The sequence below is a fragment of the Microbacterium sp. Cr-K20 genome, from assembly GCF_000708325.1.
Classification (GTDB): domain Bacteria; phylum Actinomycetota; class Actinomycetes; order Actinomycetales; family Microbacteriaceae; genus Microbacterium.
On sequence record NZ_JARE01000041.1, the window covers coordinates 1 to 42,533 of the forward strand.

Here is a 42,533-nt window from a genome sequence, read left to right on the forward strand (position 1 = left end):
GGGCGTGGGCGCTGCGGCCGGGGCACAGGCGGTGAACGCGAGCGACAGCGTGAGCGTGGCGGCGACGGATGCGGTTCGGCGGGGACGTGGGTTCATGACGCTCTCACACTATTGAGAACGATTCTCGTTATCAAGTCGGGTGGCATCTCAGCCCGCCGCCGCGAGGCCGAGGCGCACGGAATAAAGGAGAAAACGTGAAACGAAGGAGCTGTGACGCGGAAGGCGCCTTCGAAGCGCGCGATCTCCTTCATTTCGCGTCATGCCCACGGCCGGTCAGCCCGAACGTCGGCACCCCGGCGTAGGGTCGCAACATGAGCAGCACAGCATCCGGAGAAAGTCATGGAGTGGTCCCCTCCTACCTGCTCGCGCGCCTGGCCGAGTCGGGGCGTTTCCCCAAGGCCGCAGCCGCCGCGCGGCAGACGCTCACGGCGGGCCGCCCGCCGTTCCGCGCGCGCATCGACCTGTCGATCGACGAGAACGGCGACCTCGTCGCCCACCTTTCGGATGCTCCGAACCGCACGATCAGCGACGCCGGCAACACGCAGCAGCTTCCCGGCGCGGTGGTGCGTGGCGAAGACGACGGCCCGGTGGAAGACACCGCGGTGAACGAGGCCTTCGACGGGCTCGGCGCCACATTCGAGATGCTGCTGGCCGCGTTCCAGCGCAACTCCCTCGACGACGCCGGCGCCCCGCTGGACGCGACCGTGCACTACGGCGTCGACTATGACAACGCGTTCTGGGACGGCGAGCGCATGGTGTTCGGCGACGGCGACGGTGAGGTGTTCCAGGGGTTCACCGGTTCGCTCACCGTCATCGGACACGAGCTCGCGCACGGCGTCGTGCAGCACACCGCGAACCTCGAGTACCAGGGACAGCCCGGGGCGCTGAACGAATCCATCGCCGATGTGTTCGGAGCCCTGACCGAGCAGTACGCCCTCGGCCAGACCGCCGACCAGGCGACCTGGCTCATCGGCGCCGAGATCTTCACCGATGCCGTCGAGGGTGCGGCGCTGCGCTCGATGATCGCACCCGGCACCGCCTACGACGACGACGAGCTCGGCAAAGACCCGCAGCCCGACCACATGAGCGGTTTCGTGCGCACGACCGAAGACAACGGCGGGGTGCACATCAACTCCGGCATCCCCAACCGCGCCTTCGCCCTGTTCGCGACCGACCTCGGCGGCAAATCCTGGGAGCGGGCGGGCACGGTCTGGTACCGGGCTCTCACGGGAGGCCTGTCGAGCACCGCGACCTTCACGGAATTCGCCGACGCGACGGTCGCCGCCGCCACCGCGCTCGACGATGCCACGGCCGAAGCGGCTCGACGCGCCTGGAGTGCCGTGGGAGTCTATGAGGATGAGCGAGTCCCCTCCACCGACTGACACGCACGTCGTGATCGCGGTGGTGCGCACCGGCGGCATCGCGGGCATCCGTCGTCAGTGGCGGGTGGAAGCCGAGCCCGACGAAGCCGGGGAGTGGATCGACCTCATCGACGGCTGCCCGTGGGACGAGGAGACGGATGCCGGCACCGGCGCCGACCGGTACGTCTGGAGCATCCGGGCCCGCACACCCTCCGAGCGCCGGGAACGCGACGTGCCCGACTCCGCTCTCGACGGCCCCTGGCGCACCCTCGTCGAAGCGGTGCGCACGGCCGCCAGGCGCTGAACCCGCATCCGCTCCGGCTCCCGATCAATCCGGTGTGAATCCGGCCCCGTCGCCGCCGGGCAGGTTCACAATGGAGACCATGGGACTGTTCCAGCAGAAGCCGGAAGAACAAGAGAACCAGTGGGTGCTGCCCTCTGAGCCGCTCGAGCGCACGGAGGCGGACGTGCTCGACACGGCGCCCGTCGTCGACCCGCTCTCGATCGGACTCGGCGCGGAGACCAGCGGCGACCTGAGCTCGGTCCTGTTCCCGGTCGCACCTCCCGCCCCCGAGGCCGTCGCGGCCGAGAACGGCGAGCCCGAGGCTGAAGAGGACTGACCTGCACCACGTCGCAGTTGCGCCACCGCGACGCAGGGCAACCATCGATTCACTGCGACCCCGGTGCGAATCGACGACGGGCCGCGCGGCTACGGTTGAGGGATGACGATCACCGCCGCCGCAGACGGCTCCGCCCTGGGCAACCCCGGCCCCAACGGCTGGGCCTGGTACATCGACGACGCGAACTGGGCTGCCGGCGGTTCCCCACACGGCACCAACAACCAGGGCGAGCTGCGCGCGGTCCTCGAACTGCTGCTCGCGACCGCCGGCACCGACGAGAAGCTGCTGATCGAGTGCGACAGCCGCTACGTGATCGACTCCGTGACCAAGTGGATGCCGGGCTGGAAGCGCAAGGGCTGGCGCAAGTCCGACGGCGGACCCGTGCTCAACCGCGACCTGCTCGAGGGCATCGACGAGGCGATCCGTGGCCGTGACGTCGAGTTCTCGTGGGTCAAGGGGCACGCCGGACACCCGCTCAACGAAGCGGCCGACGAACGCGCGAACGCCGCCGCCAAGGCGTACCAGGCGAAGCAGGAACCGCGACGAGGACCGGGCTTTACGAGGGGAACGGATGCCGGCGCTGCCGTATCCGGATCCGCGTCCGTCGCCGCATCCGCACCGTCCGCATCGGCCGGTTCCGCGGCTGCCGGGACGAGTTCCGCGGGCGCGAGTGCGGTCACGACCGAGGACCGCGCCCGCTCGACCGCGGCAGCGGCAGCATCCGCCCCCTCTCCCGCCGCGGCCGCCTCGCTCGCGGAGCCGCTCTGGGCCGAAGCATCCGATCTGCTCGACGGCCTGGACTCCCCCGACGACGACCCGATCGAGCTGCGGATCCCCCTCTCCTCCGACGAGCACGCCCGCCTGCGCGACCGAGCCGAAGCACAGGGCGTCTCGCTCGAAGAAGCCCTCCGCCGCCTGATCTGAGCGGCTGCCGAGGCGTAAACTCGCCCCATGTCGACTCCTGCCCGCACCATCGGCCGCATCTTCCTCGGCGCCTCCCTCGTCTTCGCGGGCGTCTCCCACCTCACGGTGGCTCGTGAGGAGTTCCAGGCCCAGGTTCCCGAGTCGCTACCGCTCGACCCCGATACGACCGTGCTCGCCTCGGGCGTGGCCGAGGTCGCGCTCGGCTCTGCCCTGCTGCTGGCGCGACGCCGTCGGCGCACGGTCGGCACGATCGCCGCGCTGTTCTTCGTCGCCGTGTTCCCCGGCAACGTGGCGCAGTGGATGCACCACCGTGACGGCTTCGGCCTCGACACGGACATGAAGCGTTTCGTCCGGCTGTTCTTCCAGCCAGTGCTCGTCGCACTGGCGCTGTGGTCGACCCGCGAACTCCGACGCTGACACGCCGACACAGGATCATCGGCGCGGACCCACACCCGTCGGGACGGACGCCCTCTGCGGCGCGACGGAACCTCGGAGGTCCGATCCGTAGACTCGGCGGATGAGGAAAAGGCGGGTGAAGCAGCGGTGAAGGCGCGTACCGCCTTCGGCCTGCTCCGCCTCGGCGCTGCCGCCGTCTGCCTCGTGGCGCTCATCCACCGGCTGAGCTGGGGGCTCGCGTCGCACACGATCGCGAGCCAGAACTTCTTCGCTTACCTGACCAACCAGTCCAACATCGCGTTCGTCGTGCTGCTCACGATCGCGGGGGTGCTCGCTCTGCGCTCGGCGCGGGATCCGCGGTGGCTCACGGTGGCACTGGCACTCGTGCTGACCTGGACGATCACCGCCGGACTGGTGTTCGCGATCCTCGTCTGGCAGGCCGGCATCCGCGGCATCCGCATCGATGTGCCGTGGTCGGATCAGGTGTTGCACTTCTGGCTGCCGGCGCTGACGGTGGCGGCATGGGCCCTGGCGCCCGGCCACCGATCGGTGCCGTGGCGGGTGGTCCCGGTGTCCCTCGCCTACCCGGTGCTCTGGGGAATTGCGACGATGATCCGTGGGCCGATGATCGGCTGGTACCCCTACTACTTCCTCGACCCGCGGCAGGTGAGCGGGCCGCTCGAGTTCCTCGCGTCGGCGGCGATCGCGCTCGGCAGTTTCGCCGTGGTCTCGACCCTGCTCGTGCTCATCAGCCGCATGCCGCTGCCGAGACGACTGCGGACGGATGCCGACGACGAGGCCGATGCTCCGGACCGGCCGCCCGCGGTCGAGGGCGAGCAGGTGCCGGAGGAATCCGCGCGGGAGACGGCGACCGCGCGGAGCTAGACGCGTCGGACTTCGTGGCGCCGGACGGAACGGCGTCGGTGGAAGCGGCTCCGACGGGGAGCGCGGTCAGACCCAGAGCGTGAGCGAGGCGAGGGCCGCTTCGAGGGCCGCCTTCTCGTCGAGCGCCGCGAAGTCCGCGGCAGCGGTGCCGCCGACGAGGCCAACGAGCACATTCTCTCCGGTCGTCGGCTGCAGGTTGATCCAGGTCGGGATCAGCACATCGGCTCCCACGGCGTGCCAGATCGACTCCTCGTTCTGCCAGAACGGCTCGTCCCACCGCAGCCAGACGGTCTCGATCGCCCCCATGCCGAGAGCGGCGATCGCACCCCGCTGCGAGAACGGGAGCGCCGGCTCGAACTCGATGCTGCGCTTCTGGAGCACGCCCAGCGGAACCGTCACGACGACCCGGTCGAAGGACAGGGCCTCACCGGTGCCGAGGCGGATGCTGACGCCGGAGTCGTCGTACGCGATGCGCGCGACCGGGGAGCTCAGCCCCACCTGCACGCCGTCGAGCGCATGCTCCACGAACGGGGTGAGATCATCGCGTGCCGCCTTCGGCTCACCGGTCGGCAGCGGCGGGGCCAGCCAGCTGGAGAGCTCGTCGGCATCGGCTCCGGTGCGGGTGGCGAGAATCGCGAGCAGTGCGGCGGTCGCGGGGTCGGCGGGATCCACGCCTGCCGCGGTGAGGGCGTCGGCGACCGAGGAGTCTTCGGGAGCCGCCTGCGCCGTGGTCATAGCCGCGGTGAACGGTTGCGGGTCGACCGGGTCTGTATCGCCATCCGGTGTGCGCCAGAGCTCGCCGGTCAGCTCCTCGATGCCGACATCGCCGCTCGTCAGCTGGTCGAGGACCTCGGAGTCGTCATCGCCGAAGAGCCAGGCGCCGAGCTGCACCGGCACCGGCCACGAGTCGTCGACCTGCGAGTGGACGCGTCCGCCCACGCGGTCGCGCGCCTCGAACACGGTCACCTGCACGCCGCGTTCGGCGAGCAGTGCCGCAGCCGTGGCGCCCGCGAGCCCGGCACCGACCACGGCCACCCGCTCGCCGGAGCTGCCCGGGATCATGAGCTCTTCCGCGGCGCGCGCACCGGAGGCGATGGCCCCGCGCACCGTGCCGGGAGCATCCTCATCGGTCGCCTCGCCGGCGAAGAAGACGCGATCGTCGATGGGCAGACCCAGCGCGGTGCGGGTGCCGGCGACGACCCCGACGGGGGTGAAGCTGACGGCGCCGAGGGCGAACGGGTCGGTGGTCCAGGTGCTGCGGACGCTGCCGGCCGGCGCGGGAACTCCGGGCGGAGGCTCGGGCTCACGGGTGCGCGTGGGCGTCGGCGTGGGCGCGGGTTCGGGGGTGCAGGAGGCGAGAAGCACCGAAGCGACGCCGGCTCCGGCGCCGAGGAGCAGAGTGCGGCGCGTGATCCTCATCGTGTCGCCACTTTATCCCGAGCCGGGCGGTTCTGCCTCGGCGGGAGGGGTGGTGCGGCCGTCGCGCGCGTTCACAACTCAGGAATAAGTCGCCCGCACACGGCAGAACAGGCCGGATCCGCGGGGATCCGGCCTGTTCATCCTGAGTTGTGAACGCGACGCCGCGGTCAGACGGCGAGCAGCTCCCGCTCCAGGCGGGCGAACGACGATTCCATACCGTCGGCCATGCCGGTGGCGAGGATCATGTCGCGCGTCTCCTTGTCGGGGTACTCGATGAGCACCGTGACGAGGGTCGCTCCGTCTTCTTCGTACAGGTTCAGGTCGTTGAGGGTCTCGGTCGGCATGCCCTGCATCCGCTCGGTGGTGACCGCTCGGCGCGGGGCGTCGATCAGGAGCGCCTCCCCTTCGAAGCCGAACGGCTCCCCCTCGGTGTCGCCGACTGGCGCCCAGGAGTTCCGGTACGACTGGCCGACCTCGGTGGCGGCGACGCACTCCGTCATCTCCCAGCCGTCGGGGCCGAGCATCCACTTGCGGATGAGCTCGGGCTCGAAGTGCGCACGCCAGACCAGCTCGCGCGGCCCTTCGACCAGACGGGTGATGCGCACGTGGGTGTCGTCGAGCAGCTCCACCCGGGTGCCCTTGCCCTGCGCGTAGTCGCGGAGGTCCTGCAGTACGGCATCGAGCTGCGCCATCGCCATCTTGATGCCCTCGACCTGGCCCATCTCGACGACCTGCTCGAGTGCATCGACCGAGTCGAAGTGGCTCGTCGTGACCATGCGGGTGCCCTCGGCGGTGGGCTCGAACGAGAACGACATCCGCTGCGCGGGGAAGCCCTCGAGTGGCTTGCCGGACTCGTCGACGAAGGAGTCGATCACTTCGAAGGAGTTCGGTGCCTCGATCGAGAGGAACTCCCACGACCCGGACGACTTCTCGCCGCGCGGGCCGTTCATCGAGTAGACCGCGCGTCCGCCGACGGTGTGGTCCCAGGCGGTGAAGGTGGCCGGCCATCCGGGAGGGCCCCAGAAGCGCTCGAGCTGGCGCGGATCGCTGTAGGCGCTCCAGACCCGCTCGATGGGGGCGGCGAAGTCGGCGACCACGGTCATCGTGAGGTTGTCGGCATCGGTGGTGACGTCGGTGACAGGCATTTCAGTCTCCTTGCTCGTTCTTCTGGGTGTCGCTGTTGTCGGATGCGCCGGACCGAGGCGTCTCGGCCAGCAGGTCGTCGAGTCGGGCGATGCGCGACCGCCACAGCTCTTCGTATCGGGCGAGGAGCGCCCTGGCGCGGGCGATCATCTCGGGGTTCGCGCGGACGAGCCGCTCGCGTCCCTCGGCGCGCTTGACGATGAGGTTCGCGGCCTCGAGCACGGCGACGTGCTTCTGCACCGCGGCGAACGACATCTCGTAGTCGGCGGCGAGGGTCGATACCGACTGCTCACGCTCGATCGTCCGGCGCAGGATGTCGCGCCGGGTCGACGTCGCCAGTGCGTGGAAGACACGGTCGACCTCCGCTTCGCTCAGTTCTCTTTGTGCAACCATTTGGTTGTACGTTATGCCTGAGCGGAGGGGATGTCAAGGGGTCGGTTGTGACTTGCGGCTTTAGATCGGACTAGATGCTTTACATCGGACTACCCGAGGCTGAGCCGGACTGAGTCCGATCTAAAGCCGAGTGCTGGGGGCCGCCTCCCTTCGGAGTGGCAATGAAGCCAGCTGCGGTCGCGAGGAAAGTCAGATCGTCAGGCCGACTCATGCAGGACGACGGTCAAAACGCGCGCACATCCAGACCCCGAATACGGATGGTTGGCGGTCGGCAGAACCTGCGCCGAAACCCATACACCACCCGTTTCGGCGCCCTAACGTTTCGGCAGGGGGTTACGGCGGGGCGACGCTCGGCGTGTCGCACTTCCCCAGCACCACCACGGGTGCCCGGCCGCAAACGATCGTTTTCGGTGGTAGCCCGGGCACGACATCAACAGCGAAGTCGAGGATGATTGAGTCGTGGAGATTGAGCTGCTTTATATCGCCGGTTGCCCCAGCTGGGTTGAGGCTGGCCGTCGTGTTTCTGAGGCGCTACGAGAAACAGGCCACGACGAATCGGAGGTTCACTACCGACTCATTCGGACGGAGGAGGACGCGGGCGCAGTCTCGTTCGCGGGCTCCCCCACGATCACCCTGGATGGCAACGATCTCTTTCCGGGGTCGGGGCGAAGCAATGACCTCGCCTGCCGTATTTACAGCACCCCTGCTGGGCTGGCCGGGATGCCAACGGTTGAACAGATTCGAGAGGCGCTCTCCGCTCATGGCGACTGACGAGGACGTTGCGTGCACGTGCTGCGGGCGACATCTGCCACGCAAGAAGCTGCACGCACTCGGAGACGATCGCGCTTTCATCTGTCGACGATGCGGCTGGTGGGTGGCTCTGCGCCTACATCGCGACCGCCCGCCTGCCTAAGCGTGAACTCACTCAACGGCTGCCCACGGCGATCGCGCCGATGTAGAGGGCGAGTTGATGGGTGTCCCACCACCGCACAACGGATCTCACTCGGTGCTCTCATCCCCGGCGCGGATCATGAAAACTGCTCCGGTGATCGCTGCGGCGAAGATTACGATGTCGGCGATGTTGCCGATGAACCAGTTTCCGTAGGCGAGGAAGTCCACGACGTGACCACGGGCGAATCCGGGGTCCCGGAAAAGGCGGTCGCCTGCGTGTGAGGCGGAAGCGCCGCCGAGCGCGCCGATGACGATCGCCCATCTCACGCGTTGCACTCGGAACGCGAACACGATCGCTGTGACCGTGGCGGCGACAGCGAGCAGCGCGAACACCCAGGTGAAGCCTTCCCCGAAGGAGAATGCCGCTCCGGGGTTATAGGCGAGCTGCAAACCCAGCAGGTCACCGATCAGCGGGATGCGCTCACGGTCGGTGAGGGTCGCTTCGGCCCACACCTTGGTTCCCTGATCGATCAGCACGACGACCACGGCGATCAAGAGCGCTCCACCAGTGAGCTGCCGCCGCCGGGTCGACGACAGCTTGCGCGCAGCGGGCGGATGAGCCTCTGACTGGGAGGAGGTCATGCGAGCACCTCGATCAGACGGACGATGACCCCAGATTCGATCAGGATGAACAGGCCCAGGCCGATGAACACGGCCGGTACGAGCCAGTGCTCGACGCGCTCCAGCCCCTCGGTAACAGCCTTGTTGGTGCCGATCAGCCGGCCGGCCGCGCACCAGACCGCGACGAGGATGAGGAACACGACGATCATGATCGCGACGTCGACTGGGGTGCTGGTGCGGAAGATTGGCGTGTAGAGGGAGATATTGTCGGCCCCGTTGGCGATCGTGATCCCTGCGACGCCCCATAGTCCGACCGCGGTGATCTTGGAGTCGTCGTCGTCATTGTCGCCGTTGCGGCGCAAGCCGCGAATGAGCGTCCACACGCCGATGCCGAGCGGGATCAGACCCAGGAACCCGACCCATTCGTCCGGAACGATCGTGAGCCCGAGCGCGGCTATCACACTGATCACGACCAGGGTGATGAACCCGAGATACTGGCCTGCGATGATCTGCCACGGGCGGGGTTTCCCTCGACTGGAGGCGAGGAACAGCACGGTGAGCACGACGATGTCGTCGATGTTCGTCGCCGCAAAAAGGCCGATCGCTGAACCGATGGTGGCGAGCATCAGCTTTCCAGTCGTGGCGTGCGGGCGGCACGCAGGCCGTTGAGGATCACGATGACCTCCGCGACCTCGTGGACCAGGACGACAGCCGCGAGCCCCAGGACGCCGAAGAGCGCGAGCGGGAGCAGGGCGGTGATGATCAGCAGCGACAGGATGATGTTCTGGTTGATGATCCGTCGACCGCGCCGGGCGTGATCGAACGCCCGCGGGATGAGGCGCAGATCATGGCCGGTGAAGGCCACGTCGGCGGATTCGATCGCTGCGTCGGAGCCTGTCGCGCCCATCGCGATGCCGACGTCTGCGCTAGCGAGGGCCGGGGCATCGTTGATGCCGTCGCCGATCATCGCGACCGGTCCTGCCTTCGACAGTTCTGCGATCGCGGTCGCCTTGTCCTCCGGGCGCAGCTCCGCTCGCACGGCGCTGATCCCGGCCTGCGCAGCCAGAGCACGAGCGGTCCGGGCGTTGTCGCCGGTGAGCATCGTCACGCCGACGCCCTGGCCGGTGAGTGTCCGGACTACGTCAGAGACTTCAGGGCGCAGCTCGTCACGGACGCCGATCGCGGCGACCGGTGACCCGTCGCGGTGCACGATGACGACGGTCATGCCCTGCTCTTCCAGCGTTGCGACCCGCTCGACGAGGTCGCCGGCGTCCAGCCAGCGGGGACTGCCGACGGTGATTCTCGATCCGTCGACGGTGCCGTCAATACCGTGGCCGGCCTGCTCGGTCACATCTGCAGCTGCCGGTGTCCCCGAGGCTGCGGCGGTGATTGCTGAGGCAAGAGGATGTGTGCTGTGCTGCTCCAGGGCAGCCGCCCACGCCAACGCCTGGACCTCGGTTACACCGTTCGTGGTGAGCACGGCGGTGACCACGGGCTCGTTGCGGGTGAGGGTTCCGGTCTTGTCGACGGCGACGTGCCGGACCGTCCCGAAGCGCTCGAAAACGGCGCCGGACTTGATGATCACACCGAACTTGCTCGCCGCACCGATCGCAGCGACGACCGTCAGCGGCACCGAGATCGCCAGCGCACACGGGGAGGCCGCGACGAGCACGACGAGCGCGCGGGTGATCCACACCTCGGGGTCGCCCAGCAGCGAACCGATGATCGCGACAAGCGCTGCGAGGATCAGCACGCCGGGCACCAGCGGGCGGGCGATCCTGTCCGCGAGACGAGCACGCTCGCCCTTCTCGGTCTGTGCTTTCTCTACCAGTTCGACGATCGTGGTGAGCGAGTTGTCGGTGCCCGCAGCCGTCGTTTCGACCTCCAGCGCGCCGGCGCTGTTGATCGCGCCGGCCGACACAACATCGCCAGGCTGGACCTCGACCGGGATCGACTCCCCAGTGATCGCCGAGGTGTCCAGGCTGGAGCGACCGGAGCGGACGATCCCATCCGTTGCGATCCGCTCGCCCGGGCGGACCACCATGACCTGACCGACCATAAGCTCTCTCGCTTGCACCTGCACAGCGTTGCCGCCCTGCAGCACGGTCGCTGTTTCCGGGACGAGCTTCAGGAGCGCCCGTAGCCCCCCGCGGGCCCGGTCCATCGCCTTGTCTTCGAGCGCCTCAGCGATCGAGTACAGGAACGCCAGAGCCGCGGCCTCCTCGACGTATCCGAGGACGACTGCACCGATGGCGCTGATGGTCATCAGCAGTCCGATGCCGAGCTTGCCCTTGAACAGCTTTCGTATCGCGCCAGGCGTGAACGTCGACGCACCCAGCAGCAGACCGGCCCAGAACAGCACGAGCGCCGGAATCTCGAGGACGGACCACTCGAGGATCAGGCCGACGAGGAACGCAACGCCGGAAAGGACCGGCACCATGATCCCGCGGTCCCTCCACCACGGCCGCTCAGCCTCTTCGTGTTCCTCTCCCGCCGGGGCGGCGGACTCGTGCTCGCAGCCGCACGCCGCGCTCACGCGTCAGCCCCTGCTCCGCAGCAGCCCGGCACCGTGCAGGCCGAGTCCACACACGGCGCGTGCTCGTCCACAGCCAGCGTCACATCCACAAGCGCGAGGAGGGCCGCGGCGAGATGAGGGTCGGCGATCTCGTAGCGGGTTTGCCGGCCCTCAGGCTCGGCGACAACGATCCCGCAGTCACGCAGGCAGGTGAGATGGTTCGACACGTTGGAGCGCGTCAGCTCTAGCTCACGGGACAGGACTGCGGGGTAGCTCGGGCCACCGAGCAGAGTCATGAGAATCCGAGAACGCGTAGGATCAGCCATGGCGCGGCCGAGCCGGTTCATGACGTCGAGACGAGAAGCAATGGTCAGCATAAGCTGAACTATACAGTCTCCGCTGACCTATTTCCTATGCGGTCAAGCCAATGCCCTCAGGGCATGGTCTTCGAGCCCGAAAGAACGCTGCCGCCCAGAATGCACAGGCGAGCTCGACGCGTCTCTGACATGAGCCGTCTTCTGGTTCCGGACGCGCTCCGCGGGTTCGCGATTGTCGCGATGCTCATCGCGCACGCTGCTCCGTTCGTGCCGAACGCACCGTGGGCGGTGCAATTCGTCACGGCGAACTTCAGTAGTGTCGCGTCGCCGCTCTTCGCACTCGTCATGGGCATGTCGGCGGAGCTTGTGTGGAGACGCGGCGGCGCTGCGGGGGTGACGTTGCTGCAACAGGCTCTGCGTGGCCTGTTCCTCATCGTCCTGGGTGTGTGGATGGCCACGTGGGGCTCCTGGCTGGCGGTCATCCTGAGCTATCTCGGGCTGCTCATCATCCTCGGCGCGCCCCTTCTACTCCTGCGCAGCTCGGTCGTGATCGCCGCGACAGCGGTCCTTGTCCTGGCCAGTCAGCCATTGCTGAGCGTCGCACGCACCTGGATTTGGGTCTACACCGCGCCGCCGCCCGTGCGTGAGGTCACGACCTGGATGTTCCTGGGCCCTCAGTATCGGGTGGTCAACCTGTTGCCGGTGTTCCTCATCGGTGCCCTGTTGATCCGTCACGGCTTGAAACGCGATCGCTTGTTGTGGATCATGGCGGCTGTGGCGCTGTTGGCGTATCTTGCCTGGGGTTTCGGGCAGCGCTTCGGCACGGTGTTATCGGGGGACTACCTGGACTCTCTGAGGGATATTGGCTTGGTGTTCGCCGTCTACGTCTGCGTTGTGCTGGGGGCTACGGTGAGGCGGGAGCATGCAGAGCGTTTTTGGGGTGCTGTCTTTGTTCCCCTGTGCGCGTGCGGTCAGGTGGCGTTGTCCCTGTACTTGCTGCACGGCGGTCTCATCGCACTCTGGAGTAACGCGTATGGCCGCCCTGCCGAGAACTTCTACTTGGGATGGCTGGTGATCGTTCCGGGCATGATCGGGGCGGGTTGGGTGTGGTGGCGGTTTGTTGGAACTGGTCCAGTTGATGGGTGATGGGCTGGCTCAGCGGACGACGTCCCAAGGCTTTCTCGCTTCGCCCGTAGAACGGGCGCGTGGCTCACGGGTTCGCAAGAAGACTTGATTGGTGGGGCTGGTATCATCCTGAGGTCATGGTCGTCCACGGTCGCGCTCACAAATGCGTTAGCCGAGCCGACGAGTTCCTGATAACGAAGATCATTACAGCCCTCGGGCTGGCGCTTCTTCTCGTTGTCGGAGCATGGCCGGGCGGCCATCGTGACGTGACAGATACGACTCCGTATCTGAGCACGACATCCTCGTCGTCACTAGGGACGCCTTCTGTCGGCCAGGACTCCGCTGGTTCCGGTGAAAGCGTTGTCGGCGCGACCGCCGAACAATTCGTGACCGGGGATACCGCAAACGACATCGTGATCGGTGTTGCCGGGTGCCTCTTGGGTATCATCTGCTGCTTCTTGGTGCTCATCGTCACGCGGACCTTCCGCCGGCACGTCCCCGGTTCTCACATTCGCGAACGTTTGCCGCGCGCACCATCACTGGCGGCCATGACGGGGCGCCTGTTCGCATTGCCTCCTTCTCTCACACAGCTTTCTCTGTCGCGGACCTGACTCTGGCGGCGCCATCTCTTCGATGGCGCTCCACTGGTCGCCCTCGTTCGTTGTGTGTGTTTGGAGTGTCTATGAAACCTTCCGTGAAAGCGGTACTTGTCACCGTTGCTCTCGCCGTGGTGTTGCTGGTCGTCGCGCTGGTCTTCGTCCTTGTCAATCAGAATCGAGCTGCCGCACCCGAGACGGGGACCGCTGACGGTCCACAGGTCGTCCGTGAGAACTCGCATGTCCTCGATGACGGAGGGGAAGGGGCGGTGACGGTTGTCGAATTCCTCGATTTCGAGTGCGAGGCCTGCGGTGCGTTTTATCCCCTCGTCGAGGATCTCCGCGGCAAGTTCGATGGCGAGATCACGTACGTGATCCGCTACTTCCCGCTGCCTGGTCACCTCAACTCGAAGAACGCCGCAATCGCTGCCGAAGCCGCAGCGCAGCAGGGGCGGCTGGAAGACATGTATCACCGCCTGTTCGAGACGCAGCCTCAATGGGGTGAGGCTCAAGAGTCTCGTGCGGACCTGTTCCGGGGGTTTGCGGAGGAACTCGGATTGGACATGGCCGCGTTCGATGATGCGGTCGCTGATCCGGCGACAGCAGAACGGGTCCAGTTCGATCTCGACGAGGGTGAGCAGCTCGGTGTCAGCAGTACCCCCTCGTTCTTCATCGATGGAGAGCCTGTCGTGCTGGAAACGTGGACCGACCTGGAGGACAGCATTGAAGCCGCGGTGAACGGTGCTGAATGATGGCGCGTTCGCTATCGCACCGTCGCGTCATCATCGTTGGCGCCGGGCATTCCGGATTGGCGACAGCCGCCGCGCTCAGGTCCTCCGGGCTTGAGCCACAGAAAGACTTCGCGATCATCGATTCTGCACCCCCCGGTCAACGAAGCTGGGCCACACGGTGGCAGTCGATGAAACTGCGCAGTGCGGCACGCCACAGTGTCGTCCGCGGGTTCCCTTTCCCGGGCGATGAAGATCGTCATCCGAGTGCGGATGAGATGTCCGACTATCTGTCTTCGGTGGAGAAAGCCATCGGTGTGAAGACCGTGTGGAGCACACGAGCTCTTGGAGTCAACCGGTTGGGCGACGGATCCACGCTGCATCTGTCGACCTCCGCCGGGGAAGTGCAAACACGAAATGTGGTCTGTGCAACGGGAGCTGCCGCCGTGCCGCGCATACCGGGGTGGCGCCAGGAACTGGCAGTGCCCGGTGTTGTGCTGCATTCCAGCCAGTACCTCGACCCCGCGCAGATACCCCCCGGCCGCGTGTTGATCGTTGGCGGCGGATACAGCGGAGTGGAGATTGCTGAAGAACTCACGTCCTCCCACGACGTCACCCTCGCGACTCGAGCGGAACCACCACGGGCATCAGAGCGGCCCATCTGGTCAAGGCTGCGACGTAAGGGTCCGATGTCCGAGGCACGCCCCCGCGCAGCTTCGACAGACGTCACTCATGCCGCCGCCGTAACGGGGGTCAACGGAGACACCGTGATGTTCGCCGATGGGGCGTCCATGAAGCCGCAATCCCTGATCCTCGCGACCGGGTACGAGCCGGCAGACGGATGGCTGCCCGATTCGGAGCCCCCCGGGCAGCCATTACACGTCAGTGCACGCATCCCCGGACTGTTCACTGTTGGCATGCCGCGATACTCCCGGGCGGACGCTGACACCCTCGCTGGGGCGAGCCGTGAAGCGGCGACCGTCGCCCGGCTAATCGTCGGACGGCCATAAAGGAGCACCATGACAGAAACAGGGCACAGTCACGGTATCGGTGACGCCACTCCCCGCAATCGCCTGGTCATCGCGTTCGCGATCACCTCCTCGGTCTTCATCATCGAAGTAGTCGGGGCAATCATCACAGGCAGCCTCGCACTGCTCGTTGATGCGGCGCACATGCTCACCGATGTCGTCGGGTTGGCGATGGCCGTCACCGCTGCGCATCTGATGAACCGTCCCCCGACTCCCAAGTACACCTTCGGTCTTCAACGCACTGAGGTGCTCGGTGCACTCGCTCAAGCAGCTCTGCTGCTCGGAGTGGGCATCTTCGCGCTCGTGGAAGGCGTACGTCGGCTGTTCGAGCCCCCGGAGATCGCTTCGGGAAGTCTGCTGTTCTTCGGCATCGTCGGTCTCGTCGCCAACATCGCCTCCATGCTCGTATTGTTCAGCGGCCGCGGGCGCAATCTCAACATGCGCGCCGCGTTCCTCGAGGTCGTCAACGATGCCCTCGGTTCCGTCGGCGTCATCGCCAGCGCCATCCTCATCGCCGTTTTCGGTTGGTATCAGGCGGACGCTGTCGCGGGCGTCTTAATCGCGCTACTCATCATTCCCCGCACCCTCATCCTGTTGCGAGCATCCGGCCGGGTCCTGTTGGAGTCCACACCTGCCGGTCTCGACCTCGAGGATGTTCGCCGCCACATCCTTGCCCTTCCGCACGTGGTCGCGGTGCACGACCTCCACGCGACCCAGGTCTCGACCGACCTCCCCACGCTCACCGCCCATGTTGTGGTCGATGACACCGTCACGATGGAAGCTTCCGCCGAACTGCTGGCATCACTTCAGCAATGCGTCAGCGAACATTTCGCCGTGAGCATCGAACACTCCACCTTCCAGATTGAACCCGAATCCCACCCCGGAGAGCACGACACCCATGCATAAACGCCTCTCGGCACGCACCACTGCCGTCCTCACCACCCTGTTGTTGTCGGCATCCGTCGTACTTGGGGCTGCATCTCCGGCCGCCGCTCATGACGACTTCGTTTCGTCGTACCCCACCGCCGACTCGACCATCAACGGATCCCCCGACGAGATCTCTCTGATGTTCACCGGAACCCTCACCGGTGGTGACGACGCAACGGTCGTCGAGGTTATCGATGAAAGCGGAGCAAACGTCGCCGTCGACCCGCCGACGGTGAGCGGTGACTCGATCACCCAACACCTCTCCCCGGACGCCGCAACCGGCATCTTCACCGTCCGCTGGAAGACCGTCTCCGCCGACGGACACCCGATCAGCGGAGAGTATGTCTACACCGTCACGCCCGCGATGGCCACGGAACCCAGCACTCCGACCACAAGCCCCACCCCTGAAACCTCCCCAACCGAGGAGCCGGAACCGGCCCGACCCGCGCAAACATACGGTGGCACGGCATCCGGCGGCGGCGCTTTCGAACTGCTGCCCCTGTTCTTCCTCTCGGGTCTAGCACTGATTCTGGGGATCGGCGTTGTGGGAGTGGTTATGGCCGGGCGCCAGCGTCACCAGCGCGACCGCGCACAGGCCGCCAAGGATGCCGCAGCTACGGAGAACGACGCCGATGCGTGATCGAGTCCGCCGGTCGGCCGTGATGCTCATCGTCGCCGCCATCGTCATCCTGATCGATCAAGGCACCAAGACTCTTGCTCTGAACACGTTGCGGCAAGATGCGCGTATACCGCTGATCGGTGACTGGCTCGGTCTTCAACTGGCCTTCAACCCCGGGGCGATCTTCTCGCTCGGGGAAGGTTCCACATGGGTCATCACCGTCATCGGGGTCGCTGTCACCGCGGTCCTCATCGGTGCCGCCATCCGAGCCCGGAACGTCTGGTCGGCGGTTGGTTTCGGTTTCATCGTGGGCGGTGCGATCGGAAACCTCATCGATCGCTTATTCTCGCCGCCCGCGTTCGGGATCGGGCACGTCACCGACTTCCTCGCCTACGGGAACCTGTTCATCGGCAACCTCGCCGATGTCGCTCTCGGCATCGGTGCCGTATTCCTCATCGTCGCGGGTCTGCGCACAAGCCGTCGCCGGCCAGACCCCGCGTCCCGCCCCGATCCCGTCGACCCTGTACCCGCCGAAGAAACGGTTCACCCATGAGTCCCAAAGAACGCGTCCCCTCCACTTACCAGCGGAATGCCCTGGCCCCCAGCCTCGTCGCCGCCGCGATCCTGTTCCTGGCCCCGGCGCTCTTCCAGGCGAACTGGGCACCGCTCGTCCTCTTCATCGCCTCGATTTTCGGGCTGATCGTCGGGTGGTTTGCGCTGCAGGCACGCCACTGGTGGTGGATCCCGGTTTTCCTCGCGATCGCCGTGCTCTGGAATCCGGTGATGCCGTTCCCCTTCTCCGGTGTCGTGTGGACCACAGCACAGCCCGTCGCGGCCGTGGTCTTCTTGGCAGCGGGTGCGACGATCAAGGTGATCCGGAAGTGAGCGGCGTGAGCTTCTCGTCACGACCATGCGTGTGAGCGGCGAGATCCCGGACAGTCCCCCGTCACTGCAGACGTTCCTCGCACCGGCCGACATTCCTCTTCCGGTGCTACCCATCGTCGCGGGGATCCTCGCTGCGCTTTATCTCGTCGGAGCGATCCGATTGTGGACGCACGGGCGTCGTTGGCCCGTGTGGCGGACGGTCAGCTTCCTTCTCGGGTGCGTTCTCCTCGCGGCGGTCACTGGCCTGGGCGTTGAAACGTATGGCCAGGCGCTGGTGTCCGTTTTCATGTTCCAGCAGCTCACTCTGATGATGATGGTGCCGCCGCTACTGGTCCTCGGCTCACCCGGAACCCTTCTTCTGCGAGCAACACCGCATCACGGAGCGGGACGGGTAGTCCTCACAGCGGCCCACAGTGCTCTTCGAAGCCCGGCCGCGAGATGGGTACTTAGCCCGTGGGCCACTGTGCCGCTCTACCTGTTCGCGTTCTACGGCATCTACCTTGCGGGTGCTGCCGATTCCATCCTCACTCTCCCCACGGGTCACGTCGCGCTCGAGGTCGGATTCCTCCTCGCCGGCATGCTGTTCACCATCCCCATCTTGTCCTCCGATCCTCTGCCGGTCAGGTTGGGTCACGGTGCCCGTGCGCTGGATGTGTTTGCTGAAGCCGCGCTCCACGCATTCTTCGGGGTGTTCCTCATGATGGCCAGCACGATCCTGGTCGGCTCGTTCGTCGCCCCCACAGAGGCGCTAGGCATCGATCCCCTCGCTGACCAGCAGCTAGCCGGTGCTCTGGCCTGGTCCTACGGCGAAGCCCCGACCGTGCTGATGTTGATCTACGTGATGCATCGTTGGTTCCGCAGCGACACCGCTCGTGCTGCCGCGGCGGACCGGTACGCCGACGTGCATGGGAACGCCGACCTCGACACGTACAACGCCTATCTGAAAAATCTGAGCTCTCATGACCGTGACCGCTGACCCGTTGGTGGGACCCCCCATTTTCGTTCGATCGAGGCGCGGCAACCCCAGAGAGCACAACGCGCGCCTGCCTGTTGCGGTGCCGTTTTCCGTAGCGATCATCGCGGCCGCCGTCGCAGGAGGAATACTGGATTTCGCCTACCCCGCATACGGGTGGTGGCCCGCAGCATTCGTGAGCGTAACCATCGGGCTGTGGACGCTCCGCGGACGTTCTCTACCCGGGGCGTTCCTGATCTCCCTCGTCTACGGCGCGGCCTTCTACTTCACCCACTTGGCATGGGTGTCACGGTTTCTGGGGCCTATCCCGTGGGTCGCGCTGGCTGGCTTGGAAGCTCTGCTGTTCGGTGCCGGCGGCGTGCTGATCGCACTCGCCTATCGAGCCACCACCCGGACCGGATACGGGTACCGCGCGATTACCCCTCTGCTGGTCGCCGGGGTGTGGGTGCTGCGAGAAACGCTGATGGGTAGCACGCCGTACACCGGGTTCCCATGGGCGCGCGTCGGTTTCAGTCTCGCCGAGAGCCCGCTCGCGGAGGCCGCATCCTGGGTTGGGACCACCGGGCTGTCCTTCCTGACAGTCCTGGTCTGCGCGAGCGTTGTGGAAGCCCTCATCCTCCGCCGATGGGAGCCAGCAGCAGCAGCGGCGGTCATCGTCGTTGCCGCGATAGCCGTCCCTCTGTTCCCGACTGAGCAAGCGGGAATGTTGCGCGTCGGATGGGTGCAGGGCAACGGTCCCAGCGGCTACTTCGACACCAAAACAACAGGTGACATCCTGCGCGCGCAGGAAGAAGCGACCGCTCCTCTTCTGGACCGTGAGATGGACCTTCTCGTCTGGCCAGAAGGGGCCGTCGACGCCGATCCCCTGCGCGATGTCGCCGTCGCGGGCCGCCTTGATCGACTCGTGCAGGGTGCCGGCGCTCCGGCACTGGTGAATGCGGCGACCACCCGCGGAGCCGACACGTTCAACACCTCGATGCTGTGGACCAGCGCCGGGCCGCAGCAGCTCCACGACAAGGCCAACCCCGTCCCTTTCGGCGAATACGTCCCGGACCGTTGGTTCTACGAAGCCATCGCCCCCGACCTCATCGGATTGATACAACGCGAGTACACGCCCGGCTCCAACACACCCCTCATGAACGTTGGCGATGTGCCCATCGGTCTGGCCATCTGTTTCGACGTCATCTACAACGACGTCATCCACCAAAGCGCGGCCTCTGGTGCGCAGATGTTCGTGTTTCAAACCAACAACGCGGACTTCAGAGGCACCGACGAGAACCTCCAACAGCTGGCCATCGCCCGTATGCGCGCGCTCGAAACAGGGAGAACTGCCGTCAACGTCTCCACCACCGGGACCAGTCAAGTCATCGGCCGCGATGGAAAAGTGTTGGCTCAGGTTGCGGTGGACACGACCGCGGCGAAGATCACCGAGGTCCCCCTCCGCACCGGCACGACCCTCGCCGTCGTGCTGATGCCGTGGCTCGGCTGGACACTCAGTATCGGAAGCGTACTCGCGCTGCTCGTCGTGTCGATCCGACAGCGGCGGTCGGATGCTCACTCCCAGGAAGACGGATGGATGAAGTTGTGAAACTCAAGATTCTGACCTCTGTCGCGGCACTCTGCGCACTGTTTCTACTCAGCAGCTGCGCACCCACCGTCCACCTCGAGCCCGCAGCAAACGCGAATGACCCGCTGTGCGCAGAGGTCACCGTACGACTACCGGACTCGATAGGCGACCAGGATCGCGTCTGGACGGACGCTCAGGCCACCGCAGCATGGGGCACCCCCAGCAGCGTGCTCCTCACCTGCGGGTCGGAGCCCCCGGCCCCCACCACGCTGCAATGTGTCAGCTTGGGTGGCGTCGATTGGATCGTCGACGAGGAGGACACCCCGAATCTGCGGCTCACAACCTACGGCCGAGAGCCAGCTGCCCAGGTGTACGTGGACACCACCACCCTGTCGGCAGACGCGGTTCTTGAATCTCTCGCCGGGGCGATCCAGCAGCTCCCCAAGACCGGTGAATGCACGGCACCTGTGACCGAAGACCCAGACGTCGTAGGCGATGAGACGGGAGATACCGCTCCATGAATCCCGTTGTTCTCCGGATTGTTGGTCCGACGATTCTCGTTGTCGCCGCACTCATCGCTGCGGTGGTCGGGCTCGCGATCGGTGGAGGAGCTGCACCAAGACTCACCAATGACCCTGGAGCGCTCGTGCGATGGGGACTCCCGGCCGCGAAGCTGATCGTCAATCTTTCCGGTGCGGCAATGCTCGGGCCCCTGGTGCTGGCGGTGTTCGCTCTCCCCTCAGGGGGGAAACCGTTCACCGTCGCGCTCGATATCGCCTCCGCCGGCGCCGCGACCCTCACCATCTCAAGCGGGGTGGTGGCTTTCCTCACCTTCCTGTCGTCGTTCAATCCGCAAGTGAGCCTGAACGCCGAGTTCGGTGCGCAATTGGGCCGCTTTCTTCTCGACACGGAGCTGGGACGATCATGGCTTATCACCGTGATCCTCGCCTCGGTCGTGACAGTCCTCGCATTCGCTGTTCGCAGCAATGGGGCGGTGCTGTTCACGACCGTGCTCGCGATCATCAGCCTGATACCCATGGCCACCCAGGGTCATTCGGGTGAGCTCGCCAACCACGATCCCGCGGTCATGTCCCTCGTCCTGCACGTCATTTCAGCAGCGATATGGCTCGGCGGTCTCATCCTGCTCGTCGCCGCGCGACCCATCAGCTCTCCGCATGAACTTGAGAACCTGCTCCGCCGGTACTCGACGGTGGCACTCTTCGCGTTCATCGGCGTCGCCGTCTCGGGATTCGCGCGGGCGCTCACTGCCCTCGGCCGGTGGGAAGACGTGGCCTCACCGTACGGCATCATCCTCTTCACAAAGATCGGCGCGCTTTTGGTCATGGGCGTCCTCGGTGCCGCCTACCGCCGCCGACTCATCGCAAAGGCCAACGAGGGCCGTGGCGCCTTCTGGATGATCGTGAGCGTCGAACTCGGCTTCATGGGTGTCGCGAGCGGTGCCGCCGCCGCCCTCGCCCGCACCGCCGCCCCCGCCGATACGATCACGCCGCCGCAAAACACCGCCGCGGAGATCCTCACCGACGCACCCGTCCCGATCGAACTCACCCTGCAGAGATGGTTCACGGCGTGGAGCCCCGACCTCCTCTGGGTGCTCGTCGCCAGTTTCGGAATCGTCCTCTACCTCGTCGGCGTCCGACGCGCACGGCGCCGCGGGAATCCGTGGCCAGCCAGGCGGACGATCAGCTGGATTGCGGGGATGGGGGCGCTTCTGTGGACGATCAGTGGCCCGCTCGCCGCCTACGACGACTCGCTCATCAGTATGCGGTTCCTCTCCTTCGCTCTCCTCAGCCTCGCCATCCCATTGCTCCTCGTCTTCGCGGCGCCGATCACGCTCGCAACCTTGGTCATCTATGCACGGGACGATGGAAGCCGAGGACCGCGCGAATGGCTTCTCTGGGTCGCCCACAGCCCGCTGGCACGGTTCGCTCTGCGCCCCGTCGTCGCCGCGTCCCTGTTCGCTACATCGCTGTGGTTCATCCACTACTCCGACCTGTTCCGATGGTCGCTCTACGACCAGCTCGGAGGGGAATGGATGATCAGCCAACTCCTCGTCACCGGGTGCCTCTTCGTACGATCGCTCTCCCTTCACGCGTCCACGACGCCCGAGGGGCGGTGGCGTGTGACCTCACTCACTGCGCTCACAGGCCTTGCCGCCTTCTTCGGCATCGCCACTAGCACGCGCTCCGACCTCATCGTCGCCGAGTGGTTTGGCGCCATGGGGCGGACGTGGGGTCCCACCCCCCTCCAGGATCAGGCCCTCGCCGGAGGCGTCACCTTGATGATCGCGGGAACGCTCGCAATCCTCACCGGCTTCTCCGTCCTCCACACGAAACGCAACAACCGACCTGCCGGTAGCACCCCCGTGCCCGCCGTACGAAAGGATCCACGCCTGTGACCTCCACCCACCGCACTCGCTGGTTCGCCCGCACCCTTCTTGCTCTCATCGCACTGGGAATCGTGGCCGCACCGGCCCCCGCAGCTCTCGCGCACGACAATCTCCTGGACACCGTGCCGGGGGCAGACGAAACCGTCACCCGACTTGACGATGTCGCTCTCACATTCAGCGGGGAACTCATTGACTTCAGCCAAGCCAGCTTCGCCCAAGTGCAAGGACCCGACGGCCTCTTCTACGAATCCAGCTGCTCCACCATCGATCGCAACATCCTCACCACCCCAGTCGCACTCGGAGAAGCGGGCCTCTACACCGTGCTATGGAACGCCGTCTCCAGCGACGGTCACCCCATATCCGAGAGCTTCGCGTTCACATACGCTCCCAGCGGGAGCGAGCCAGGGCTGGGATGGGACAAACCAGCATGCGGGAACGAACAATCACGGATCCAACCGGCAAAGGCGTCGCCCTCCGCCGCGCCAACCACCGAATCTCCAGCAGCGGACACCCCTCCCCCGGCGGCATCCGCAGGCGAGAACGAGGTGGCTTCGATCGCGATCCCGCTCATCATCGCCGTGGCTGTCACAGGTGCCGCGGTGATCACGGCCACCGTTGTCGTACGGCAAGTGAAGAAGAAAAAGCACAACAGGTTGAGCGCCGACGTCCATACGGATACGAAAGCGTGAGCTTCGTGTCAGGGCAGGCGAACTCAAGTTCGATGCGTCAGATATGGGCCACAGATCAGAGATCACGGGCGAGTCGGCGCGACTTCGACCCCCACGAACGGACGATAGACCAGACGACGGGCAACGCGAGCATGGCCAATCTGCGCGCCCATGGCAGCAGAATCCACGAAACCGAGCTCAAGGAGAGGGCACAGTGAACGAACGAAGCTTCTCTGCGGCCACGGAAGCGACTGAAGAATGCGGGTGTGCACCCACGCCCGCCGAACGTGACTCGTTCTGGAAGCTGAGTGTTACTCGACGTGGCGCTTTCGGGCTCGGCGCCCTCGGCGTCGCCGCATTCGCTGCTTTCGGTATCGGCTCCGGCGTCTCAGCCGCGTACGCTGCGTCCTACCCGAGCTGGGACGATGTGCAACGCGCCAAGAACAACGAAGCCGCCAAAGCGTCCGAGATCACTCGGATCGAAGGGCTGATCCAATCTCTGACGCAAAAGGTCGCCGAGACTCAGGCTGCCGCCGATACAGCCTCCGACGCGTTCTATGCGGCGCAGCAGGAATACTTCGCTGCGATCACGGAAGCGGACAGCCTGCAGGCGCAGGCGGACGAACAATCAGCGATTGCCGAAACCTCTGCGCGCAGGGCCGGTCAAGTTGCGGCACAGCTGTACCGCAACGGTGGAGACGATTCAGCACTTCAACTGTTCTTCTCCGGTTCCGCGGCCAACGCCGATGAGCTCCTGTCCCGCCTGGGCACCATGGACAAGCTGCTCGAGTACAACCGATCGGTCTACGATGACGCAATCTCGGCGCGCAATACCGCCCAATCGCTGACCGATCAGGCGAAGGTCGCCCGCGACGAACGGGACCGACTGCAGCAGGTCGCAGAGCAGAAGATGATTGCCGCACAAGAAGCGGCCGACGCCGCACAGGCCGCGCTCGACGAGCAAGCCGCGAACCTCGAGACGATGCAGGCGCAGCTCGCCGCGCTGAAAGACACCACCACGCAGACGGTCGCCGGCTATCAGGCGGGTGTGGCCGCCCGCGAGGCAGAAGAGAGAGCCCGTCGCGAACGCGAAGCCGCCGAAGCCGCAGCCAACGGAGGCGGCAATGGTGGCGGCGGAGGCTCCGCCGGAAGTGGCGGTTGGGTCCGGCCCCACGGAGGCGGCCGCAGCTCAAGCTACGGTCCTCGGACCCCGATCTGTGGCTCGCAGGGCTGCTCCTCGAGCTACCACTACGGCGCGGACATGGCCAACGGCTGCGGTGCCGCGATCTACGCCGCCAACTCCGGAACCGTGGACTACGCCGGCGCCAACGGTAACTACGGCAACTACGTCCGAATCCAACACGGCGGAGGCGTCAGCACCGGCTACGCCCACATCAAACCAGGAGGCATCGTCGTCGGTCGAGGCCAATGGGTCAACTCCGGCCAGGTCATCGCTTACGCAGGTGACACTGGACGCTCCTTCGGCTGCCATCTGCATTTCGAGGTCTACATCAATGGTGGTTACACCAACCCCGTCCGATTCATGGAAGACCGCGGCGTCTATATCTAAAGCTCCGACACGGGATTACGAAGTGGTGCCGTCGACACGAGCAGTCGGGTAGAGAGGGCTGCTCCAGTCGTCACTCGCGACATCCTTGCTAGGGATCTCAAAGAGGGAGGATGACGCTGCCCATCACCGCCGTCAGCCGCGACATGATGTCGGTCCACAGCCCTGTCACCATCAGGAGGCCGAGGACGATCAGCAGTATGCCGCCGCAGACGTTCACCACTCGGATGTGACGACGGAGGAACTCGGCTGTCTTCGCCGCCCAACCGAACCCGAATGCGACCAACAGGAACGGGATGCCGAGGCCGAGCGAATACGCGAGGCCGAGGAAGCCGGCCCGGACAGGGTCGCCAGCATTGAACGAAAGCGCGATGATCGCGGCAAGCGTCGGACCCATGCACGGTGCCCAGCCGATACCGAGTGCCACTCCAAGTAGCGGCGCCCCTGCGATTCCGGCCCGGGAGCCGACGTGGAAGCGAACCTCCCGCTGGGCGAAACTGAACAACCCGAGAAAGACGAGCCCCATCAGGATGATGACGACTCCGAGGATGCGTGTGACTAGGTCGCCCCAGCGTAGGAAGAACACGCCGGCCGTGCCGCCCAGCGCGGTGATGAGAACGAAGACGACGCTGAATCCGAGGATGAACAGCAGTACGCCGACTACGAGCTGACGGCGCTGGGGCGCGACTGCATTCGTCGCGCCACCCTTCGAGCCCGGCGCGACCGCCCCACCAAGGAAGCCGAGGTAGCCGGGGACCAGCGGGAGTACGCAGGGCGACAGGAACGACACGAGACCGGCGAGCATCGCGACGGGGACTGCGAGCCAGAGCGCACCGGACCCGATGATGGTGTCGGCGTTCATGGTGTCTCCGCCAGAGCGTCCTTGACGAGCGTCGAGAGGATCGAGGTGCCGTCGATGGGTCCGATGATGCGGGCGGCGACGCGTCCCTGTTTGTCGAGCACGAGAGTCGTTGGTGTCGCCTGGATCGGCACCACCTCGGAGAAAGCGAGTTTCGCCTCGGCCGTGTTCACGTCGATCAGGCTCGGGTAGGTGATGCCAAACTCGTCGGAGAAAGCCTGGGCAGTGTCAGCCTGGTCGCGGGTATTGATGCCGATGAAAGCTACATCCTCGCCGCCGTACTCGCGCCAGACGCTCTCGAGATCCTTCGCCTCCACGCGGCACGGCGCGCACCCCGCGTACCAGAAGTTGACCACCGTGACCTTGCCGGCGTTGTCGGCACTGTCGAAATCATCGCCAGTTTCAGTAACGCCGCTGAAGACGACTGGTTCGCTCCGCTCGGCCACCGGGATCTCGACAATCGCGCCGTCGGCGGCCACATACCCGGTGTTCTCACCCTTAAGGAAGGAATCGCTGACCGGATCCGGCGCGCACCCGGTCAGCCCGATCACGGACACAGCGAGCATGGCCCCGACCGCGCCACGAACGGCACGAAAGCGGGGTCTTCGACGCATATTTCGAACCTTACACAGATCACCTATGCGTCACCTTTGCCTCGGACACTTCCCGACCGGGAATAGACTCGCATGCATTGTGTTATATACCCCTAGGGGGTATCTTTTTGGGAGTGAACGGCTACGAGAGCAACAAGGCTGATCTGCGTAAGCGGTTGAGCCGGGTAGAGGGTCAGGTGCGAGGTATCGCACGAATGGTTGATGAGGACAAGTACTGCATCGATATCTTGACGCAGGTGTCTGCGGCGACGAAGGCCCTCGAGACGGTGGCGTTGTCGCTACTCAGTGACCATCTCGCTCATTGTGTCGCTCAGGCAAGTGCTGAGGGAGGCGAGGTGGCTGCGGCGAAGGTCCGCGAGGCCAACGAAGCGATCGCTCGTCTCGTCCGTTCATAACTACTACGTCTGTCTACTCGAAGGAGCACATCATGACTGATCGCATCGAACTCGGCTTGAAGGACGCGAATGCGGGGTGCGCATGCTGCGCTGCCCCTTCATCCGTTGACGCATCCGCGCCTGTCGCGGCCCCGGTCTCGGCCGAGATCTTGGTTGCGGGGATGACATGCTCGCATTGCGCCTCCAGCGTCAGCGATGAGCTGAACGCCATCGATGGTGTCGACGGTGTCACGGTCGACCTGAATGCCGGCGGGGCATCCCGCGTGATTGTCCACAGCGCCGCCCCTATCGATCCCACGGCTGTACGGGCTGCGGTTGAAGAGGCCGGCTACACCCTCGCGACCTCCCCGATCTGAGTCGCTATCCGTTTGCGCCCGGCTGATCCGGGTGCATCCGAGCAAGGAGTTTCCGATGAGCCAGCATGACCAGCACCACGAACACACTGCGCATCAGGATCACGGCAGCGTGCCGACAACGGAGCATGACCACACGGCGATGAGCCACGACCACGGTGCTCCCCCAGAGCACGCTGGTCACACGAGCCGCGGCGGTCACGGCGGTCACGGCGGTCACGGCGATCATGTCGGTCAGTTCCGGCGGTTGTTCTGGATCATGCTGGTCCTCGCGGCCCCTGTGGTTGGGTTCTCGATGATGTTCTCGATGCTGCTCGGGTACCCATTGCCCGACGCCGCGTGGGTGGGTTGGGTGTCCCCGGTTCTCGGGACCGTGATGTATGTGTGGGGCGGGGCCCCGTTCCTCACGGGTGCCGTGAGCGAGCTCCGTGCACGCAAGCCCGGGATGATGCTGCTGATCGCCCTTGCGATCACCGTGGCATTCCTGGCGTCCTGGGGTGCGAGCCTCGGCATGCTGCACCACGAGTTGGATTTCTGGTGGGAGCTGGCGCTGCTGATCGTGATCATGCTGCTTGGTCACTGGATCGAGATGCGCTCGCTCGCGCAGACGACATCGGCCTTGGATTCCTTAGCGGCGTTGCTGCCTGACGAGGCAGAAAAGGTCGACGGCGATACGACCGTAACGGTCGCGCCCTCGGACTTGCAGGTAGGCGATGTCGTGGTCGTGCGTCCGGGCGGGCGGGTCCCCGCCGATGGGCGCATCGTTCAGGGATCGGCCAGCATGGACGAGTCGATGATCACCGGAGAATCCCGGCCGGTGCGCCGCAGCGATGGCGACCCGGTCATTGCCGGTACCGTCGCCACGGATTCCGGAGTGCGGGTGGAGATCACGGCCATCGGTGAGGACACCGCTCTCGCGGGGATTCAGAAGCTGGTCACCGAGGCGCAGAGTTCGTCGTCTCGGGCGCAGCGGCTCGCGGACAAGGCCGCAGGGTGGCTGTTCTGGTTCGCGCTCGGCGCCGCAGCGATCACCGCGATCGTCTGGACGGTTGTTGGCCTACCCGACGCCGCCGTCATCCGCACCATCACGGTGCTGGTGATCGCCTGCCCGCACGCGCTGGGCCTGGCGATCCCGCTGGTCGTGTCGATCGCGACCGAGCGCGCCGCCCGCGGGGGCGTGCTCATCAAGGATCGTCTCGCGCTGGAGAGCATGCGCACCGTCGACACTGTTCTGTTCGACAAGACGGGCACGCTCACCAAGGGCACCCCCGCGGTGACCGCCATCAACCCCGTCACGGGGACCGACGCCGATCAGCTGTTGGCGTGGGCGGCCGCGGCGGAAGCAGACTCCGAGCACCCCCTCGCCCGCGCGATCGTCAACGCGGCAAAAGAGAAGACGCTCACCGTTCCACGCTCAACCGACTTCGAGTCATCCCCCGCTGTCGGGGTGCGTGCCCGCGTTGACGGACGTGTCGTGCAGGTCGGTGGCCCGTACATGCTCGAGCAGGAGAATGCGCAGGAGCTGCCCGTTGCTGACGAGTGGCGGAACGAGGGTGCGATCATCCTTCACGTGCTCGTCCACGGTCAGGTTGTGGGCGCGCTGCGTCTGGCGGATGAGATCCGCTCGGAGTCGCGCCATGCGGTCGACGCGCTCCATGAGCGCAGTGTGCAGGTGGTCATGATCACCGGTGATGCGGACGCGGTCGCCGCCTCCGTGGCGGGCGAACTCGGCATCGACCGGTACTTCGCCGGGGTACGCCCCGAGGACAAAGCGTCGAAGGTGAAAGAGCTTCAGGGCGAAGGTCGAAAGGTCGCCATGGTTGGTGACGGGGTGAACGATGCCCCCGCGCTGGCGCAGGCGGACGTCGGTATTGCGATCGGGGCGGGAACCGATGTCGCAATCGCGTCTGCGGGGGTCATCCTCGCCAGCGACGACCCCCGGTCGGTGATCTCCGTGATTGAGCTGTCGCGGGCCAGTTACCGGAAGATGAAACAGAACCTCTGGTGGGCCGCCGGGTACAACCTTCTCTCGGTGCCGTTGGCTGCCGGTGCGCTCGCCCCCGTCGGGTTCGTGTTGCCGATGTCGGTCGGTGCAGTGTTGATGTCACTATCCACGATCGTTGTCGCGCTGAATGCGCAGTTGCTGCGACGGCTGAACCTCAGCCCGGACGCCGTCGTCGACAAGTAGGCGCATGGGCGGCGGCGACGTACCCTGGAAGAAAGGGAGGTGGGACAGTGTTGACGACGATCGCACGGCGCGTGCATGACCAGCGCACCCTCACCCGCACCCTCCTGACCGTCGTCGCCGTCGCCTTTTCCGTGATCTTCGGGCTTCTGGCGATGCACTCGATGAACACGCACACCATGCCCTCCGGGCACAGCGAAACCATCGCGGTCGCACCCGCGCATGCCGACGCTCACCCCGCACACGCCTCAGGCGAAGCTGCAGCGATGGATGAGACGGGCTGTGCGACGTGCTCTGACGATCACGGCATGTCGTGGATGGCCTGCGTTCTCGCGCTCCTCATCGCCGTAGTGCTGGTCACCCGGCCGCCCGCCTGGTGGCGCTCACTCACCGAAACCCCTGGTCCGCTCCTTTCACGTTTTGCGCTTCGCGGCGCGCTGTACCCGCTGCGGCCGCCGTCTCTCACCGTTCTCTGCATCAGTCGCACCTGATGGCTGGCATGCCCGTTCTATGGGCAACGCCCCCTCGCCCAGCCTGTCTCGCTGGGCACCATCATCGACTCTTGGAGAGAACCATCATGAAGACCCGTTTTGCGGCGACCGCCGCACTCACTCTCACTGCTGTGCTCGCCCTTGCCGGCTGCGCTGGAAACACCTCCGGCGGAGGCGATATGCCCGGCATGAATCACGAGAGCAGCAGCTCCGCCCCGGCGTCGGCGGACGCCAATGACGCCGACATCATGTTCGCCAGCATGATGAAGGAGCACCACGCTCAGGCCATCGAGATGTCTGACATGCTCCTCAGCAAGGACGGCGTCAACGAGCGCGTCGCCGCCCTCGCGGAAGAGATCAAGGCAGCGCAGGGCCCCGAAATCCAGAAGATGGAGCAGTGGCTCGAAGAGTGGGGCGCTGATACCTCCAACATGGAAGGCATGGACCACGGCGGCGGCATGATGTCCGACGACGACATGCAGGCCCTCGAAGATGCCACCGGGGCGGACGCCAGCCGTCTGTTCCTCGAGCAGATGATCGAGCACCACCAGGGTGCCGTCGAAATGGCCCAAGACGAAGTCGACAACGGCCAGAACAGTGACGCGGTCGCCCTGGCCGAGACGATCATCGAGGCACAGACCACGGAGATCGCCACGATGAAAGACCTCCTCGACACACTCTGATCTACCTTCGGGGGTGCGGCGCTCGCCCGCACCCCCGAACTGGCCTTCTCGCAGTAACCCACGCCACCGCGCTGGTGCCATGTCGCGACTCTCATTCGCGTACCGCTCGCGCACCTGCATGCATTTCTTCACGTCGGAGTCTCATGAACCGCCACTCGCCCCTACCCGCTTTCGCGATCGCTCTCGCAGCCGTCGCCCTCACCGGCTGCGCCGTGCCGCAGGCCTCCGGCACCAACGCGGTCCCCCCCGTTATCCAACACATTCACGGTGTTGCCGCTGACCCCCGCGGTGAGGACCTCTTCATAGCCACCCACGGAGGACTCTTCACCCTCACTCCTGAAGGTGCGATCGCCGGTCCCATCGGAGGCCACGATTTCGATGCGATGGGCTTTACCGTCCTCGACGACGCCCTCTTCGCATCCGGTCACCCGGGCACACAGACACCCGCAGAGCTCGGCTCCCCGAACCTAGGTGTCATTCGTAGTGACGACTTCGGCGAATCGTGGTCACCGATCGCCCTCACTGGCAGTACGGACTTCCATGTCCTCACCGCCGGACCAGACGGCACTCTCTACGGGATCGCCTCCGATGGCGTCGATCTGCTCATCAGCACTGACGACGGTCTCGAATGGACCCGCGGCGCAACACTTGCCGCGGCAGACCTCGCCGCCACCGGCGACGGTCTCTACGCCGCCGCGGAAGAAGGACTGCTCCTCAGCACCGACAACGGCGCCACCTTCACCCCCGTCGCCGACGCCCCGCTGCTCTACACACTCGACGCCAAACCCAATGGCTCGCTCGCAGGAGTCGGAACCGACGGTGCCCTCTGGTCACAGAACACCGAAGGAACATGGCAACGCCTCGACCCGCTTCAAGGGGCCGCTCAGGCCTTCACCGCGATCGATGACGAACGCTTCATCGTTGTCGACGACCGCGGCATCGTCCAGATCACAGCCGACGACACAACCATCCTCGCCCCCGCCCGGTAGAGAACGCCACCACCAGAACGGCCACCCATGGTCCCCCGCCGCAATCCCTTCCGACGCATATCCGTCTTCATCGCGTGCGCCACAGTCCTCGCCCTGCTTCTCGCCCTTGCGAGCTTCTACCTCATCGGAGCCATATTCAGATGACCCGCCACCTGCACCCAGCTCGGCACCGTCCACGAGCACACGTTCCCACGCGCACCAGCCACATGTCCCCACAGCGGCGTCACGATCGCCTCGTACGTATCGGGGCCTTCCTTCTCCTGGCCGCCGTCGCACTGATCGCAACTCATCTCCTCATCGACACAACCGTTCCAGACCAACGGTCACTCTGGGCATACACGCTCGGAAGCTACGAAACAGCGTTCATCCTCGCGATCGTCGGACTGGCGCTCGTGCTGCGTGAACCCCCGGGAGGCGCGGATGAATCTCAATGACTACTGGACCAACGCCTTTTGGTCCGTCATCCCCACGATCGCCGTCGTCGCAGCATTCTGGTTCGTCCTGCGGTCCATCATCAGAGCCGACCGCAACGAACGAAAAGCACACGCCAAGATCGAGCAACAACTCCGCGCGGAACGAAACCATCCTCGCCAACTCGCATCGGCGGACGACGAGCGAGACCCGCTACCTGAACGCCGGAAACGTCTGCCGAAAGCAGATACCGGCGAACGTTAACGGCGGGCGCACGATGACGGGCGACGCGAACTCGCCGGAAACGATCGTTTTCGGCGGGTCGTCTGCTGCACGCTCCCTCCTGCTGTGCTCACTCGCGTCTTCAGCGGGAGATTTTGGAAAGCGGAGATGGGTCCGAGGCCTCGCTTGCGGCACCACCAGTAGAACCGAATGCGAAACCACGCCGCAAACGATCGTGTACGGCGGGCGGCACCGAACCGTGAGGTTGCTCAACATTTTCTTGCGAGAGGCGAGGGGAAGTCTGCAATGTCGGACATATGAGGGATCGTGGTGACTATGAGCTGACCAGGATCGTGAGGGAACGCTATGACCGGTAACGACGAGCCCGAAGGGCATTCGTCCCCCGATGGCGTTCCTACTCTCATCGCGTGGGCAACGGATCAGGCCTGGCTGGCCGAGGCAGACCGCGATCGCGCCGAGGAACGTTTCGACCGGCTCGCTGGAGACCGCGAACTCGCGACCGCACTCCAGGCCAGCGGATACCGTGGCCGGAACTACGATCTGTTCGCGAATGAGATCGCGAAGTACGGGTGGGCTGTCATCCGCGGGTGGATCTACAAAGGGCAGATTCGTGGCGAGGTGAAGCGAAAAGGCTTCGGCGCACTGGAGCCTGAGCCCCGCCCGGGCTCGATGATCGAAGAGGCCGAGAGCCTGGCGGATGAGACGATCGTGCTCGCCCTCACCGCGTTCCGAGACAAGGTGCTCGTCCCGGGCAAGTGGGACCCCGCCAAGGGAGCTTCCCTGCGCACGTTCTTCGTGGGCCAGTGCCTTCTGCAGTTCAGCAACGTCTACAAGCGTTGGCGTCGAGAAGAGCTGCGTTCATATGCGGAGCCGCAGGCTCCGCCGCCCGCAGCGGCCTGGGCCGACGACTTCGAGGAGGGTCCGTCGACGTCGGCTGCTCCCGACGCGAGCGAGGCGGCGCACATCAAGGACGAGCTGCGTCGTGCATTCGGGAGCATCAAGGACGAGCGTGTCCGCTCAGCCTTTTATCTGAACGTGACGCATGGCTTCACGCACGCGGAGATCGGCGAGAAGCTTGGCATGACCGCGAAAGCGGTGGAGTCGGCGATCGCGCGCGCACGTCAGCAAGTACGACAGAACCGGGAGTCCGCATGAGCAGTGAATTTCGAGGCAAGATCGAGCGCTCGTCCTTCGGGACCCAGAACGCGAAGGCGGCACGCCGAACCGTTTCCGCCAACAAAGCGCAGTCGCTCGTCTCGCGATCGATGACGGGCAAGACTCAATCGAAGCAGTTGAGAGGCCGCGAGGGGAAGTGACCAGCGGCGGACATATACCGAGATGTCGGGATCACAACGGAAAAGAGCCGCCCCGCGGTAACGGGACGGCTCACAAGCCCTGAGAAGGTCAGGTCTCATCCAGAGCACTGACTGTACCGGAGTTGGCAGCCGCAGACTAGCGGCGCTCCATCTCATGGCACCCCGGCACCAATCAGTGAAGGAGTTCCCATGGGAACCGTTCGTCGCTCTGCATCCACCGGTCGTTTCGTCTCCAAGGCCGCTGCGGCCCGCTGGCCCGGAAAGACCACCACCGAACGTGTCGGTTCCGGCACGAGCAACTCGACCACGGTGCACCGCTCCGCGTCGTCGGGCCGGTTCGTCACCGAATCGACCGCCAACCGCAACCCGGGCGGCACGATCAGCCAGCGCGTCTAATCGAACCTGAGGGCCTGCACGTGCACACGTGCAGGCCCTCGTTGTGTAAGTCGAGGGCCTCCAGAACCCCGTCGGTGGCGGTCAGTAGTTCACCTTGTCGATGACGAGGTTCCCGTCGAGCATCTCGTGCGGGACGGGTCCTGCACTGGGGGAGCGGGATGGTCAGTCTCACGAGGTCGGGGTCCGCAACGGTCTCCGCGGACGCCAAGGCGTGAGCGCCCGGGACGGCAACGCCGACCGGCATCTCAATGTCTGCCGCAGCGCCGGAGCCGGCAATGTTCACCGGAAGCCGGCGGCGAGTACTGTTCACCCGAAGGCTAGTGGGGGAGCTTTCCCCTCGTTCGTTCAAGTCTGGCCTTGCGTTGCCTAGACCTTGCGACGGAAGCCGGTGGAGTCCCGAGTGACATCGGGCGACCAACGATGCGGTTCTCGCTTCACGTCGGGCCACTCGAGATCAGATCGAACGATATCCGGTCCGCGCCGGTGTGTCGGAAGCCCGTCGAAGCCGACCGGGCTGATCCTGGGCGCAGGCGACGAAGATGTGCCTACCGGCACTCCGCCTCCCTCCGGGAGTGATGATGAAGCCAGCTGAGATCGCACGGATGATCGCTCGTCGACGGTTCTCGAAAGAGTCGGAGCTGCACTGGGTGCCGCGTGATCATCGTTCGGAGACTGGCTATGCGAACAACACCTCGTTCGCACCGGTCGACCGAAGTCTCGGCCGTTTGGATTGGTCTGTCATCGACCCCATGAAGGTTCGAGTATCGAAGGGCGCCAGCCACTTCTTCACAGGATCTGAGTACTTCTGGAGTCGCACCCGCAGCCACGTGTGGTGTGAGTCTCAGTTCGAGCGCGACGAGTTGATGTGGCTCGATTTTGCCGGACAGGTCGAAAGGGTGTGGTCGCAGCCGTTTGGCGTGGTGTTCGGCGTCCGCTCACCGATGGCCGGTCATTGGCACGTGCCGGATTTCTTGTTGCAGATGTCGGACGGCTCCTACGCCGTCCGAGATGTGAAGCCGAAGGAACGCATCGACGAGTCCGTGCAACTGCAGTTCGATGAAACCGCACGGCTGTCGGCAACGCTCGGCTGGCACTACGAGGTGCTCTCCGGTCACAGCGTCCATGCGACTCGCGTGGTCGAATGGTTGTCGGCGTCGCGTCATGACCGTTGCAGGCCGTCGGCGGACATCGAGGACAAGATCCTCGACGCAGCTACTCAGGGCAAAACACGCCGGGAGTTGTGTGAGCTGGCGTCTCCAGATTGCCCGCTTCTAGCGTGCGCATGGGTTGACAACCTCGCCTGGCGCAGACTTCTCGCGCTCGACTTGTCGTCCGTATTCAATAGCAACACGCTACTGACTACCGCACATCGGGAGAGAACGGACGCGATCAGTGTCCGATGAACGCAAACTGAAGCTCGGAGACTCTTTCGAGATTGACGGCGAGAGCTGGGTCTGGGTCCACATCATTCCTGGCCTGGAGGTGAAGCTCCGCTCTGAACACGCGCCCGATCGACACCTGATCATGTCCGTAGACGAGTTCCTGCTCCAGGCCGGAACAGCCCAACGGGATCGCAGCGTATCTCTTCGACCGGACGGGGATGCATGGCCGACCGACGTATGCGATATGGAAGCCCATCTCCTTGAGGCGTTCACGGGCAGGCCGATGGATCCGTTGGCCTCCGCTTCTCGGGCACAATACGACCCTGCGCTGACAACTCAGAACGCACGCGTTGACGCGAAGCTGCTCGAGCTAAAAGGCACGTCACTTGGGCGAGCGCGCAGCACCTTTCACCTCCTGTGGAAGACGTACCAGCAAGACGGTGCAGCCGGGCTGAATGCCCGCATGCATCGCAAGGGCGAGCAGCGACTCTCCATCAGCCGGGCAGATGCACGGCTGGTGACGATCATCGATCGATTCCTCGATCGCCAAACGGACAAGTCGACGAGCAGCAAACGCCGGTGCGCTGTCTTGGTGAGGCGAGAGCTCGAGACCACTTACCCGGGCGATCCTCTATGCGAGATCAAGGCTCGCACCCTCCAGGGCTACATCAACGAGCGGGCGGCCGGCCGTTACAGCTTCGACAAAGCGACCACCCGGCGAAACACCGATAACAGCCCCAAGCGTCAGTACTACTCCGGGGCTGCCTATCAACTTGGGGAGCGATGCGAGATCGATTCAACGAAACTCGACGTTCTCGTCTGGGATGAGAACAGTGAGTTCCGGCCGACACTCACCGTGCTTCTCGATGTCGCAAGCCGGGTACCGCTCGCTTGGGCGATTCACGCGGACAGCCCTGGCGGATTCGACCATGCACTCCTGCTCGCCCGGGCTGTCATCGGGCGCAAAGCCGTACCTGGTTCGGGAGCAGCCACCCTCGCGGGATCAGCCACGTTGCCTTCTGACCTGATGAAGCAGGTGAACCCCTACCTCACTGACGATTCTCTGGCCCTCCCGTGGATCTTCCCGCGATCGATCACTATCGACGGCGGAGCAGATTTTCGGTCCCGCACGTTCAGAGATGCCTGCAGCGCGTACGGAATCCACAGGGAACTTGCCCCCTCCAGAACGCCGACGGTAAAGCCACACGTAGAGCGCAACTTCGGCACCCTCTCGACAGACTTCGCCGCATGGCTGGCCGGTTTCGTGGGGAACTCCGTCGCCCATCGGGCCGCCAAAGACGACCCCACCCTCACCCTGGATTCGCTTCGCCTCATCCTCGACAGCTGGATAACGAACATCTACCTGAACAGGCCTCACCGTGGCTTGAAGTCGACGAGCTCCCCAGGGCGCATCTTCACCCCGAATCAGATGTACACCGAACTGTTCGCTGTAGGACCCGGCGTCCCGGTGCCTTTCGGAGTTGAGGAGTACCTCGCGCTCTTGCCCACGGAACGGCGCATGATCGGTCGTGCAGGGATCGAACTCCACAATCGCCGCTACGACTCATCCCACCTGGAAGATCTCCGCAATCGCTCCCTCACGGGCGCTGAACCGGGATCCGCGAAAGCCAGGAAATTCCCAGTGAGCTTCGACCCCTACAACGCCAATGCCGTCTGGGTGCGTCACCCAGAAACCGGTGTGTGGATCGAGTGCTGGGACATCGCTCTGCGGGAGAAGACAGCACCGATGGTCGCCGAGATCGACATGAAACTCCTTGCCCGATACCCCGACGCCGCAATCGACGATCCCGACCGCCGCCGCGAGTGGATCGACCACGTCGAAAGTCGCGAACGAGGAGACAAACGGAAGCGCACCCAGCACAAACGGGAGCAACAGCGCCTCAAGGTCGAAGCGCAACGTGAACCAGGCCCCTCGACAACGACACCGATCCCACTACGGCAATGGGCCAAACCCGTCGACATCAGCACCATCGATTGGACATCCCCCGACATAGATCTCGCGCAAGCAGAGGAGCTTGATTCATGAAGATCACCCCACTCGTCCTCCACCATGACCGCAAGACCAGCCTTGCAGGGCTTCGAGAAGCATTCGACGCCGAGCCCGCATCCCCGCCGAAGATCACCTTCCGTCAGTACAGAGATCTGGACAGTGAAGCTCGAGAGCTATACGACCAAGCTCGCGAAGACTTTCTCCGGCTGACGCTGAGGGTGAAGACACGCGAGCAAGCGGTCTGCGCTCGCATTCTGGAGGACCTCATCCGGATCAACCCTCGGCTGAAGAACTCGCGGCGCGGGCTGATGATATCCGCGCCGATGTTCTCCGGCAAGACAGAGCTCGCTCTCCTGTTGGCTCGATCCGTAGAACGCAGACACGCAGCCCAACACCCCGACTACCTCAGAGACGGAGACGCACCGGTCGTCTGGGTGGAGATGACCGAACACTCGACCGGAAAAGCTCTCCTTGCCCAGATCGTGGAGTTTCTCGCCCCCACCATCGTTCTCCCCAAACAGATCGCCACCGACAGGCTGAGGAAGCTTGCCGTCGAGGCCCTCCACCGTCACGGCACGAAGCTGCTCGTGATTGACGAAGCGCACAAGCTCGGCGGGACTGAACCCTCCAGTGTCATCAAAGCCCTCCAGAACGAGTCTTGTGCGACCGTCGTCCTGGTTGGAATCAATCTCGACCAAGCATTCAAGACGGGCGACGGCCTGCAAGTCAGCGCACGATGTGACTTCGTCACACTCGACAAGATCGACCCCGCCGTCCAAGAGGACTTCGAACAATGGATCAAATGGGTCGCCACCTTCGACAGCTTCCTACCACTATGCGGGCACGCCCACGGCCTTCTCACCCGCAACGCCGGCACGCTAGTCCACGCCGCCGACGGGAAACTCGCCGTTCTCGCGATGATCGTGGACCGCCTAGTCGCGTCCATCTTGCGCGACGAATCGCGCACCTCGGAGACCGTAACCCGCGAGCGACTCTTCGGGGTTCTCGACACTCTCCGGCGCACCACGCTCAACACACACAACGTCACCCTTGACGACTTGGTGGACGCCGCATGATCAGCACGCAGGCGTGGGCGAAACGACCCAAGTGGCATCATCTTGAGACGCCACGCTCCTACGCGCAGCGGCAATGCCACGCCGCAGGAGTGCCGTTCGATTTCGCCGAGAGGGCGCTGACCAGCCGAGCGCAACCGAACATCCACCGCGTCTGGATCGACGATGAAGCGGCCGCTCGGACGGTCGAGGCGACGGCAGGGCGCCCGGCCGGTCATTACCTCCGCATGAAACGTCTAGCGCAACCGGACTCCACACGGGCCTATCCGCAGCGCTTCCTGTGCCGCCTATGCAGTGCCGGGGAGACGATCGAGCAGATTCCCCACGATCGGGAAAACTTCTGTCTCCGACACCCGGGGCAGATGGTGTGGGTCGGTCCCGGAACGGAACTCGATACCCAGGTGATCGTTCCCTTCGATCCCACGCTTCGGAACGCGGAACTCTCCTTCCGTCGACTCGTCGCTACTGGTCGAGTCACCACGCAACTGCACAGTCAAGTGTGGGCCATGGTGCGCGACAACGACATACTCTCCGCCCAGAACGGAGAGACCGGGCAGGATCCGTCCTTGATGAGCGCGGTACGCGAGATCGATCGCCGCGCACATCTGTACCGCGCGACGGTGCGCGTTCTGCAGATCTTGTCCAATCGTTCGCACTGCGCACGATGGCGCACTCAGCCGGCGGCAGATCTACGACTCGACATCAACGCAACGTTGGGCATCGCCAACAGCGACATCCTCGTCGAACGGGTGGTTCTCTGGCTCCGACCCCTCCGCCGCCACACCATCCCCACGAAGTTCCGCCCCCTGGAACCCGCCCTCGACACCGTCGACGTCCCCCGCATCCTCGACGCCACCGCCAACTACCCGCTATGGATCCTCCGACACCCGAAAGCCATCTCCGAATGGGACTGGGATCGCAACCCGCCCACCCGAGACCCCTGGTCGGGAGTAGATGTCTCCCACAAAGCCTGGTGGTTGTGCGAAGAGGGGCACTCCTGGGAAGCAAGCCCCCACGTGCGAGGCTTTGCCGAAACGAACTGCTCATACTGCATCGGCATGGACTTCTGGCCTGGACATACCGACCTCGGCACCCTGCGGCCAGACATCGCCGCGGAATGGGACACCACCCCAGGAGTCAACCGCGGGGGCCCCCATCACGTCAGCGTCACCTCCGCACGGAAAATTAACTGGCGGTGTGCGGCTCGACAGCACACCTGGCCTGCCCAGGTGCGCTCCCGCACCACGCTAAAAAGCGGCTGCCCCTATTGCGCCGGCAGCCGGGCGATACCGGGTGAAACAGACTTAGTCACTCTTCACCCCGGCCTCGCAGCAGAGTGGGACTACCAACGCAACGACAGTTCCATCACACCGGAGACAGTCACCCCCGGATCAGACCGTGTGGTCTGGTGGCGCGGCCCCTGCGACCATAGCTGGGACGCGGCTGTCGGCGACCGTTGCTCAGGACACGGGTGTCCGTACTGCTCCAACCAACGCACCCTCGCTGGTTTCAACGACCTCGCCACCACCCACCCTCAACTCGCCGAACAGTGGGACCACGTGAACTCCAAGACTCCTTGCGAGGTCACCGCGGGTTCGGATTTCCCCGCAGTATGGCGTTGCGCGCTGGGTCACAGGTGGGAACTCCCCGTCTGGGGCCGTACGAAGGACAAGACGGGCTGCCCCGTGTGCGCGAATCGCGTCGTCTTGGCAGGATTCAATGACTTGGGAACTCTCGACCCTCACTTGGCTTCGGAATGGGACCACAAAGCAGGCGCGAACGACCGGACACCGTCCGAAGTGACCGTCAGCAGCCAATACGAAGCCCGATGGCGCTGCGTGAAGGGTCACACCTGGCCAGCGACAGTCGCCAACCGACACGCTGGCTCAGGTTGCCCCTCATGCTCCGGCCGCGTTGCCATCCCTGGTACAACCGACCTCGCAACGCTTCGGCCAGACATCGCCGCTCAATGGGATCCCAGCAACGACTGCTCACCGAATCAGGTCACAGTCTCATCCCACGTGAAGGTGTCATGGAACTGCCATCGCAACCACTCGTGGCCGGCGACAGTCAAGAATCGGACGTGCGGCCACGGCTGCCCCTACTGCGCAGGAAAGCTGCCCATCCCTGGCGAGAACGACCTTGCGACTCTGCGCCCCGACCTCGCCAAGCAATGGGACCCAGCGAACGCCCTCTCTCCTACCGAGGTCACCGTCGGGTCGGGTCGAAAAGTCATGTGGATCTGTGCGTGCGGATACTCGTGGCCGTCCACGATTCAGACCAGAACCCGCAGACCTCACGCCCACTGCCCCGAATGTCGCAAGTAGTAACAGGACCCGATGCGAACCTCGTCTGGGGTTTTACTCGTGGCGCTGAGTCCTCCTCGCATCCAGCGCTAGCTCTCTGTTTGGCGCTGACGCTGACACGAGCGAATCGGGAGTGATCGAGAGACTCGAGCTCCCGATTCGATCACTGACGAAAGCATCCCGGATCGGCGAGCACATTCCCCTCGTTAGACGAGTTCGCTCACCAGCTGCTCGATTCGCGCCTTGATGTCGTCACGGATGGGACGCACGGCGTCGATGCCCTGGCCGGCCGGGTCGTCGAGCTTCCAGTCCTCGTAGCGCTTGCCGGGGAAGAACGGGCAGGCGTCACCGCATCCCATCGTGATGACGACATCGGATGCCTGCACGGCCTCGGTCGTCAGGATCTTGGGCTGCTCGGCGGTGATGTCGATCCCGAGTTCATTCATCGCTTCGACGGCAGTCGGGTTGATCTGGTCGGCGGGCATGGAGCCGGCGGAGCGGACCTCAATGCGGTCGCCGGCGATGTCGCGGAGGAATCCGGCGGCCATCTGCGAGCGTCCGGCGTTGTGGACGCAGACGAAGAGAACGGAGGGCTTGGTGGTCGTGTCAGTCATGGTTGCTCCTGGTGCGAGGGGTTGGTCAAGGGAGAAGGTCTTCGACGAGCGCGCGCACGCGGCCGGCGATGTCGTCACGGATGGCTTCGACACCGTCACGCGATGCGAGAGCAGGATCGCCGACTGCCCAGTCGTCGTAACGGACGCCGGGGATGATCGGGCAGACATCTCCGCAGCCCATCGTGATGACGACGTCCGCCGCACGGACGGCATCATCGGTGAGCGGCTTCGGAAAGCGCTCGACGGCAGCGTCACCTTCGATCTCGGCGAGAATCGACCGGACGTGAGGATGGATGACGTCGGCAGGAGCCGATCCTGCCGAGCGAGCCACGACCTTGCCGCCCGCCATCTTGTTGACGAGCGCGGCGGCGAGCTGCGAACGCCCCGCGTTGGCGACACAGACGAAGAGCACCTGGGGCACAGCAGAGTCGCGGTCCCGTGTGAGGTCGGCGAGTCGCTGACGTGCGAAGCGTTCGGTCAGTGGCACGAGTGCTGAGGTGACTCGCGCGGTGCGGGCGAGGGCGGTGTAGGACTCGCGGACGATGGTGAGCACGACATTGGGGTCGAGCTCGGGGACTTCTGCTGCGAGTTCATCTGCGAGATGGGTCACCCGCGCGTCGAAGTCGGGCCGCGGCTCATCGCGGCCGTCAGAGACACTCCACGGTGCGAGCGTCGCGGGCGCGAAGGATTCCAGCAGGGCCGTGACGGCGCTGCGCAGGTTCGGGTTGATCCGATACCAGACCCAGGTTCCACGCCGCTCCGAGGTGAGGACATCGACGTCCTTGAGCACCTTCAGATGGTGAGAGACCGTCGGCTGGGAAACCTCGGCGAGCTCGGCGAGATCGCAGACGCACGACTCCCCTCGAGGGTCGGATGCGATGGCAGACAGCATCCGAAGACGGAGCGGATCCGACAGCGCCTTCAGAGTAGAGGCGACCGAGGTGGCCGCATCGACGCCGATTGCGTGGCTGGCGACGGGACTGCAGGTGTCACCCTGGGTGGTCAGCACGGCGTTCATGTCTACATCCTTTCAGCGGTGAATGGATCGGTGTGGAACCAGCGTCGGGCTGCCCAGAGAGAGACATAGACGAGTCCGACGAGAACAGGAACTTCGATGAGCGGGCCGACGACCCCGGCAAGGGCCTGGCCGGAGGTCGCGCCGAAGGTGCCGATGGCGACGGCGATGGCGAGCTCGAAGTTGTTGCCCGCTGCGGTGAATGCCAGCGTCGACGAGCGTGCGTATCCGAGCCCCAGCGCCTTGCCGGTGAAGAGGCCGATAAACCACATGATCCCGAAGTACGCCAGCAACGGGAGTGCGATCCGAGCGACGTCCCAGGGGCGGCTGGTGACCTGTTCGCCCTGGAGCGCGAACAGCAGCACGATGGTGAAGAGGAGACCGTAGAGGGCCCAGGGGCCGATCTTCGGGAGGAAGCGGTCTTCGTACCAGTCGCGTCCCTTCGCGCGCTCGCCGAGGAATCGGGAGGCGAATCCGGCGACGAGGGGTATGCCGAGGAAGATCAGCACGTTCAGCGCGATCTGCCAGACCGAGATCTCGAGGCCTTGGGAGTCGATCCCGAGCCAGCCGGGGAGAACCGTCAAGTAGAACCAGCCGAGCAGCGAGAAGGCGATGACCTGGA

Annotated in this window: 46 protein-coding genes; 34 read left to right on the top strand and 12 right to left on the bottom strand. The window is 65.0% G+C overall.

Translation table 11 applies throughout. The features are described 5' to 3' along the window. Nucleotides 1-311 precede the first annotated feature (311 nt). The 6 genes from GZ67_RS0106200 (at nucleotide 312) to GZ67_RS0106225 (ending at nucleotide 4,186) form a co-directional block, all read left to right on the top strand. A complete protein-coding gene (locus GZ67_RS0106200) occupies nucleotides 312-1,382 on the top strand; it encodes a M4 family metallopeptidase (protein ID WP_029264108.1) in 1,071 nt (356 codons plus the stop codon). Further along, nucleotides 1,357-1,665, top strand: a complete 309-nt coding sequence (locus GZ67_RS0106205; protein WP_029264107.1) for a protealysin inhibitor emfourin — start codon at nucleotides 1,357-1,359, stop codon at nucleotides 1,663-1,665. Before GZ67_RS0106200 ends, GZ67_RS0106205 begins: the two co-directional genes overlap by 26 nt. A gap of 79 nt (nucleotides 1,666-1,744) precedes the next feature. Further along, on the top strand, nucleotides 1,745-1,981 hold the full coding sequence (locus tag GZ67_RS0106210; protein ID WP_029264106.1) for a hypothetical protein: 237 nt from the start codon (nucleotides 1,745-1,747) through the stop codon (nucleotides 1,979-1,981). 102 nt (nucleotides 1,982-2,083) lie between these two features. Continuing rightward, nucleotides 2,084-2,905 (top strand): ribonuclease H family protein, encoded by an 822-nt coding sequence (locus tag GZ67_RS0106215; protein ID WP_029264105.1) that lies wholly within the window; start codon nucleotides 2,084-2,086, stop codon nucleotides 2,903-2,905. Between the two features lie 27 nt (nucleotides 2,906-2,932). Next, a complete protein-coding gene (locus tag GZ67_RS0106220; protein ID WP_029264104.1) occupies nucleotides 2,933-3,322 on the top strand; it encodes a DoxX family protein in 390 nt (129 codons plus the stop codon). Nucleotides 3,323-3,448: 126 nt separating this feature from the next. Next, on the top strand, nucleotides 3,449-4,186 hold the full coding sequence (locus GZ67_RS0106225; RefSeq protein ID WP_231481710.1) for a Pr6Pr family membrane protein: 738 nt from the start codon (nucleotides 3,449-3,451) through the stop codon (nucleotides 4,184-4,186). A 66-nt stretch (nucleotides 4,187-4,252) separates the two neighbouring features. Here GZ67_RS0106225 and GZ67_RS0106230 read toward each other — a convergent pair whose 3' ends face one another. From GZ67_RS0106230 to GZ67_RS0106240, 3 genes are all read right to left on the bottom strand, one after another. Then, nucleotides 4,253-5,605: a flavin monoamine oxidase family protein gene (locus tag GZ67_RS0106230; RefSeq protein WP_029264102.1), complete on the bottom strand. Its 1,353-nt coding sequence runs from the start codon at nucleotides 5,603-5,605 to the stop codon at nucleotides 4,253-4,255. Nucleotides 5,606-5,772: 167 nt separating this feature from the next. Continuing rightward, on the bottom strand, nucleotides 5,773-6,750 hold the full coding sequence (locus GZ67_RS0106235; RefSeq protein WP_029264101.1) for an SRPBCC family protein: 978 nt from the start codon (nucleotides 6,748-6,750) through the stop codon (nucleotides 5,773-5,775). A 1-nt stretch (nucleotide 6,751) separates the two neighbouring features. Beyond that, nucleotides 6,752-7,141 (bottom strand): ArsR/SmtB family transcription factor, encoded by a 390-nt coding sequence (locus tag GZ67_RS0106240; protein ID WP_029273822.1) that lies wholly within the window; start codon nucleotides 7,139-7,141, stop codon nucleotides 6,752-6,754. Between the two features lie 459 nt (nucleotides 7,142-7,600). Here GZ67_RS0106240 and GZ67_RS19670 point away from each other — a divergent pair, with 459 nt between their 5' ends. Next, nucleotides 7,601-7,912 (top strand): hypothetical protein, encoded by a 312-nt coding sequence (locus GZ67_RS19670; protein WP_029153956.1) that lies wholly within the window; start codon nucleotides 7,601-7,603, stop codon nucleotides 7,910-7,912. Between the two features lie 228 nt (nucleotides 7,913-8,140). Here the strand turns inward: GZ67_RS19670 and GZ67_RS0106245 are convergent, their stop codons facing one another. From GZ67_RS0106245 to cmtR, 4 genes are read right to left on the bottom strand one after another with little or no spacing between them, the layout of a single operon-like run. After that, nucleotides 8,141-8,674, bottom strand: coding sequence for a signal peptidase II (locus GZ67_RS0106245; protein WP_029264099.1), 534 nt, complete (start codon nucleotides 8,672-8,674; stop codon nucleotides 8,141-8,143). Next, complete coding sequence (locus GZ67_RS0106250; RefSeq protein ID WP_017201915.1) at nucleotides 8,671-9,279, bottom strand: cadmium resistance transporter; 609 nt, start codon at nucleotides 9,277-9,279, stop codon at nucleotides 8,671-8,673. Before GZ67_RS0106250 ends, GZ67_RS0106245 begins: the two co-directional genes overlap by 4 nt. After that, nucleotides 9,279-11,189, bottom strand: coding sequence for a heavy metal translocating P-type ATPase (locus GZ67_RS0106255; RefSeq protein ID WP_029264098.1), 1,911 nt, complete (start codon nucleotides 11,187-11,189; stop codon nucleotides 9,279-9,281). The genes GZ67_RS0106250 and GZ67_RS0106255 overlap by 1 nt, the downstream gene beginning before the upstream one ends. Beyond that, entirely contained in the window at nucleotides 11,186-11,545 is a 360-nt protein-coding gene (gene cmtR, locus GZ67_RS0106260; RefSeq protein WP_017201917.1) for a Cd(II)/Pb(II)-sensing metalloregulatory transcriptional regulator CmtR, read from the bottom strand. The genes GZ67_RS0106255 and cmtR overlap by 4 nt, the downstream gene beginning before the upstream one ends. A 129-nt stretch (nucleotides 11,546-11,674) precedes the next feature. Here cmtR and GZ67_RS0106265 point away from each other — a divergent pair, with 129 nt between their 5' ends. The 14 genes from GZ67_RS0106265 (at nucleotide 11,675) to GZ67_RS0106330 (ending at nucleotide 24,578) form a co-directional block, all read left to right on the top strand. Continuing rightward, nucleotides 11,675-12,631: an acyltransferase family protein gene (locus tag GZ67_RS0106265; RefSeq protein ID WP_017201918.1), complete on the top strand. Its 957-nt coding sequence runs from the start codon at nucleotides 11,675-11,677 to the stop codon at nucleotides 12,629-12,631. Between the two features lie 116 nt (nucleotides 12,632-12,747). Further along, nucleotides 12,748-13,221 (top strand): hypothetical protein, encoded by a 474-nt coding sequence (locus tag GZ67_RS20525; protein WP_136025676.1) that lies wholly within the window; start codon nucleotides 12,748-12,750, stop codon nucleotides 13,219-13,221. A gap of 71 nt (nucleotides 13,222-13,292) precedes the next feature. Further along, entirely contained in the window at nucleotides 13,293-13,958 is a 666-nt protein-coding gene (locus tag GZ67_RS0106270) for a DsbA family protein (protein WP_029264097.1), read from the top strand. Beyond that, nucleotides 13,958-14,944 (top strand): NAD(P)-binding domain-containing protein, encoded by a 987-nt coding sequence (locus tag GZ67_RS0106275; RefSeq protein WP_029264096.1) that lies wholly within the window; start codon nucleotides 13,958-13,960, stop codon nucleotides 14,942-14,944. The genes GZ67_RS0106270 and GZ67_RS0106275 overlap by 1 nt, the downstream gene beginning before the upstream one ends. 9 nt (nucleotides 14,945-14,953) lie before the next feature. Continuing rightward, nucleotides 14,954-15,868, top strand: coding sequence for a cation diffusion facilitator family transporter (locus GZ67_RS0106280; RefSeq protein ID WP_017201921.1), 915 nt, complete (start codon nucleotides 14,954-14,956; stop codon nucleotides 15,866-15,868). After that, on the top strand, nucleotides 15,861-16,529 hold the full coding sequence (locus tag GZ67_RS0106285; RefSeq protein WP_017201922.1) for a copper resistance CopC family protein: 669 nt from the start codon (nucleotides 15,861-15,863) through the stop codon (nucleotides 16,527-16,529). The genes GZ67_RS0106280 and GZ67_RS0106285 overlap by 8 nt, the downstream gene beginning before the upstream one ends. Beyond that, complete coding sequence (gene lspA, locus GZ67_RS0106290; RefSeq protein WP_017201923.1) at nucleotides 16,522-17,061, top strand: signal peptidase II; 540 nt, start codon at nucleotides 16,522-16,524, stop codon at nucleotides 17,059-17,061. The genes GZ67_RS0106285 and lspA overlap by 8 nt, the downstream gene beginning before the upstream one ends. Continuing rightward, on the top strand, nucleotides 17,058-17,393 hold the full coding sequence (locus GZ67_RS0106295) for a DUF6804 family protein (RefSeq protein WP_017201924.1): 336 nt from the start codon (nucleotides 17,058-17,060) through the stop codon (nucleotides 17,391-17,393). The genes lspA and GZ67_RS0106295 overlap by 4 nt, the downstream gene beginning before the upstream one ends. A gap of 25 nt (nucleotides 17,394-17,418) precedes the next feature. Then, a complete protein-coding gene (locus tag GZ67_RS0106300; RefSeq protein WP_017201925.1) occupies nucleotides 17,419-18,369 on the top strand; it encodes a cytochrome c oxidase assembly protein in 951 nt (316 codons plus the stop codon). Continuing rightward, entirely contained in the window at nucleotides 18,353-19,954 is a 1,602-nt protein-coding gene (gene lnt, locus GZ67_RS0106305; RefSeq protein WP_197021087.1) for an apolipoprotein N-acyltransferase, read from the top strand. The genes GZ67_RS0106300 and lnt overlap by 17 nt, the downstream gene beginning before the upstream one ends. Continuing rightward, entirely contained in the window at nucleotides 19,939-20,454 is a 516-nt protein-coding gene (locus GZ67_RS0106310) for a DUF3515 family protein (RefSeq protein ID WP_036304312.1), read from the top strand. Before lnt ends, GZ67_RS0106310 begins: the two co-directional genes overlap by 16 nt. A gap of 179 nt (nucleotides 20,455-20,633) precedes the next feature. Beyond that, the gene (locus GZ67_RS0106315; RefSeq protein WP_168380814.1) at nucleotides 20,634-22,349 is read left to right on the top strand and encodes a cytochrome c oxidase assembly protein; all 1,716 of its coding nucleotides are present in this window, start codon (nucleotides 20,634-20,636) and stop codon (nucleotides 22,347-22,349) included. Next, nucleotides 22,346-23,029 carry a copper resistance CopC family protein gene (locus GZ67_RS20090; RefSeq protein WP_051662385.1) on the top strand — a complete coding sequence of 228 codons (684 nt, stop codon included), beginning with the start codon at nucleotides 22,346-22,348 and terminating at the stop codon, nucleotides 23,027-23,029. Before GZ67_RS0106315 ends, GZ67_RS20090 begins: the two co-directional genes overlap by 4 nt. Nucleotides 23,030-23,222: 193 nt before the next feature. Next, the gene (locus GZ67_RS0106330; protein WP_029264090.1) at nucleotides 23,223-24,578 is read left to right on the top strand and encodes a peptidoglycan DD-metalloendopeptidase family protein; all 1,356 of its coding nucleotides are present in this window, start codon (nucleotides 23,223-23,225) and stop codon (nucleotides 24,576-24,578) included. A gap of 97 nt (nucleotides 24,579-24,675) precedes the next feature. On the opposite strand, the gene GZ67_RS0106335 is transcribed toward GZ67_RS0106330, so the two are convergent. Both GZ67_RS0106335 and GZ67_RS0106340 read right to left on the bottom strand, forming a co-directional pair. Further along, nucleotides 24,676-25,437 carry a cytochrome c biogenesis CcdA family protein gene (locus tag GZ67_RS0106335; protein WP_029264089.1) on the bottom strand — a complete coding sequence of 254 codons (762 nt, stop codon included), beginning with the start codon at nucleotides 25,435-25,437 and terminating at the stop codon, nucleotides 24,676-24,678. After that, nucleotides 25,434-26,000 (bottom strand): TlpA family protein disulfide reductase, encoded by a 567-nt coding sequence (locus GZ67_RS0106340; protein ID WP_029273828.1) that lies wholly within the window; start codon nucleotides 25,998-26,000, stop codon nucleotides 25,434-25,436. Before GZ67_RS0106340 ends, GZ67_RS0106335 begins: the two co-directional genes overlap by 4 nt. A gap of 161 nt (nucleotides 26,001-26,161) precedes the next feature. Between GZ67_RS0106340 and GZ67_RS0106345 the strand changes: the two genes are divergently transcribed. From GZ67_RS0106345 to GZ67_RS20365, 13 genes are all read left to right on the top strand, one after another. Next, nucleotides 26,162-26,443 carry a metal-sensitive transcriptional regulator gene (locus GZ67_RS0106345; RefSeq protein ID WP_026049679.1) on the top strand — a complete coding sequence of 94 codons (282 nt, stop codon included), beginning with the start codon at nucleotides 26,162-26,164 and terminating at the stop codon, nucleotides 26,441-26,443. A 32-nt stretch (nucleotides 26,444-26,475) separates the two neighbouring features. Continuing rightward, nucleotides 26,476-26,799: a heavy-metal-associated domain-containing protein gene (locus GZ67_RS0106350; RefSeq protein ID WP_017201932.1), complete on the top strand. Its 324-nt coding sequence runs from the start codon at nucleotides 26,476-26,478 to the stop codon at nucleotides 26,797-26,799. A gap of 55 nt (nucleotides 26,800-26,854) precedes the next feature. Further along, complete coding sequence (locus tag GZ67_RS0106360; protein WP_442922009.1) at nucleotides 26,855-28,984, top strand: heavy metal translocating P-type ATPase; 2,130 nt, start codon at nucleotides 26,855-26,857, stop codon at nucleotides 28,982-28,984. Between the two features lie 50 nt (nucleotides 28,985-29,034). Further along, the gene (locus GZ67_RS0106365; protein ID WP_151460103.1) at nucleotides 29,035-29,472 is read left to right on the top strand and encodes a DUF6153 family protein; all 438 of its coding nucleotides are present in this window, start codon (nucleotides 29,035-29,037) and stop codon (nucleotides 29,470-29,472) included. A gap of 86 nt (nucleotides 29,473-29,558) precedes the next feature. Beyond that, the gene (locus tag GZ67_RS0106370; RefSeq protein WP_026049681.1) at nucleotides 29,559-30,155 is read left to right on the top strand and encodes a DUF305 domain-containing protein; all 597 of its coding nucleotides are present in this window, start codon (nucleotides 29,559-29,561) and stop codon (nucleotides 30,153-30,155) included. A 212-nt stretch (nucleotides 30,156-30,367) separates the two neighbouring features. Then, on the top strand, nucleotides 30,368-31,144 hold the full coding sequence (locus GZ67_RS0106375; RefSeq protein WP_231481712.1) for a F510_1955 family glycosylhydrolase: 777 nt from the start codon (nucleotides 30,368-30,370) through the stop codon (nucleotides 31,142-31,144). Between the two features lie 420 nt (nucleotides 31,145-31,564). Continuing rightward, the gene (locus GZ67_RS20360; RefSeq protein WP_081859903.1) at nucleotides 31,565-31,819 is read left to right on the top strand and encodes a hypothetical protein; all 255 of its coding nucleotides are present in this window, start codon (nucleotides 31,565-31,567) and stop codon (nucleotides 31,817-31,819) included. Nucleotides 31,820-32,143: 324 nt separating this feature from the next. Further along, entirely contained in the window at nucleotides 32,144-32,953 is an 810-nt protein-coding gene (locus GZ67_RS0106390) for an RNA polymerase sigma factor (RefSeq protein ID WP_029264083.1), read from the top strand. A 350-nt stretch (nucleotides 32,954-33,303) separates the two neighbouring features. Continuing rightward, nucleotides 33,304-33,510 carry a hypothetical protein gene (locus tag GZ67_RS0106395; RefSeq protein ID WP_017201940.1) on the top strand — a complete coding sequence of 69 codons (207 nt, stop codon included), beginning with the start codon at nucleotides 33,304-33,306 and terminating at the stop codon, nucleotides 33,508-33,510. 575 nt (nucleotides 33,511-34,085) lie between these two features. Next, entirely contained in the window at nucleotides 34,086-34,913 is an 828-nt protein-coding gene (locus tag GZ67_RS20095; protein WP_164743619.1) for a TnsA-like heteromeric transposase endonuclease subunit, read from the top strand. Continuing rightward, nucleotides 34,903-36,939, top strand: a complete 2,037-nt coding sequence (locus GZ67_RS0106405) for a Mu transposase C-terminal domain-containing protein (protein ID WP_029264081.1) — start codon at nucleotides 34,903-34,905, stop codon at nucleotides 36,937-36,939. The genes GZ67_RS20095 and GZ67_RS0106405 overlap by 11 nt, the downstream gene beginning before the upstream one ends. Then, entirely contained in the window at nucleotides 36,936-37,979 is a 1,044-nt protein-coding gene (locus GZ67_RS0106410) for a TniB family NTP-binding protein (RefSeq protein WP_017201943.1), read from the top strand. Before GZ67_RS0106405 ends, GZ67_RS0106410 begins: the two co-directional genes overlap by 4 nt. Further along, on the top strand, nucleotides 37,976-40,303 hold the full coding sequence (locus GZ67_RS20365; protein WP_081859905.1) for a zinc-ribbon domain-containing protein: 2,328 nt from the start codon (nucleotides 37,976-37,978) through the stop codon (nucleotides 40,301-40,303). Before GZ67_RS0106410 ends, GZ67_RS20365 begins: the two co-directional genes overlap by 4 nt. 185 nt (nucleotides 40,304-40,488) lie before the next feature. On the opposite strand, the gene GZ67_RS0106415 is transcribed toward GZ67_RS20365, so the two are convergent. From GZ67_RS0106415 to GZ67_RS0106425, 3 genes are all read right to left on the bottom strand, one after another. Then, the gene (locus GZ67_RS0106415) at nucleotides 40,489-40,896 is read right to left on the bottom strand and encodes an arsenate reductase ArsC (RefSeq protein ID WP_029264080.1); all 408 of its coding nucleotides are present in this window, start codon (nucleotides 40,894-40,896) and stop codon (nucleotides 40,489-40,491) included. A gap of 25 nt (nucleotides 40,897-40,921) precedes the next feature. Further along, a complete protein-coding gene (locus GZ67_RS0106420) occupies nucleotides 40,922-41,914 on the bottom strand; it encodes a metalloregulator ArsR/SmtB family transcription factor (protein WP_029264079.1) in 993 nt (330 codons plus the stop codon). A gap of 2 nt (nucleotides 41,915-41,916) precedes the next feature. Further along, nucleotides 41,917-42,533 (bottom strand): arsenic transporter (locus GZ67_RS0106425; RefSeq protein WP_029273829.1); only part of this gene is annotated, 617 nt, incomplete at its 5' end.

What these genes read in the sequence shown, in the direction of transcription:
- lnt (WP_197021087.1), top strand. Translation starts at nt 18,353, where the DNA reads ATGACCGTGACCGCTGACCCGTTGGTGGGACCCCCCATTTTCGTTCGA.
- GZ67_RS20365 (WP_081859905.1), top strand. Translation starts at nt 37,976, where the DNA reads ATGATCAGCACGCAGGCGTGGGCGAAACGACCCAAGTGGCATCATCTT.
- GZ67_RS0106295 (WP_017201924.1), top strand. Translation starts at nt 17,058, where the DNA reads ATGAGTCCCAAAGAACGCGTCCCCTCCACTTACCAGCGGAATGCCCTG.
- GZ67_RS0106285 (WP_017201922.1), top strand. Translation starts at nt 15,861, where the DNA reads ATGCATAAACGCCTCTCGGCACGCACCACTGCCGTCCTCACCACCCTG.
- GZ67_RS0106335 (WP_029264089.1), bottom strand. Translation starts at nt 25,437, where the DNA reads ATGAACGCCGACACCATCATCGGGTCCGGTGCGCTCTGGCTCGCAGTC.
- GZ67_RS0106235 (WP_029264101.1), bottom strand. Translation starts at nt 6,750, where the DNA reads ATGCCTGTCACCGACGTCACCACCGATGCCGACAACCTCACGATGACC.
- GZ67_RS0106415 (WP_029264080.1), bottom strand. Translation starts at nt 40,896, where the DNA reads ATGACTGACACGACCACCAAGCCCTCCGTTCTCTTCGTCTGCGTCCAC.
- GZ67_RS20525 (WP_136025676.1), top strand. Translation starts at nt 12,748, where the DNA reads ATGGTCGTCCACGGTCGCGCTCACAAATGCGTTAGCCGAGCCGACGAG.
- GZ67_RS0106340 (WP_029273828.1), bottom strand. Translation starts at nt 26,000, where the DNA reads ATGCTCGCTGTGTCCGTGATCGGGCTGACCGGGTGCGCGCCGGATCCG.
- GZ67_RS0106205 (WP_029264107.1), top strand. Translation starts at nt 1,357, where the DNA reads ATGAGCGAGTCCCCTCCACCGACTGACACGCACGTCGTGATCGCGGTG.
- GZ67_RS0106210 (WP_029264106.1), top strand. Translation starts at nt 1,745, where the DNA reads ATGGGACTGTTCCAGCAGAAGCCGGAAGAACAAGAGAACCAGTGGGTG.
- GZ67_RS0106265 (WP_017201918.1), top strand. Translation starts at nt 11,675, where the DNA reads ATGAGCCGTCTTCTGGTTCCGGACGCGCTCCGCGGGTTCGCGATTGTC.
- GZ67_RS0106410 (WP_017201943.1), top strand. Translation starts at nt 36,936, where the DNA reads ATGAAGATCACCCCACTCGTCCTCCACCATGACCGCAAGACCAGCCTT.
- GZ67_RS0106315 (WP_168380814.1), top strand. Translation starts at nt 20,634, where the DNA reads ATGCTCGGGCCCCTGGTGCTGGCGGTGTTCGCTCTCCCCTCAGGGGGG.
- GZ67_RS0106390 (WP_029264083.1), top strand. Translation starts at nt 32,144, where the DNA reads ATGACCGGTAACGACGAGCCCGAAGGGCATTCGTCCCCCGATGGCGTT.
- GZ67_RS0106230 (WP_029264102.1), bottom strand. Translation starts at nt 5,605, where the DNA reads ATGAGGATCACGCGCCGCACTCTGCTCCTCGGCGCCGGAGCCGGCGTC.
- GZ67_RS0106245 (WP_029264099.1), bottom strand. Translation starts at nt 8,674, where the DNA reads ATGACCTCCTCCCAGTCAGAGGCTCATCCGCCCGCTGCGCGCAAGCTG.
- cmtR (WP_017201917.1), bottom strand. Translation starts at nt 11,545, where the DNA reads ATGCTGACCATTGCTTCTCGTCTCGACGTCATGAACCGGCTCGGCCGC.
- GZ67_RS0106275 (WP_029264096.1), top strand. Translation starts at nt 13,958, where the DNA reads ATGGCGCGTTCGCTATCGCACCGTCGCGTCATCATCGTTGGCGCCGGG.
- GZ67_RS0106270 (WP_029264097.1), top strand. Translation starts at nt 13,293, where the DNA reads ATGAAACCTTCCGTGAAAGCGGTACTTGTCACCGTTGCTCTCGCCGTG.
- GZ67_RS0106250 (WP_017201915.1), bottom strand. Translation starts at nt 9,279, where the DNA reads ATGCTCGCCACCATCGGTTCAGCGATCGGCCTTTTTGCGGCGACGAAC.
- GZ67_RS0106300 (WP_017201925.1), top strand. Translation starts at nt 17,419, where the DNA reads ATGCGTGTGAGCGGCGAGATCCCGGACAGTCCCCCGTCACTGCAGACG.
- GZ67_RS0106240 (WP_029273822.1), bottom strand. Translation starts at nt 7,141, where the DNA reads ATGGTTGCACAAAGAGAACTGAGCGAAGCGGAGGTCGACCGTGTCTTC.
- GZ67_RS0106420 (WP_029264079.1), bottom strand. Translation starts at nt 41,914, where the DNA reads ATGAACGCCGTGCTGACCACCCAGGGTGACACCTGCAGTCCCGTCGCC.
- GZ67_RS0106200 (WP_029264108.1), top strand. Translation starts at nt 312, where the DNA reads ATGAGCAGCACAGCATCCGGAGAAAGTCATGGAGTGGTCCCCTCCTAC.
- GZ67_RS0106360 (WP_442922009.1), top strand. Translation starts at nt 26,855, where the DNA reads ATGAGCCAGCATGACCAGCACCACGAACACACTGCGCATCAGGATCAC.
- GZ67_RS0106395 (WP_017201940.1), top strand. Translation starts at nt 33,304, where the DNA reads ATGGGAACCGTTCGTCGCTCTGCATCCACCGGTCGTTTCGTCTCCAAG.
- GZ67_RS0106280 (WP_017201921.1), top strand. Translation starts at nt 14,954, where the DNA reads ATGACAGAAACAGGGCACAGTCACGGTATCGGTGACGCCACTCCCCGC.
- GZ67_RS20095 (WP_164743619.1), top strand. Translation starts at nt 34,086, where the DNA reads ATGATGAAGCCAGCTGAGATCGCACGGATGATCGCTCGTCGACGGTTC.
- GZ67_RS20360 (WP_081859903.1), top strand. Translation starts at nt 31,565, where the DNA reads ATGAATCTCAATGACTACTGGACCAACGCCTTTTGGTCCGTCATCCCC.
- GZ67_RS0106220 (WP_029264104.1), top strand. Translation starts at nt 2,933, where the DNA reads ATGTCGACTCCTGCCCGCACCATCGGCCGCATCTTCCTCGGCGCCTCC.
- lspA (WP_017201923.1), top strand. Translation starts at nt 16,522, where the DNA reads ATGCGTGATCGAGTCCGCCGGTCGGCCGTGATGCTCATCGTCGCCGCC.
- GZ67_RS0106350 (WP_017201932.1), top strand. Translation starts at nt 26,476, where the DNA reads ATGACTGATCGCATCGAACTCGGCTTGAAGGACGCGAATGCGGGGTGC.
- GZ67_RS0106310 (WP_036304312.1), top strand. Translation starts at nt 19,939, where the DNA reads ATGGATGAAGTTGTGAAACTCAAGATTCTGACCTCTGTCGCGGCACTC.
- GZ67_RS0106215 (WP_029264105.1), top strand. Translation starts at nt 2,084, where the DNA reads ATGACGATCACCGCCGCCGCAGACGGCTCCGCCCTGGGCAACCCCGGC.
- GZ67_RS0106370 (WP_026049681.1), top strand. Translation starts at nt 29,559, where the DNA reads ATGAAGACCCGTTTTGCGGCGACCGCCGCACTCACTCTCACTGCTGTG.